Annotated in this window: 52 protein-coding genes and 4 pseudogenes (1 of these 56 running past the window's edge); 42 read left to right on the forward strand and 14 right to left on the reverse strand. The window is 65.5% G+C overall.

The features are described from left to right. Positions 1–435, forward strand: a 435-nt coding sequence (locus ACFTWF_RS30460; RefSeq protein WP_378464834.1) for an MspA family porin, incomplete at its 5' end; no start/stop codon positions are given. 112 nt (positions 436–547) lie between these two features. Here the strand turns inward: ACFTWF_RS30460 and ACFTWF_RS30465 are convergent. After that, a pseudogene (locus ACFTWF_RS30465) lies at positions 548–3774 on the reverse strand (protein kinase). A gap of 257 nt (positions 3775–4031) precedes the next feature. On the opposite strand from ACFTWF_RS30465, the gene ACFTWF_RS30470 reads away from it, so the two are divergent. The 5 genes from ACFTWF_RS30470 to ACFTWF_RS30490 all read left to right on the forward strand — a co-directional run bounded on the left by ACFTWF_RS30470 (position 4032) and on the right by ACFTWF_RS30490 (position 10176). After that, entirely contained in the window at positions 4032–6359 is a 2328-nt protein-coding gene (locus tag ACFTWF_RS30470) for an ATP-binding protein (RefSeq protein ID WP_378464835.1), read from the forward strand. Positions 6360–6494: 135 nt separating this feature from the next. Continuing rightward, positions 6495–7673, forward strand: a complete 1179-nt coding sequence (locus ACFTWF_RS30475; protein WP_378464836.1) for a cytochrome P450 — start codon at positions 6495–6497, stop codon at positions 7671–7673. After that, positions 7670–7864: a ferredoxin gene (locus ACFTWF_RS30480; RefSeq protein ID WP_378464837.1), complete on the forward strand. Its 195-nt coding sequence runs from the start codon at positions 7670–7672 to the stop codon at positions 7862–7864. The genes ACFTWF_RS30475 and ACFTWF_RS30480 overlap by 4 nt, the downstream gene beginning before the upstream one ends. Continuing rightward, complete coding sequence (locus tag ACFTWF_RS30485) at positions 7861–9006, forward strand: NAD(P)/FAD-dependent oxidoreductase (RefSeq protein WP_378464838.1); 1146 nt, start codon at positions 7861–7863, stop codon at positions 9004–9006. The genes ACFTWF_RS30480 and ACFTWF_RS30485 overlap by 4 nt, the downstream gene beginning before the upstream one ends. A gap of 39 nt (positions 9007–9045) precedes the next feature. After that, positions 9046–10176 (forward strand): LysR family transcriptional regulator, encoded by a 1131-nt coding sequence (locus tag ACFTWF_RS30490; protein WP_378464839.1) that lies wholly within the window; start codon positions 9046–9048, stop codon positions 10174–10176. Positions 10177–10186: 10 nt separating this feature from the next. Here ACFTWF_RS30490 and ACFTWF_RS30495 read toward each other — a convergent pair whose 3' ends face one another. Then, the gene (locus ACFTWF_RS30495; RefSeq protein WP_378464840.1) at positions 10187–10549 is read right to left on the reverse strand and encodes a pyridoxamine 5'-phosphate oxidase family protein; all 363 of its coding nucleotides are present in this window, start codon (positions 10547–10549) and stop codon (positions 10187–10189) included. Between the two features lie 492 nt (positions 10550–11041). On the opposite strand from ACFTWF_RS30495, the gene ACFTWF_RS30500 reads away from it, so the two are divergent. From ACFTWF_RS30500 to ACFTWF_RS30515, 4 genes are all read left to right on the forward strand, one after another. Further along, the gene (locus ACFTWF_RS30500) at positions 11042–12028 is read left to right on the forward strand and encodes an anion permease (RefSeq protein ID WP_378464841.1); all 987 of its coding nucleotides are present in this window, start codon (positions 11042–11044) and stop codon (positions 12026–12028) included. After that, positions 12029–12670, forward strand: coding sequence for a hypothetical protein (locus ACFTWF_RS30505; RefSeq protein ID WP_378464842.1), 642 nt, complete (start codon positions 12029–12031; stop codon positions 12668–12670). Between the two features lie 419 nt (positions 12671–13089). Next, positions 13090–13695: a TetR/AcrR family transcriptional regulator gene (locus ACFTWF_RS30510; RefSeq protein ID WP_378464843.1), complete on the forward strand. Its 606-nt coding sequence runs from the start codon at positions 13090–13092 to the stop codon at positions 13693–13695. 23 nt (positions 13696–13718) lie between these two features. Continuing rightward, positions 13719–14483 (forward strand): maleylpyruvate isomerase family mycothiol-dependent enzyme, encoded by a 765-nt coding sequence (locus ACFTWF_RS30515; RefSeq protein WP_378464844.1) that lies wholly within the window; start codon positions 13719–13721, stop codon positions 14481–14483. Between the two features lie 644 nt (positions 14484–15127). On the opposite strand, the gene ACFTWF_RS30520 is transcribed toward ACFTWF_RS30515, so the two are convergent. The 3 genes from ACFTWF_RS30520 to ACFTWF_RS30530 all read right to left on the reverse strand — a co-directional run bounded on the left by ACFTWF_RS30520 (position 15128) and on the right by ACFTWF_RS30530 (position 17496). Next, positions 15128–16153 carry a patatin-like phospholipase family protein gene (locus ACFTWF_RS30520; RefSeq protein ID WP_378464845.1) on the reverse strand — a complete coding sequence of 342 codons (1026 nt, stop codon included), beginning with the start codon at positions 16151–16153 and terminating at the stop codon, positions 15128–15130. 224 nt (positions 16154–16377) lie between these two features. Next, positions 16378–16965 carry a (3R)-hydroxyacyl-ACP dehydratase subunit HadA gene (gene hadA, locus ACFTWF_RS30525; protein ID WP_378464846.1) on the reverse strand — a complete coding sequence of 196 codons (588 nt, stop codon included), beginning with the start codon at positions 16963–16965 and terminating at the stop codon, positions 16378–16380. 96 nt (positions 16966–17061) lie between these two features. After that, positions 17062–17496 (reverse strand): class I SAM-dependent methyltransferase, encoded by a 435-nt coding sequence (locus tag ACFTWF_RS30530; protein ID WP_378464847.1) that lies wholly within the window; start codon positions 17494–17496, stop codon positions 17062–17064. 241 nt (positions 17497–17737) lie between these two features. Between ACFTWF_RS30530 and ACFTWF_RS30535 the strand changes: the two genes are divergently transcribed. The 5 genes from ACFTWF_RS30535 to ACFTWF_RS30555 all read left to right on the forward strand — a co-directional run bounded on the left by ACFTWF_RS30535 (position 17738) and on the right by ACFTWF_RS30555 (position 21154). Then, complete coding sequence (locus ACFTWF_RS30535; RefSeq protein WP_378464848.1) at positions 17738–17890, forward strand: hypothetical protein; 153 nt, start codon at positions 17738–17740, stop codon at positions 17888–17890. A 138-nt stretch (positions 17891–18028) separates the two neighbouring features. Then, positions 18029–18202, forward strand: coding sequence for a CsbD family protein (locus ACFTWF_RS30540; protein ID WP_378464849.1), 174 nt, complete (start codon positions 18029–18031; stop codon positions 18200–18202). 1019 nt (positions 18203–19221) lie between these two features. Further along, on the forward strand, positions 19222–19872 hold the full coding sequence (locus ACFTWF_RS30545; protein ID WP_378464850.1) for a pyridoxamine 5'-phosphate oxidase family protein: 651 nt from the start codon (positions 19222–19224) through the stop codon (positions 19870–19872). A 76-nt stretch (positions 19873–19948) separates the two neighbouring features. Beyond that, complete coding sequence (locus tag ACFTWF_RS30550; protein WP_378464851.1) at positions 19949–20809, forward strand: cyclopropane mycolic acid synthase family methyltransferase; 861 nt, start codon at positions 19949–19951, stop codon at positions 20807–20809. Positions 20810–20908: 99 nt separating this feature from the next. Then, entirely contained in the window at positions 20909–21154 is a 246-nt protein-coding gene (locus ACFTWF_RS30555; protein ID WP_378464852.1) for a DUF2630 family protein, read from the forward strand. Positions 21155–21280: 126 nt separating this feature from the next. Here ACFTWF_RS30555 and ACFTWF_RS30560 read toward each other — a convergent pair whose 3' ends face one another. Then, positions 21281–21535, reverse strand: a complete 255-nt coding sequence (locus ACFTWF_RS30560) for an alkylmercury lyase (RefSeq protein ID WP_378464853.1) — start codon at positions 21533–21535, stop codon at positions 21281–21283. Positions 21536–22303: 768 nt separating this feature from the next. Between ACFTWF_RS30560 and gvpJ the strand changes: the two genes are divergently transcribed. The 3 genes and pseudogenes from gvpJ to ACFTWF_RS30575 form a co-directional block, all read left to right on the forward strand. Continuing rightward, positions 22304–22669: a gas vesicle protein GvpJ gene (gvpJ, locus tag ACFTWF_RS30565; RefSeq protein ID WP_378464854.1), complete on the forward strand. Its 366-nt coding sequence runs from the start codon at positions 22304–22306 to the stop codon at positions 22667–22669. Continuing rightward, positions 22666–23351: pseudogene (locus ACFTWF_RS30570) on the forward strand (GvpL/GvpF family gas vesicle protein). The gene gvpJ and the pseudogene ACFTWF_RS30570 overlap by 4 nt, the downstream one beginning before the upstream one ends. 470 nt (positions 23352–23821) lie before the next feature. Then, positions 23822–23953 (forward strand): annotated as a pseudogene (locus ACFTWF_RS30575) (cyclase); the annotation flags it as partial. Between the two features lie 249 nt (positions 23954–24202). On the opposite strand, the gene ACFTWF_RS30580 reads toward ACFTWF_RS30575, so the two are convergent. Then, on the reverse strand, positions 24203–25039 hold the full coding sequence (locus ACFTWF_RS30580; RefSeq protein ID WP_378464855.1) for a TetR/AcrR family transcriptional regulator: 837 nt from the start codon (positions 25037–25039) through the stop codon (positions 24203–24205). 304 nt (positions 25040–25343) lie between these two features. Here ACFTWF_RS30580 and ACFTWF_RS30585 point away from each other — a divergent pair, with 304 nt between their 5' ends. Together ACFTWF_RS30585 and ACFTWF_RS30590 are read left to right on the forward strand one after the other, a co-directional pair. Beyond that, positions 25344–27155 carry a flavin-containing monooxygenase gene (locus ACFTWF_RS30585; RefSeq protein ID WP_378464856.1) on the forward strand — a complete coding sequence of 604 codons (1812 nt, stop codon included), beginning with the start codon at positions 25344–25346 and terminating at the stop codon, positions 27153–27155. Between the two features lie 92 nt (positions 27156–27247). After that, a complete protein-coding gene (locus ACFTWF_RS30590; RefSeq protein WP_378464857.1) occupies positions 27248–28408 on the forward strand; it encodes a serine hydrolase domain-containing protein in 1161 nt (386 codons plus the stop codon). A 600-nt stretch (positions 28409–29008) separates the two neighbouring features. On the opposite strand, the gene ACFTWF_RS30595 is transcribed toward ACFTWF_RS30590, so the two are convergent. Both ACFTWF_RS30595 and ACFTWF_RS30600 read right to left on the reverse strand, forming a co-directional pair. After that, the gene (locus ACFTWF_RS30595; protein WP_378464858.1) at positions 29009–29563 is read right to left on the reverse strand and encodes a GNAT family N-acetyltransferase; all 555 of its coding nucleotides are present in this window, start codon (positions 29561–29563) and stop codon (positions 29009–29011) included. A 55-nt stretch (positions 29564–29618) separates the two neighbouring features. Continuing rightward, on the reverse strand, positions 29619–30191 hold the full coding sequence (locus ACFTWF_RS30600) for a TetR/AcrR family transcriptional regulator (RefSeq protein WP_378464859.1): 573 nt from the start codon (positions 30189–30191) through the stop codon (positions 29619–29621). Positions 30192–30289: 98 nt separating this feature from the next. On the opposite strand from ACFTWF_RS30600, the gene ACFTWF_RS30605 reads away from it, so the two are divergent. From ACFTWF_RS30605 to ACFTWF_RS30625, 5 genes and pseudogenes are all read left to right on the forward strand, one after another. Next, entirely contained in the window at positions 30290–30691 is a 402-nt protein-coding gene (locus ACFTWF_RS30605) for an SPW repeat protein (RefSeq protein ID WP_378464860.1), read from the forward strand. An 18-nt stretch (positions 30692–30709) separates the two neighbouring features. Then, positions 30710–30895 (forward strand): annotated as a pseudogene (locus ACFTWF_RS30610) (hypothetical protein); the annotation flags it as partial. 172 nt (positions 30896–31067) lie between these two features. Beyond that, complete coding sequence (locus ACFTWF_RS30615) at positions 31068–31295, forward strand: Arc family DNA-binding protein (protein ID WP_378464861.1); 228 nt, start codon at positions 31068–31070, stop codon at positions 31293–31295. Beyond that, positions 31292–31711, forward strand: coding sequence for a PIN domain-containing protein (locus ACFTWF_RS30620; RefSeq protein ID WP_378464862.1), 420 nt, complete (start codon positions 31292–31294; stop codon positions 31709–31711). The genes ACFTWF_RS30615 and ACFTWF_RS30620 overlap by 4 nt, the downstream gene beginning before the upstream one ends. A 1280-nt stretch (positions 31712–32991) precedes the next feature. Beyond that, on the forward strand, positions 32992–35310 hold the full coding sequence (locus ACFTWF_RS30625; RefSeq protein ID WP_378464863.1) for an ATP-binding protein: 2319 nt from the start codon (positions 32992–32994) through the stop codon (positions 35308–35310). A gap of 348 nt (positions 35311–35658) precedes the next feature. Here the strand turns inward: ACFTWF_RS30625 and ACFTWF_RS30630 are convergent, their stop codons facing one another. From ACFTWF_RS30630 to ACFTWF_RS30645, 4 genes are all read right to left on the reverse strand, one after another. After that, entirely contained in the window at positions 35659–36900 is a 1242-nt protein-coding gene (locus tag ACFTWF_RS30630; RefSeq protein ID WP_378464979.1) for an amidohydrolase, read from the reverse strand. A 16-nt stretch (positions 36901–36916) separates the two neighbouring features. Beyond that, entirely contained in the window at positions 36917–37660 is a 744-nt protein-coding gene (locus ACFTWF_RS30635; protein WP_378464864.1) for a trimeric intracellular cation channel family protein, read from the reverse strand. Positions 37661–38225: 565 nt separating this feature from the next. Then, positions 38226–38798 (reverse strand): NADPH-dependent FMN reductase, encoded by a 573-nt coding sequence (locus ACFTWF_RS30640; RefSeq protein ID WP_378464865.1) that lies wholly within the window; start codon positions 38796–38798, stop codon positions 38226–38228. Between the two features lie 413 nt (positions 38799–39211). Then, positions 39212–39670 carry a MarR family winged helix-turn-helix transcriptional regulator gene (locus ACFTWF_RS30645; protein ID WP_378464866.1) on the reverse strand — a complete coding sequence of 153 codons (459 nt, stop codon included), beginning with the start codon at positions 39668–39670 and terminating at the stop codon, positions 39212–39214. Positions 39671–39735: 65 nt separating this feature from the next. On the opposite strand from ACFTWF_RS30645, the gene ACFTWF_RS30650 reads away from it, so the two are divergent. Continuing rightward, complete coding sequence (locus tag ACFTWF_RS30650) at positions 39736–40995, forward strand: multidrug effflux MFS transporter (protein ID WP_378464867.1); 1260 nt, start codon at positions 39736–39738, stop codon at positions 40993–40995. A 321-nt stretch (positions 40996–41316) separates the two neighbouring features. Here the strand turns inward: ACFTWF_RS30650 and ygiD are convergent, their stop codons facing one another. After that, positions 41317–42162 carry a 4,5-DOPA dioxygenase extradiol gene (gene ygiD / locus ACFTWF_RS30655; protein ID WP_378464980.1) on the reverse strand — a complete coding sequence of 282 codons (846 nt, stop codon included), beginning with the start codon at positions 42160–42162 and terminating at the stop codon, positions 41317–41319. Between ygiD and ACFTWF_RS30660 the strand changes: the two genes are divergently transcribed. The 16 genes from ACFTWF_RS30660 to ACFTWF_RS30735 form a co-directional block, all read left to right on the forward strand. Beyond that, positions 42161–42388: a hypothetical protein gene (locus tag ACFTWF_RS30660; protein WP_378464868.1), complete on the forward strand. Its 228-nt coding sequence runs from the start codon at positions 42161–42163 to the stop codon at positions 42386–42388. The two genes, ygiD and ACFTWF_RS30660, sit on opposite strands and share 2 nt — an antisense overlap. Positions 42389–42918: 530 nt before the next feature. Beyond that, a complete protein-coding gene (locus ACFTWF_RS30665; protein WP_378464869.1) occupies positions 42919–44898 on the forward strand; it encodes a Na+/H+ antiporter in 1980 nt (659 codons plus the stop codon). Between the two features lie 857 nt (positions 44899–45755). Next, complete coding sequence (locus ACFTWF_RS30670; RefSeq protein WP_378464870.1) at positions 45756–46637, forward strand: TIGR03619 family F420-dependent LLM class oxidoreductase; 882 nt, start codon at positions 45756–45758, stop codon at positions 46635–46637. A gap of 200 nt (positions 46638–46837) precedes the next feature. After that, a complete protein-coding gene (locus tag ACFTWF_RS30675) occupies positions 46838–47566 on the forward strand; it encodes a FadR/GntR family transcriptional regulator (protein WP_378464871.1) in 729 nt (242 codons plus the stop codon). Between the two features lie 369 nt (positions 47567–47935). After that, positions 47936–48769, forward strand: a complete 834-nt coding sequence (locus tag ACFTWF_RS30680; RefSeq protein WP_378464872.1) for a mycofactocin-coupled SDR family oxidoreductase — start codon at positions 47936–47938, stop codon at positions 48767–48769. A gap of 9 nt (positions 48770–48778) precedes the next feature. Next, the gene (locus ACFTWF_RS30685; protein WP_378464873.1) at positions 48779–48970 is read left to right on the forward strand and encodes a ferredoxin; all 192 of its coding nucleotides are present in this window, start codon (positions 48779–48781) and stop codon (positions 48968–48970) included. Between the two features lie 16 nt (positions 48971–48986). Continuing rightward, positions 48987–50213 carry a cytochrome P450 gene (locus tag ACFTWF_RS30690; protein WP_378464874.1) on the forward strand — a complete coding sequence of 409 codons (1227 nt, stop codon included), beginning with the start codon at positions 48987–48989 and terminating at the stop codon, positions 50211–50213. A gap of 27 nt (positions 50214–50240) precedes the next feature. Next, positions 50241–50627 carry a nuclear transport factor 2 family protein gene (locus ACFTWF_RS30695; RefSeq protein WP_378464875.1) on the forward strand — a complete coding sequence of 129 codons (387 nt, stop codon included), beginning with the start codon at positions 50241–50243 and terminating at the stop codon, positions 50625–50627. A 77-nt stretch (positions 50628–50704) separates the two neighbouring features. After that, a complete protein-coding gene (locus tag ACFTWF_RS30700) occupies positions 50705–51646 on the forward strand; it encodes a PDR/VanB family oxidoreductase (RefSeq protein ID WP_378464876.1) in 942 nt (313 codons plus the stop codon). A 38-nt stretch (positions 51647–51684) separates the two neighbouring features. Further along, the gene (locus tag ACFTWF_RS30705; RefSeq protein ID WP_378464877.1) at positions 51685–52470 is read left to right on the forward strand and encodes an SDR family NAD(P)-dependent oxidoreductase; all 786 of its coding nucleotides are present in this window, start codon (positions 51685–51687) and stop codon (positions 52468–52470) included. A 39-nt stretch (positions 52471–52509) separates the two neighbouring features. Continuing rightward, positions 52510–53274 (forward strand): SDR family NAD(P)-dependent oxidoreductase, encoded by a 765-nt coding sequence (locus tag ACFTWF_RS30710; protein ID WP_378464878.1) that lies wholly within the window; start codon positions 52510–52512, stop codon positions 53272–53274. Between the two features lie 203 nt (positions 53275–53477). Continuing rightward, a complete protein-coding gene (locus tag ACFTWF_RS30715; protein ID WP_378464879.1) occupies positions 53478–54788 on the forward strand; it encodes a CaiB/BaiF CoA transferase family protein in 1311 nt (436 codons plus the stop codon). Beyond that, positions 54788–55960, forward strand: coding sequence for a CaiB/BaiF CoA transferase family protein (locus tag ACFTWF_RS30720; protein WP_378464880.1), 1173 nt, complete (start codon positions 54788–54790; stop codon positions 55958–55960). The genes ACFTWF_RS30715 and ACFTWF_RS30720 overlap by 1 nt, the downstream gene beginning before the upstream one ends. Beyond that, complete coding sequence (locus ACFTWF_RS30725) at positions 55953–57134, forward strand: lipid-transfer protein (protein ID WP_378464881.1); 1182 nt, start codon at positions 55953–55955, stop codon at positions 57132–57134. Before ACFTWF_RS30720 ends, ACFTWF_RS30725 begins: the two co-directional genes overlap by 8 nt. Continuing rightward, positions 57131–57553: a Zn-ribbon domain-containing OB-fold protein gene (locus tag ACFTWF_RS30730; RefSeq protein ID WP_378464882.1), complete on the forward strand. Its 423-nt coding sequence runs from the start codon at positions 57131–57133 to the stop codon at positions 57551–57553. Before ACFTWF_RS30725 ends, ACFTWF_RS30730 begins: the two co-directional genes overlap by 4 nt. Continuing rightward, positions 57550–57671, forward strand: the 5' portion of a protein-coding gene (locus tag ACFTWF_RS30735; protein ID WP_378464883.1) for a phosphotransferase family protein. It continues 970 nt past the right edge of the window; 122 of the gene's 1092 nt are visible here — the first part of the coding sequence; it begins with the start codon at positions 57550–57552; its stop codon lies beyond the right edge, outside the window. Before ACFTWF_RS30730 ends, ACFTWF_RS30735 begins: the two co-directional genes overlap by 4 nt.

Here is a 57671-nt window from a genome sequence, read left to right on the forward strand (position 1 = left end):
TCGGTGGAGCTGCAGGGGGATGGTGTGCAGTCCGCGTACATCTATCCGGGCTACGTGCTGGCGTGTCAGGTGGACTTCGGGGCCGAGGCGGGCGCGGAGGGCGGCGCGGGGATGTCGTGGTCGGACATCGTGGCCGGAACGGTGGGGAACCCGCTGTCGGGGGGTGCGAGTGGCGGGATCGCTCTGGGTCCCGGTTCGGCGATTCCGGTCGACATCCTCGATCAGGAATACGCCGATCCCTATGGTGGGGAGGCGCATTGGGGTGGCAACTACGTCGAGGGCCCGGCCGGTTCGGTTTCGTGGAGTGACTCGACTCTCGGGGTGAGCGGGTGCGCCGGCTATGCGCAGGCCCGCGCCTTCGTCAACGTCGAGGTCGAGACGGAGAACGTCACGAGCACCGTCACACTGTGGGGCCAGCCCTTCAGCATCGGATAAGGGTTGTTCGGCCACTCCACGTGTTCCCTAGGATCCGGTGCCGACGCAGAGTCGCCTCCTTGTAGGGCCGTGCGTCGGCACGTGTCCGGTGTGCCCCGCCTGTCCACGGCCACTACGACGGTCGTCGGCCTTCGGTAATCCACGCCGCGACCTGCGCGCGTGAGGTGAATCCGAGTTTGGTGAGGATGTGTTCGACATGTCCTTGGGCGGTGCGCTGGGAGATGACGAGGCGGGCCGCAATGGCCTTGTTGGTGAGTCCTTCGGCAATCAGTTCCGCGACCTGCTGCTCGCGCTTGGTCAGGTGGACCGAACCCGGTGCTGTCGGGGTCGGCGCCGGAGGGGCCTCGCCGAGTGCGTAGGAGACGGCGGCAGCGAGATCCATGGCCCTGCCGCGTTGCCGGGCCGCGTCGAAGTCGTGTGCAGTGAGCATCCGGCGGACGGACCGTTCGCATTCCTCGTGATACACGAGTAGGTCGGGCACGAACACTGAAGGACTCCCGGCGACTCGACCGAGCGCCTCCGCTGCCCCCAGCAGCGTGCCGGCGCGCACCGGGTCACGACTGCCGGCGATCCAGGCGAGTGCTTCGACGCAATTCGCGCAGCAGACGGGTCGTCGACGAGTCGCGCAAGCCGTAATCCGTCCTCGAGCATCGCAAGTGCGCGACTCCGGGCACCCAGTCCGAATTGGGCAACAGCCATCGCCCACAACGCGTAGGAGCGGTAGATGGATTCTCCCTGAGTTTCTGTGATCGCGAGAACTTCCTCGTGACATTCGAGCGCCCGGTGGAGTTCGGTGTCGAGCTGGTAGGCCAACCCGAGGAGAGTGAGACACTCGATCCTGACCGCGAGTTCGTTCTCCGCGCGGCGGAACACGGTCAGTGCCCGCTCGAAACAGGACGTCGCTCGTGTGAGGTCGCCGGTGAACAATCCGGCGATGCCGTCCGCGTGGTCGGCGATCGCGCGCGCTGTCGGGTCGGCGCACTGCTCGGCAAGGGAGCGTGCCTGCTCGGCGAGCGCGGCACCTCTGTCATGATCACGCTGTTGTTCGGCCATGAGGCAGTCGGCGTACAGCGCCCGAATGTACGCGGTGGTCGGGTGTTCGGCAGGTCGGGCGAGAAAGTCGTCGAGCCAGCGCCTGGCCTCGCTGAGCAGGCCGCGTGTGGCCCAGAATTGCACCAAGGGGGAGACGATCTGCAACCCGGATTCGGTATCGTCCTCGGCGAGACAGAAGTCCATCGCGTCCCGGAAGTTCGACTGCTCACTACCCAGCCGCGCGATCCACTCGAGCTGTCGGGGGCCGATGAACTCGTTCGCGGCGGTGCGGGCCAGCTGTCGAAACCACTCGAGGTGCCGACGCTGCAGGGCGTGGTAGTCATCACCCTCCCGCGCCTTCTCCCGGCCGTAGGCGCGCAGGGTTTCGAGCAGTCGGAAGCGGACCGTGCCGCTGTGGTCTTCGCGGATCAGGATCGACTTGTCGACCAGGGATGCGATTGCGTCCAGGACGTCTGCCGGCTCCACGTTCTCGCCGCACACGAATTCCGCGGAATCGAGCTCGAAGCTGCCGGTGAACACCGACAATCGTGCCCACATGCGTTGTTCGAGTGGGGTGCAGAGGTCGTAGCTCCAGTCGACACACAACCGCAGAGTCTGCTGGCGCGACGGCGCCCCCCGGCTCCCGCGCGTCAACAACGCATAACGGTCGGAGAGCCTGGTCAGGATCTGTTCGGGTGACATCGCGCGCAGCCGCGCAGCCGCAAGCTCGATCGGGAGCGGCAGCCCGTCCAGTCGGTGGCAGATACGAGTCACCGCGGACTTGTTGACATCGGTCAACGTGAACGTCGACACCGCGGCGGTGGCGCGTTCGGTGAACAGTGACACGGCGTCGTAGCGGGGGAGACCCTGCAGTGGTGGCTCGTGGTCCGGGTCGGGGACGGTGAGTGGGGGCACGCGCAGCGTTGCCTCCCCAGTGGGCCCCAACGGTTCGCGGCTTGTCGCGAGGATGCGGAGGCCGGGGTTCTGCTGCAGCAGAAGTGTGGCGAGATCGGCCACGGCGCCCACCACTTGCTCGCAGTTGTCCAATACCAACAGCACTTCGCGCGACGACAGGAAATCCAGCACCGTCTCGTGCAGCGACCGGTCGGGTTGGTCTCGCACGCCGAGCGTGGCGGCCACCACGTCGACGAGCCGGGACGGGGTGTGGACCTCGTCGAGTTCGACGAGCCATGCGCCGTCGGCGAATTCGCGTTGGATGCTCGTGGCGACGCGTAGTGCGAGCCGGGTCTTCCCGACCCCGCCGATGCCGACGAGCGTGAGCAGTCGGGACGCCGCCAGTAGGCTCTTGGCTTCCGTGATTTCGTGCCGGCGGCCCACGAAGCTGGACAGGTCCAGGGGGAGGTTTCCCTTCATTCGGTTCGAGGGGGCCGGACGAAGCCGGCCGTGCGGTGTCGATTCTGGTTCCGGTGTGTCGAGTGCACGGCGCTGTTGGATCTCGCGCAGCGCGTCACTCACGGCCAGGGCGGAGGGGTGACGGTCTTCGGGGCGAGCGGACATCGCCCGTTCGATGACAGCTGCCACGTCGTCCGCAATGCCGTGCTCACGGAGATCCGGTGCGGGTTCGGTTGTGATGCGCATGAATTGGGCTATCAACTGTTCGCCGCTGCGTCGTTCGAATGCGGCGTGGCCGGTGAGCGCGCAGAACAGGGTGGCCCCGAGTCCGTAGATGTCGGAGGCGGGGCTCGGGGCGGCGCCGCCGAGGACCTCGGGGGCGGTGAACGCGGGTGAACCGGTGATGACGCCGGTGGCAGTCTGGAACCCGCCCGTGATGTGCGCGATGCCGAAATCCGTCAGCGCCGGCTCGCCGTAGTCGGTGAGGAGGACGTTGGCGGGTTTGACGTCGCGGTGGATGATGCCCTGACGATGGGTCGCGTCCAACGCGCCCGCCAGCTTCTCTCCGAGCTGCAGCACGTCGTCCAGCGGCAACGGACCGTGCTGTCGGATGTGTGCGTCCAGGGAGCCCCGGGGGTGGTACGGCATGACGATGTAGGGGGCACCGCTGTCGGTGGCACCGACGTGGAGGACGTTGACGATGTTGGGGTGGCCGGTGAGGCGACCCATCGCGCGCTGTTCACGGAGGAAGCGCTCGCGATTCTCCGCCGCGACACTGTCGGTGAGCACCTTCACGGCGACCGTGCGGTCGAGCGAAACCTCGGTGCATCGGTAGACGACGCCGAAACCCCCGCGCCCGATCTCGTGGGCGTTGTCGAACCCGTCGGCTCGCAGATCCGAGGTGACGGAGGGGGTCGGGTCGCGCTGGGTCCCGGACGGATCGATCTCGGCCATCGGCTGTTCGATTCATCCGGTCCGTGACGCGTTCGACGACTTCGGCACCATTACCCTCTCGGCGGCGTATTCCAGGATATAGCTCGCTGTTGTCGGTGGCGTGAGTCCAACGCTCGATGGTGGGGCCCGGCAGGCGGCGAGGCGGCTGCTCGAGCGGCTGCTGAGAATCCGGGCCGCGGTCGGGTCCCGAACCGCTGGGACGCCTCAATTCGGAGAGGTACCGTGAAGGGTCGGGTACGTGAGAAAGTGACGGTTCCATGCTTTCCGGTGGCAAGGCGAACGCGGGGAACCTGCCCCATGAGCTGACGAGTTTCGTCGGCCGTCGCCATGAAATCGTCGAGGTCCGCCGTCTGCTCTCCGTGTCCCGGCTCGTGACGTTGACGGGTATCGGCGGCGTGGGAAAGACCCGGCTTGCACTGCGGGTAGCCGCCGACTCCACGCGTGCGTTCGACGACGGTGTGTGGTTGATCGGGTTGGGTGAATTGCAGGATCCGGACACGGTTGTCGACGCGGTGTCGTCGGTATTGCAACTGCGCGAGGGCCTCGGCGGATCACCCGAGGCAGTCCTCGTCGAGTACCTCGCGGAACGCACACTGCTGCTCGTCCTCGACAACTGCGAGCACCTCGTCGAGCCGGTCGCCACCCTCACCCGAACGCTTCTCCGCGCCTGCCCGAACCTGCGGATCTTGACGACCAGCCGGGAACCGCTCGGCATCGGGGGCGAAGCCGTGTTCCGGGTGCCGCCTCTGACCTTGCCGGAAGCCGACCCTCGGTCCGCGGTCGGAGGGGGGATCGCCCACTACGAGGCGATGAGCCTCTTCGCCGATCGTGCGGCGACGGCGGTCCCAGGTTTTACCCTCACCGAGAACAACGAGGACGTGGTCGCGGCGATCTGCCGCCGACTGGAGGGGCTGCCGCTCGCCATCGAACTGGCGGCGGTGCGTCTGCGGGCGATGTCGGAGGAGCAGATCCTGCACCGACTGACCGACCGCCTCGGTCTGCTGACGACGAACACTCGAGGGGCACCGGCCCGGCAGCAAACCCTGGTCTGGAGCATCGACTGGAGCCACGAGTTGTGCACTCCCGCCGAGCGGAAGATGTGGGGACGACTGACGGTGTTCTCGGGAAGCTTCGAGCTCGGCGCCGTCGAAGGCATCTTCACCGACACCGCGTCGGCGGACCACATCGTGGATGTGGTTGCGTCGCTTATCGACAAGTCGATTCTGATCCGGGACGAAGTCGCGGGTGAGGTGCGGTTTCGCATGCTCGAGACGCTGCGCGACTACGGGTTGGAGCGACTGCAGGAAACCGGCGAGTTCGGTTCACTGTTGCGGCGGCACCGCGACTGGTACGAAAACCTCGTGCTGCAGGCAGAGTCCGACTGGATCAGCCCGAGGCAGATGGCCTGGATTGCGCGCCTCGACGCCGAGCAGCCCAACATCCGTGCCGCGTTGCAATTCTGCCTCACCGGTCCGAATGAAGCAGACGCCGGACTCCGCATGGCGGCGGCCTTGTATCCATACTGGCGGGTGCGGGGCCGGATACGCGAGGGCCTGCGTTGGCTCGCGCAGCTTCTGGCCGTCCAGGGTGGCAAGCCGGGCATGGAGCGGGTCAGAGCGCTGTATGTGCTGAGTGTGCTGTCCGGGATCCACGGCGACCCGGATGCGTCGGCACTCTATGTGCAGCGCGGCACCGACCTGGCTGCGCAGCTCGGCGACCGTGCCGGTCGGGCGCTGATGGACGATGCCGCCGGTTGGCATGCGCTGTTCACCGCGGATGCCGTCGCCGCGTGTGAGCATTTCGAGTCCTCTCTTGCCGTCTTCCGGGAGGAGGGAACCCTGCTGTACGTGATCTGGTCGCTGCTCGGACTCGCGCTGGCCGGCGACGCGGCCGGAAACCGAATTCGGAGCGAGGAATGTCAGCGCGAAATCCTGGCGCTCACCGAATCTCGGGGCGAGTCGGTCTATCGGGGATGGTCGCTGTGGGGCGCGGGGGTGGGTGCCTGGCGGCGGGGCGAGTACGCCGGTGCGAAAGATCTTCTCACGCAGGGACTGAAGCTTGCCCGACTGGTCGATGACCGCGTCAGCGCGGTGGGGTGCATGGAGGTGCTCGGGTGGATCGCGGCCGACGACAACGCTCCCCGGCGTGCCGCCACTTTGATGGGCGCAACCAAGGCTCTGGCTCAGGCGGTGGGAAGTCCGAGCGCGATCTTCCCGAACACGCGTCTCCAATGCTCCGAGTTCGAGGACAACGCCCGCCGGGCGATCGGTGACCGGGCGTTCGAGACGGAGTTCCGCCAGGGCCTCGGAATGGGGTTCGACGACGCCGCAGCCTACGCACTCGACGAAACGAGCAGGCCCGACATCTCCGCCCAGCAGACACCGACGTCTCTGACGCGACGGGAGCAGCAGGTGGCCGAACTCGTCGCCGAAGGCCTGACCAACAAGGCGATCGCCGCGAGGCTCGTCATCTCGCAACGCACGGCGCAGGGGCATGTCGAGCACATCCTCGCCAAGCTGGGTTTCACCTCCCGCACGCAGATCGCGGCCTGGAGCATCGAACAGAGGCAAAGCGACCAGCCCTGATCGCGGTGCCGGGGTCGATGGTGGACGGCCCTGAGGCACTCGTGTCGCATCTGGCGAGTGACATGAATATGATGCATGTTCAGGTATGCACATTATGAGTTGGATTTATGTGGCTGGAGTCACTTCACTGAAGGCATGACCAGCAGCACTCCCACGAGTTCCGATATCGACCTCTTCGCCGACGAGGTCCTGCTCGACCCCTATCCGATGTACGAGAAACTTCGCGATCTCGGCGCGGTGGTCCATCTGCCCGCCAACGACGTCTACGCCCTGACCCGGTACGACGCCATCCGCGCCGCGCTGGCCGACCCCGGCACGTTCTCGTCCCGGACGATCGGCTTCAACCCCATGGTCAACGACGCGCTTCGTGGTACGTCATTGGCATCGGACCCGCCGATCCACGCCGAGTTGCGCGCGACCCTCTCCGAGAACCTTTCACCGCGGGCGCTGCGGGGACTCCGGGACCAGATCCAGGTCAAGGCCGATGCGCTGGTCGCGGACCTGGTCGCCGAGGGATCCTTCGAGGCCATCGATGCACTGGCGCGCGCACTTCCTCTCGAGGTCGTCGCAGACCTGATCGGTTTCACCGGCGAGGTGCGCGACAACATGCTGCGGTGGGGACAGGCGGCGATGGAGGTCATCGGTCCGATGAATCAACGGACCGCGGAGAACTTCCCGATCGCGGGCGAACTCTACGATTGGTGCACCGGGGTCCGGGCCGCCGATCTGGCGCCGGGGTCGGTCGGTCGTGGGATCTTCGATGCGGAGGACCGAGGGGCCATTCCGCCCGGAACCGCGGGGCACATCATCCACCAGTATCTGGGTGCGGGTGTGGACACGACGATCGCCGCGCTCGGCAACATAGTCGCTCTCTTCTCGGCGTTCCCCGACCAGTTCGATCTGGTCCGCACAAATCCCAGCCTGGTACCGGCCGCATTCAACGAGATACTGCGATTCTGGGCGCCGGTCCACGCCTGGGGGCGACTCGTCACCCGGGACGTGACCATCGACGGCGCCCTGGTGCCGGCCGGATCCCAGGTGGCGATCCTCTTCGGCGCGGGCAACCGCGACCCGCGGCACTACGAGAACCCGGACGCGTTCCTGGTCGAGCGGAATCCGGTCGACCACCTGTCCTTCGGGTACGGCCCGCACGGCTGCGCCGGCCAGGGGTTGGCCCGCCTGGAAGCCCACGCCGTCATCGGGGCATTGGCCGACCACGCGCAGCGTCTGGTGGCCGCCGAACCGATTCGGTTGCCCAGCAACATCACCCGCTCCATCGACGTCCTCGAGATCCTGAAGGTGGTCCCAGCATGAAGATCGTCATCGACCGGCCCCGTTGTGAGGGCCACGGACTGTGCGAAGAGATCGCTCCCCGGTTGATGCATCTCGACGACGAGGGCGAACTGATCCTCGACATCGAGGAACTCCGGGAGGAAGGTCCCGAATTGGCCGACGCCCGCGCTGCCGTCCGGGTCTGCCCCGTGGCCGCACTCACGCTCACATGACCGGCCCGGGCACGACACTCCCTCGACCTCCCCGGCGGATTCTGGTCGTCGGCAACGGGATCGCCGGCCAAACCGCCTGCGACGGCCTCCGTGCCGGGGGCTTCGACGGCGACCTGACCATCGTGGGAGACGAGGCCCGAGCGGCGTACTCCCGTCCCGCGCTCTCCAAGGCGCTGCTTGTCGACGGTGGTTCCCACGAACTGGCGCCGCCCACGCACGAGGCCACCGAGGTGCTCGGGGTGGCGGCGGTCGGCCTCGACGCCGTGGCCCGTCGGGTGCGCTTCGACGACGGTTCGGACCTGACCTACGACGGACTGGTGATCGCCACCGGTTCGCGGGCCCGGCGTCTGGGCGGCGACCACAGTGCGGAGCTGACGCTGCGCACCCTTGACGATGCGCTGGTTCTCCGGGAACGGCTGGCAGCCCGCCCGTCGGTGGCGGTCGTCGGAGCCGGACCGCTGGGGATGGAGATCGCATCCGCGGCCCTGTCGGCGGGATGTCAGGTGACGGTGGTGGCCGACGGTCGGCCGATGCTGCCGCATCTGGGGCCGTGCCTGTCCGACGCGTTCACCGCGGCCGCGGTCGCCCAGGGATTGAAACTGGTCGACGGTACCGCCACCGGAATCGACGGGACGCATGCCGTGGTCCTGAGCGACGGAGCACGGGTCGAAGCCGACCTGCTCGTCACGGCGATCGGGGACATCCCGAGCACCGAGTGGCTGGCGTCGAGCGGACTGCTGACCGGCGGCCGCCTCGAGGCGGACACCCGGGGGCGAATCGGGCCGGGCATCGTCGCCGCGGGAGACGTTGCGGCCGTCCCGACGCAGGCGGGGGTACGTCGGATTCCGCTGTGGAGCAGCGCCATCGAGCAGGCCAAGGTGGCCGCTCGCGCCCTCCTGGAGGGCGACGAGGCACCCGAACTCGACCTTGATCCGTACTTCTGGACGGAGCAGTTCGGGTTGACCCTCAAGGCCGCCGGCCATCTGCCGGCATCCGGTGACCCCGAGTTCCTCCTGGGGGACAGCCCGCACGGACCGTCGGTGATGCGCTGGATTGCCGATGACGGTCACGGGGTCGCGGTCGCCGTGAACCACCGGATCCCGATCCCGAGACTGCGCCGCATGGCGTCGGCTGGAGCATGATGCCGACGGTTCGGGGAGGGGACGCGTAACTTCGTGTGGATGAACCAACCCGGGGATCATTCGAGTGATCTGGGCCTGGAGCGGCTCGCCGCGGTCAACCTCAACCTGCTCGTGCCCCTGCTGGCACTGCTGGAGGAGGGGTCGGTCACCCGCGCCGCGACCCGGGTCGGCATGTCTCAGCCCGCGATGAGTCATGCCCTGGGACGGATGCGCCGGATGATCGGCGACGACCTGGTGACGCGGCAGGGCAGCGGCCTGGTGCTCACCCCGCGGGCACTGGAACTCGTCGCGCCGCTGCGTGACGTGCTGCGGCAGACCGCGCAGGTGGTGAACTTTCCGGGTTTCGACCCCGCGCACGACAGCCGCACCATTACGGTGGCGATGACCACCAGCACCGCCTTCGTCGTCGGCCCCGCAGTGGCGCGACTGATCGCGGAGCGGGCGCCGAACGCCACCCTCCGGATCCGCAACTTCGTCCAGCCTCAGCCGAGCGACTTCACGGACGACGGGGTGGACGTCGTACTCCTGTCCGAGGCGTTCACCTCGCCGTACCCGCGCGAACGGCTGTACGAGAACCGCTGGGTGGTGATTGCCCATCCGTCCAGCGACCCCGAAGCTTCTGCGCTGGACCTGCTCACCTCGCTGCCCCACGTCACCTACGACTCACGGCAGCGGGTGGCGCCGTACGCCGCGATGGACGCGCACGGTGTGCAGTATCGGATCGGACAATTGATCTCCGACCATCTGCTGATCCCGCACATGGTGGCGACGTCCGGTGGGGTGGCAGTCCACACCCTCCGGGTCGCTGCTGCCATGCGCGAACGGGTGGATCTTCGAATCGAGGAGTTCCCGCTGCCCATCTCGCCGCTGCGGGTCGACATGGTGTGGAACCCGCGTCTGGCGGACGCGGCGTTCATCGCCTGGTTGCGACAGATACTCGTCGACGCGTCCACCTTCGAACCGGGCGCACCGACAGTCGTCGGCACCTCGTCAGCAGAGCCTCACGTCGCTCGCGGCCGAGATCGACCTCCAGCGAGCGACTCTCGATTGCCCGGATCAGCCCGATCCCCGCGGGAGCGAATAACGAACAGGCGCCGGGCACGGCCGCCGACCGGTCACCGCCCGCTCGCGGGCCGCGATCACCGCCGCCGAGGTGGTGCGATCACCTGATCCGTGACCTTCATGCTGCGGAAGTACGCCTCATTGTCGGGAGGTTGTCGGTAAGGGTGACGCACCGGCCGGTTAGGCGTTCGATGTCGACAACCACGTGGCGTAGTCCGGTGTTGTTCCTCGAGCGAGGGGAAGTGGCCTCGCCGTATGCGGCCAGGTCGCCGGGGTCGTCGGTCACGCGAGCGTGGCCGAGAGCGAGCACGGTCCACCCGATACGCGCTGGCACATCGAGCTCGCCGGCCTCGAAGGCGACGAAGGTGCCGTCGAATCGGTCGAACCAGGAGTTCGGGCCGGTCGGGATGATCACCTCACCTCGGAGGACTGTGAAGGTGACCGGCCTTACCGCGGGCAGCGCGTCTTCGGTGTAGAGCAACCGGCCCGTCGGAACCGACCGCAGCAACCGGGTGCACTCGCGGGCAGAGAGTTGACGGTCGAGAGCGGCGGTATTCATGTTGCACGTCCTCCGTGGCGCCGATTGTTGGGGGCGCCTGTCCTGGCGATGCACTCCAGCATGCGTTCACCGGCCCGGCCGGGAATAGAGCACTTCGCCACCACCGGGAAAGTGAAGCTCCGGACCGACCGGTCGGAAAACCTGAGCGGAGTAGAACTGCGTCGATCATTCTGGAGCCGGATCGCCAAAGACGTCTTACACCGGGCCCGTCGCACTGTGTATTGACGAAATTCTTTGTGACCGCGTTCGTCTACGCGGCGGTTGTGACGTGGCTCAGACTGTTGGCAAGGAGGTTTCCGATGACAACACATCACTTCGGTCCGGTGTCGCACAACCTCGCGTCGGCGGTCGGCGATGTCGTCGGGTGCCCGTCCTCGCGTGCCTGGTGCTGAGTCGGTGGAGGTTCCTCTGCTGGTGGCGATTGCAATGGCGTTCGCGTTCGACCTCACGAACGGGTTCCACGATTCGGCGAACTCGATTGCTGCGCTTGTCGCCACCAAGGCTGCCCGGCCCGGACATGCGTTGCTGCTTGCGGCGGCGGGGAACTTCGCGGGGCCGTTGCTCGTCGGCACGGCGGTCGCCGACACCGTCGGCAGCGTCGTGGAGTTGCCCGCGGAGGCGACAGTGACAGCGGTCGGTTCTGCACTGACCGCGGCGATTGCTTGGAACGTGCTGACCTGGCGATTCGGGTTGCCGTCGAGTTCGTCGCACGCGCTGGTCGGCGGCCTCGTCGGGGCGTGCCTCGTCGCAGCGGGTATGGACGGTGTGCGCTGGGGTGGTTTCACAGACGGCCGCCCCACGGGCATCGTGGGAATCCTTGTCGGGCTGGCGCTCTCCCCGGTGCTGGGAGCGCTCGCGTGCGCGCTTCTCGGGGCATGCGCTTGGCGTCTGATGCGGCGGGCTCGCCGGCGTGCCCTCGTTCCGGTCCGGGGGTCCGAATGGGGCACGGCCGCGATGCTCGCGTTCAGCCACGGCGGCAACGACGCGCAAAAGACCATGGGTGTGATCACGTTGTTGCTGGTCGCGAGTGGACATCTTCCCGAATTCGCGGTGCCGTTGTGGGTCAAACTTGCGGCCGCGACGAGCCTGACGATCGGAACAGCGTTCGGGGGGTGGCGGATCGTGCGGACCGTGGGACGCGGAGTGTTTCGGATGACTCCGCTCGACGGGTTGGTGAGTCAATCCGGTGCTGCCGGAGTGATTCTCGGTGCCTCCCTCGTCGGTGCGCCGGTGAGTACGACTCATGTGGTCGCGGCCGGTGTGGTAGGGGTGGGAGCACAACACCACACGCGACATGTGCACTGGAAGGTGGTCAAGGAGATGGGATTGGCGTGGGTGGTCACATTGCCGGTAACGGCCCTGCTCGGGGCTGCGCTGTTCCCGGTGTGGGAGGGGATCTGAATGCGCAGGCCACACCTGCCGAGTTCCTGGTTCCTGCCGCGTTCGTTCGACGTGCTCGGCATGCTGCAGTCGCAGCTGGTGCTCGTCGAGCAGGCCATGAGGGTGATGACGCGGTGGAGTCACGGTGAGGTTGCGATCGATGACGCTGTCGCGGAGCTGCGGATCGTCGCGGAGGCCGAGCAGGTCGCGCGTCGCGACCTGCACAACGCGGTGCGAGACAGTTTCAGCACGCCGATCGAAGCGGAGGATTTGTTTGAGCTGGGGGAGCGGCTCGGCGAGATCACCGAGGCCGGATATGCGCTGATTCGGGAGTCGGAGCTGTCGTATTCGGGGCCGACCTCTTTTGCCCCGGATCCGTATCTGATGGGGTTGCTCGACGCGCTGTCCGGCGCGGTGGTCCCGCTCGCGGAGGGGTTGCGTGCGTTGCCGGGGGTTGCCGCGGCGAAGTATGCGGACCGGGCGATCGCGGAACTGTCGGGGGCCGAGCATGCCTACCGTGCGGCGATCGCCGCCCTCGAGGACGAGCCCGACGTGCGGCGGGAGTTGCGTCGGCGGGAGTTGTACCGTCGAGCGGAGCATCTGCATGCCGCGCTCTTGCGGGTCGCGCGGCGCACCGGGTATGCGGTGTACAAGTCGCGCTGACGTCGGCGGATGCGCCTCAATCCGGGGCGCGCATACTCGCTCGACACTGTGGCGACGCGCGGCGTCGCCTCGGCCTTCGCGGCCGTGCGCTCACCATGCCGTGGCCTGTCACGAGCTGAAGTCTCGTTCCTGACCGCTGCCAAGCGAATTCGGCCCGGCCGCGGCGTACGGACTGTGACGTGCAGGGTTACAGGGATGTGGACCCACGCGTCGGCGAAGTTGATTCCTGACTGCACGGCAGCATTCCCGAGCAGCCTGCTCCAAGTACCAAAGACCGGTCGGTTTGATTGACCTCCGCGCCGCCAACGATGTCACCATTAATTTGCTTAGAAATAGACGTGCTCCGGCCTTGCTTCGGATAGTTGTGCGCCATATCGGGTTGCTTGACAGGCCGGTCTCATCGAGAGCAGCATCTAACTATGTTAGGCGAACCGATTCGCGATAGGTTAGCCGAACGACGTGAGGCAACGCGTCGGGAGATTGTCGACGCCGCCTGGGAGCTGGCGAGGGACAAGGGCCTGGCCGACTGGACGCTGCGCGACGTGGCGAGGCGGGTCGGCATGCAGGCGCCATCGTTGTACTCCCACTTCGCGTCGAAGAACGCGATCTTCGACGCCATGTTCGGACAGGCATGGCTCGAGTACGAATCCGTCGAACTTCAGTCGTGGCAGGGTTTGCCGGCAGCCCCGCGGAAGCGGGTGCTGGCCACAGCGATGATGTTCTTCGACTTCGCAGCTGCGGACCTTGCGCGGTATCAGCTGATGAATCAGCGTTCGGTTCCCGGGTTCGAACCCTCGCCGGAGTCCTTTGCGCCGTCGGTGCGGGTGGTCGAGCGTGCAGCGGACGACCTGGCCTCGTTGGGGATCACCGACCGCGGCGACGTCGAGATCCTGTTCGCGTTGATCGGCGGCCTCGTCGATCAACAGCATGCCAACGACCCCGGTGGCCACAGTCGCCGGGCGCTGCTCGCACGAGCTATCGGAATGTGGTCGGACGGCGTCGGTCTGGCCGCCGAGGAGTCTTAGAAGTCTTGGAAAGGGAACCGCTGATGAACACTCAGACGCTCCAGACTGCGCCGCGGCGATCGGCATTACCGAGATCGACGGCGATGCGGTTGGCCGCCACCGAATACCGGCGCTTCGCCGACGCGGTCGCGGAATTGCGACCTGACGACTGGGCAAAGCCGACCGACTGCACGGCGTGGAACGTCCACCAAATGGTCGCTCACACCGTCGCAATGGCGTCCTTTGCGGCGTCCGTGCGCGAGGGCGGACGTCAGCGGAAGGCAGCCGCCGAGCGGCTGTCCGAGGGCTGCCCGTTCATCGACGCGCTGACCGCACACCAAGTCGACAAGTACGGCGACAATCCCCCCGAGCGACTGACACGGATGATGACCCAGGTCGCCCCGAAGGCTGCACGCGGTCGACGGTTCACGCCGCGGTTCATCCGGAACAGGACGATGCCGATGCCACAGGTGGTCAACGGGGTCGCGGAATGGTGGACGATCGGCTTCATGGTCGACACGATCCTCACCCGTGACCCGTGGATGCACCGGATCGATCTGGCGCGCGCTACCGGGCGACCCCTGGTGCTCACTGCCGAGCACGACGCCGTGATCGTCGACGACGTGGTGGCAGAATGGGCGGGACGGCACGGCAGCCCGTATCGCCTCACACTCACCGGTCCGGCGGGCGGTGACTGGTCGGCCGGCGAGGGCGGCACCGAGATCACCGCGGATGCCATCGAGTTCTGCCGAACCCTGTCCGCCCGCGCCCGGGGCGACGGCTTGCTGAGCACCCAAGTCCCGTTCTGACAGCGTCGGGAAACACGATGAACATGCTCAAATGTAGGTTCCCGCCCGCTGTGTCAGTTGCGCGTACCCCAGACCCGCGGTTTCCAGAGTCCGGTCACTACAGATTCTCGTGTTCTTGTCATAATCTTCGGGCCCCCGGACGGCGTGCGCGCCGGGTGAGTGTCCGTGAGCTGGGGGAATGTTGAAGCAGGGCCCGCAACTGACATGAAATCGAGAAAATGACACGGCAGTGACACGAAATTTGGAAAGTGACACGGGCTCGCGGAATCTTCAGGAACCGGCCGCGGGGAGTTCGGCCCCGTGTCGCTTCCGGTTTGTGGGCGGTCGGTGTCGAGAATTCCGCTTTCCGCACCGACTCCCGGAAAATCGCATATCAGCGCGTATTTCTTTGTGCGAGTGTGATTCCGATGTCGTAGCCGGGACGACGATCGGCCGAGAGCGGGGACCGGTAAGGCATACCTGTAAGCGGATCGCACACCGCTGACTGGACACGTTGCGGTGCTCGTCGGCGGAGAGCAGGTGCCGGGTGCATTCGGAGAGTGCGCACGCGTATTCAGCGGTGAGCCGGGGGTGCATCTGGTGTTTTGTGACGGTTCAGCCGCATTCCCGGAGCACTGCAGACATCAGGGCACCTCTTACGGGGGCTATCCGGGCGGCGCCGGCCGGAACCTCCGCACGTAGGATGCCCAATCCCAGGTGGACAGGAATGCTTGCGCCGCTTCGTATCCGTTCCGGTGGAGAGCCTCGATGTCCTCCTGCTGCAGGTCGAAGTCGAGGACCCCCACTGCGGTGGAGTCCACCCTGATCGCCCGGACACTCACCCACGGCTGGTTGAGGTACGTCTGATCCCGGCCGACGAGCATGGTGCTGAGCACGCTCTCGAACAGGTGCGGTGGCCGGAGCAGGCGCAGAAGTTTGAGGTAGGGGATGACGTCGTCGTTCCCGGCCGGCAGGTTGGGCAGCACGGTGACCCCGAAGGTGGGCCGGCGCGGCACCTGTCCATCGGTCCGGTCCAGCGAATCGATCGGGAAGTTCGAGAGCAGCCCGCCGTCCACCAGCGTCGAGGTCATGCCGGCGGCACCGGTCAACGAGACAGGACGGAAGAAGAACGGGATCGCCATGGACGCCCGCACCGCATCGGCGACGGACTGGGTGTCGGGATCGAGGCCGTAGACCCGTTCGAAGTCCCAGGGCAATCGCACCAACTGCCCGGTCGTCACGTCGGTCACGGTGACCACCAGTCGGTACCGCTGGTTCGGTGGCAGGGTGTCGTCGTCGATCTGCAGGTCGTGGAAGGTCGAGACCCCGAGGCTTTCGAGGGTGTCCTGTAGCCACTGGTGGACACGATCGCCTCGGTAGAGTCCGGTGCCGCGCAGCAGCGCCCACGACTGCCCGACGATCGGGATGCGCTCGAGCAGGCCCGGATCGAGAAACTCGCGATAGTTCAGATGGGTGAGGTTCTTCAGCTGCTCCCCGATCACGGGCTTCCCGCCGGCGGTGGCGGCCGCGAGGACGGCTCCGACCACCGCGCCCGCCGACGTACCGGAGACGCGGTGAATCGTGTAGCCGGCATCGAGGAGCGCGGAGGCGGCGCCGACCAACCCGATTCCCTTGACGCCGCCGCCTGCGAGGACGAGGTCGGCTTCTCTGCTGTCCGCTGATGCGGTCACATCATCCACCCCCTGGGCGTCTGTGTCCTCGCTGCGTCCACCATTATCACCGGAGGCTGACATGCCGTCCGGTATTCGGCTATACGCGGATTCGCACCGGTCGTGTCATGTGGACATCCGCAGCGAGGGCGGCGGAATCCACGGCCCGGCCCTGCGCGGTGTCGAAGCCACCCGAGTCCGAGTGGTCGGCGCACTTCGGCGCGGACGTCGATGGGCATCAACACTCACTTGATCCGAGTCCGTGGAGTCGGTTGTCCCGGCGCCGAGTTCAGGTCTGTCGCTACCGGGCCGCGGCGCTGCTTGTGCATCATCACGGCGGCGACTACTTTCGCGAGTTCAGCGTCGATTACGCCTCCGGTGCGGGCGATGAATGTGGTGCGAGTGGTGGCCACCGGCTGCTGGTGCTGGTCGGTGATCAGGTTGGTCGTGACCATGATGTCGGTGCCGCCCATCTGCCGGAACGATTCGAGATGGACATCGCAGGTGAGGCGGTCGCCGACCGTGACCGGGCGGTGGAGGATCAGCTGCTGATCGGTGTGAATCAACTGGCTCAGGTTGTATCCGACGAGGACGACGTCGAAGAGTTCCTCGATCGCGAAGGAACCGAGGATGCTGACGAAGGTCACCGGGCCGATCAGCCCGGCGTAGCCGAGTGCGCGAGCCGCGTCCTCACAATGATGGGCGGGATGGGAATCGAGGACCGCACGGGCGAATTCCCGGATCTTCTCCCGGCCCACCTCATAATCCCCCACCCGGTGGTGGTGGCCGACCAGGCGCGCCATCCGGGCCGCGATGCCGGTGTCCTCATCCATCCGGGAACTCCCGTCCCCGGATGGGGGAGCAATCCCTCGTCCGGGACCGGATCATCGCACCCCGTGTCACTACCCCTCGCGCCACCACGCGAGGTGTCATTTGAGGCGGGCGAATTGCAGGACGTCGATGTGCCCGCTGCGGAAGTGATCGGCGGACCCGGCGAAATATCTGATGTACCGCTGGTACGCCTGTTCGGAGGCGACCTGGACGGCCTCGTCGTGGTGGGCGCGCAGCGCCCTGACCCAACAGTCCGGGGTGCGTGCGTAGGGCGGTTGCAGCTCCTGGAGCCGCTCGCAAGTGACGCGGGCCTTTGCGGCGTGTTCGGTCACCCAATCCGGCAGCGGGAGTGGGCCACCCGGGGAGCCCGAGGATTGCCCAACAGGGAACCCGGATGGCGCCGTGCCACCACGGTGCCATTTCACCGGATCCGCGAGAGTCCGCCATTGCCCGATTGTCGCTGATAGCTGCTTATCTGGGGGTGTTATGCCGGCTGGGCCATCAATTCGAGGGCACAGGTCGCCGAACAGCACGATGCCGTCGTGTTCAACCAGCCCGCATCAGCACTCACGCCGAACGAAGCTGTTGCCGAGCCATGATTTTTCGGTGTCGGATCGGCGGGCCGCATCGGTCGTCTGACACGTCGTATACAAGTCGGTGGCAGAACTGCAGTCGCCGCTCGACATCGTCGTCCGGGGGCGTGTCAAGGATGTCGAAGCCGAGCTTCATGGGCGCCCACCCGATCTCGCTGGCATGCCGGCGGAGGAGAGACGTGTGACGGAGGTGGCCGGCATCGTCCGGCACGGCCGCGTGCATCTCCTCTCTGAAGCTGGGCGACTGCGCGTCGAGGATCCGCGGATGCACGCGCCGAGCAGGCTGGAGGTCGGGCAGACGTACATGCTGACCTTTCGCACGAAGTACGCCTGATTGTGGACTTGGAATCGGCGGCTTACCCCCGGGGCTGTTGCCTGCGTGTTTGAGCGGATCAGTGGCGGGCAATCTGCGACCAGCACGCCGACAGTGCGGCGGGACCTGGGGTGTGTGCTCGAGGTGAAGGAGAGGGTGATGGGAATCGTCGACAGGGCCAAGAATGCCACGCAGCACGCGGTGGGGAAGTCGCGGGAGAAGATCGGTCGGGCCAGCGGCGACGCCGAACTCGAGCGCATTGGAAAGTCCGACCAGCGAAGGTCGAAGGTGAAGAAGGCCGGAGAAAAGATCAAGCGCGTGTTCAAACGCTGACCCATCCGTTTGCGCGTGGCGCGGGGCTGTTCACCAGTGAGACCCTCCCGTTCCACGCCGCGATATGTGCGTGTCGACCATCGTGCGGTGTCCTTCTCCGAGAGGTGACGGGGAAACTGGAAGCACACCGCGACACATCTGCCGCGGCGCAGCGAAACATCCACCCAGCGGCGAAGATTGCCGTCACCGCGAACACCCACACATCACCGACGTAAGTAATGCCTCGGTGGCCCCGCCGTTCGCCCCGCCCCGTATCGCCGAGTCCAAGCATCTACGGCGAACCCGGCGCCACCGGACCAGCGTGTCCGGGCCGCTCGCACCACGCCTGTTCGGGTGCCCGGACAGGGTCGGGTGAGGACGACATCGACAAGATTTGGCCACCGTCCGTGATCGAGGTTGCATGGTGCAGGGTGAGACCGAAATCCATCCCACCGGGCCCAGGTCGCCTGACACCCCCCGCACCATCTCGGGCCTCCATCTGCGCGGGGTCGCCACCGAATCACACCACGCCGCCTGCCCCACTCGGGGAGGGCCAATGCCGGCCTGTGTGTCGTCACCAAGGCCTTTCGATCATGATCTTCGTGTCGTCGTTGTCGGATCGGCCGTTCATCACGGCGCCCGGGGGTGCCCGAGATGTGGGCGCGACGGATCACGATCACCCATCAGCACAGCGCCGAGGATCCTCGTCGATGGGCACGCCCCGGTGCAGCGGCCTCACCGACCGCCCACAACGGGACAGCGACGATGCTCCCCAACCTGTTCCGAGCGATTCGATGCCGGCACGGCCACCGGATTATGAGATCGGCGCGACCCCGAAGCCGCCGTTCTCGGCGCCGATTCGCGTGAGCTCTGCCGATGCCGCCCGGCCCGCGCAAGTAGTCTGTGCTCCACCGGTGGCGAGTGGTGGTGTTCAGGGTGACGATTCTTCACCCTAGGGTGCCTGTTCCTGGCCGGGCCCCGGACGGAAGCTGAGGGGTGAGCACACCACCACGTTTCTCGAACAACCAGGGGAGACGAAGATGTTGAGCGCCGACCGGACCGCGCTCGGGGAGCCCAAGGCCGACACCCCGCCGACGGGCATCCGCGGTGAACAATTCCTGCAGGACGAGTGGGGCACCGGGTTCCGCGCGGAACGCTTCTACGCCCACCAAATGTGCGCAGTCCTCAACCCGACGATGATCGAATTCATCGGCAGGATGGAACTGCTGTTCGTCGGGACGGCGGCAGCGGACGGGACCTGTGACGTGTCGTTGCGGGCCGGGCCGCCCGGCTTCATCCACGTCTTCTCCGCCGATCGGCTCGGATATCCCGAATATCAAGGCAACGGGGTGATGGCCAGCCTGGGTAACATCGTCGAAAATCCGCACATCGGCATGTTCATGGCCGACTTCGTTACCGACCTGATCGGCCTCCACGTCAACGGAATGGCACGGATCGTCACCGACGACGAGCTCCGGTGCACGGAGCCGGACCTGCCGATCGAGGGGGTGAGCGGGCGCGCCGCTCGGGGCTGGGTCGTGGTCAAGGTCGAAGAGGCCTATATCCATTGCCGCAAGCATCTACCGCAGATGGTGCCCGTTCCCCGGGCCCGTGATTGGGGCACCGACGACCAGCGACGCAAGGGCGGAGATTACTTCGGGGTCGCCGCCGAACGCAGGTGTCATCGGTAGGAGAGGACCGAGGGCATACGCGAGAACACGAAAATGAGCGTCGCACCCGAATTCGTCACGGACAGTGGGGTCCCTAATGCCGAAACTGACACCGTTCTACGAGAACGTGCAATCCCACTACGACCTCTCGGACGAGTTCTTCCACCTGTTCCTCGACCCCACCCACACCTACAGCTGCGCCTACTTCGCACGCGAGGACATGACCCTCGAGCAAGCGCAACTGGCCAAGATCGATCTGTCCCTGGGCAAGTTGGATCTGCGCCCGGGAATGACGCTGCTCGACGTCGGCTGCGGGTGGGGTGCGACGATGATGCGGGCCATCGAGGAGTACGACGTGAACGTCATCGGCCTGACCCTGAGCCGTAACCAGCACGAGTACGTTCGCGAGCAGCTCTCCCGAATGCCGATTTCGCGGACCGCGCAGGTGCGGCTGCAGGGCTGGGAGGACTTCGACGAGAGCGTGGATCGGATCGTCAGCATCGGTGCGTTCGAGCATTTCCGTCGCCAGCGGTACGACGCGTTCTTCGCACGCGCCCACGACATCCTGCCCGACGACGGCCGGATGCTGCTGCACACCATCGTCGGGCACTCGCGTGAGCTGTTGGACACCATGGGCGTCGCGGTCACCCGCGACGACTCCCTGTTCCTCCGCTTCATCCTGCGGGAGATCTTTCCCGGCGGTCAGCTCCCGGAACGGGACCTGGTCATTACCCGGGCCCAACGGCACGGTTTCTGGGTGCAGAACATCCAGTCGCTGCAGCCGCATTACGCGCGCACCCTGGACTGCTGGGCCCAGGCGCTCTCCGCCCGCCACGGGGACGCGGTCCGGCTCTCCTCGGAACAGGTGTACCAGCGGTACATCAGGTACCTCACCGGCTGCGCCGAGAACTTCCGGCGCCGCCTCATCGACGTCCTGCAATACACCCTGATCAACTAGGCCGATCGTGTACCCGCGGTGCCGTCGAACGCGTCCTCCGCCCGGCACCGTCGTCGGAGCGGGGGCCGGGCAGGTGCCGGAGCACGGTTGGGAGTGGGTATGAACCGTCAGCAGTTGCTCGGCCGTATCGGGGCACTGGTCGCGCAAGAGCGCGAGCTCCGCTCCCGGCTGCAAGCCGGCGAGCTGTCCCCGGACGAGGAACAACGCAAGATCCGGCAACTCGACACCGCATTGGACCGGTGTTGGGATCTACTTCGCCGACGGCACGCGGCACGGCATGCCGGGATCGATCCCGACAGCCTGCGGGGCCGTCCGCTCCCGGACATCGAGGACCACCTGCGATGACCCCGGCCACCGGTCTGCCCCGGTGCGCGAAACCGCCATCCCATGGCCGGCGCAACCGTCCGCAGCCGCGGGTCCACGAGCCGCATCCCGCGTGCGCGCCGCGATATTCGGGTGCTCTCGGCGGTTTCAGTCCCGGCGCCCGGCGGCGAGCGCGACGCGGAGATCGGCGCGGGTGGGCAGGTCGATGCGGCAGGATGCGCCGCATCCCGGTGCCCTACCGGTGACGTCGACGCCGTCGAGCAGAACGGTCGGAGACGTGCAGTCGCCCACGTGTTCGGTGATGTCGGTGCCGAGGCCGAGTTCTTCGAGGCAGTCGTACAGCAAGGCCCGCACGACTGCGACGTTCGGGCATCCCGGGACGGACAGGAGTTCTATCTGCATGGTGTCTCGGCAATCTTACGACGCGAGGAGTGCCGGACAACTGGTCAGCCCGACCGACACGGACGACGAGCAGCAGGACGCCCGGCGCCGCACCGAAGCGGAGGTGCCCAACCACCGACGTGGTACCCGACCATGCGGGCCATGTCCCGGTCGGATCGGGTCGCCGCCGAACGGCGACGCGGTCAGCGGCAGCGCGATCCACGAGCTGGCGCCAGGACCACGGGTGAGGCCAGCACTCGCCATTCCCGAGGATGCCAGCATCGGCGTGACCGCCGATCCGATGAACCCGGTGGCTTCCGTCACCACGATCCGCGGTGCACTCGGGGGCGTTCGGTCACCGGTGGTGCGGACGTGCGCGGGTAGCGTGAGTCTGGTTTTCTCCGCTGGGTGTTCGGCCTACCGCATCGTTGGCACGCAGTGCCACCGCCGCAGGCAGCACACGATTCGCGGCCGCGGCGGTGTGGTTGATCTTCCGCCCCTTCCGCACCGGGACTCTCGGTGCCTGACCGCGCGCAGGGGTGGGTTCGTGTCATGTCGGGGAACTACCCCGGGTCCGCGGAAACTCGCGCTCACACATTGCTGGTGCCCGGCACCCGGAGCAGCCCGACCGGTTGGATCGTCTAGCGGCGGGTGCCCGCACCGAATTTTCCAGTCCCTTCCGATTGTTGGCCGATTGACTTTGCTTCGTTTCGGGTAGTCCGTTAGCCGGACGGGACCCCGCCGGCACGCGGAGCTCCGGGTACGGGTGGTAGCGAAGGGAGAGCCGCGATGACCACGGCAGGTGGCCCGAGTTCGAGCAGTCTGGCCGACGTCATCGACACCATCTTGGACAAGGGCCTGGTCATCGACGCCTATGTGCGGGTGTCGTTGGTCGGGATCGAACTGCTGACCATCGACGCCCGTGTGGTGGTCGCCAGCGTGGACACCTACCTTCGGTTCGCCGAGGCGGCGAACCGGCTCGCGATCGGCAGCGAACCGAAGGGCCTGACCGACCTCGTCTCCGACGTCAAAGGCAGCGGCGGCACGAAATCCAAGACCAAGGGCGTACTCGAGGGTGTCGGGGAGACGCTCGGTGAGCTTCTCGGTGGATCCGGCAGCGAACGTGAACCTGCACCCAGGCGCAGGCGAAAGTGACCTCCGACGACGACATCGACGACGCCGAGTCGGCTGCTGCGGCAGCGACCGTGATCTACGTGTACGGCATCGTGCCCGTGGACGTGCGACCCGAAGACGACGCCACCGGCATCCACGACGCACCGATCGAGGCCGTCGAACACGGCGGCATCGCGGCGTCGGTCAGCGAGATCGACCCGGATCAACGACTCGGCACCCCCAAGGACCTGCAGGCCCACGCCCACGTCCTCGACGGCACCTCGCACGTCGCCCCGGTGCTGCCGTTGCGTTTTGGGCCGTGGTGACCGACCGCGACGCGGTGATCAACGAACTCCTCGCCGACCACCAGGACGATTTCTCCTCCGCCCTCGACGCCCTCGAGGGCTGTGCCCAGTATTTGGTGAAGGGTCGCTACGTCGAGGAGACCGTTCTCCGCGAGATCATCGGCCACATCCTCGAGGCCACCCGTGACGCGGACACCCGCACCACCCTCGATGCCCTGGCGCCGCTGACCGACACCGTCACCGTCCGCGAACCCACCCACGACGAGGACGCCGTCCAGATCGCGGTCCTCCTCGAGGTCGATCGGCAGGACGAACTCGAACAGGCCTTGGGAGAGCTGGCCGAACGCTGGGATAACCGGGTCACCCTGCAGATCCTCGGCCCGATGGCGCCCTGCGATTTCGTCGTCACTTCGAAATAGGTCGGCGCCACGGCCGGTCCGGCGGGGGTGCCGCCCGGCCGCGGGGCTCTACGGTGACCGAGCCCCGACCGCCGCAGAACCACGGTCGACATCAGGCGGTGGTCTGCGTCGGCTGGATCTGTGCCTGCACGCTGGGGAATGTGTTCGGTGAACGATTGAGCATCACCGACCTGGGGAAGTCGGCTGAATGCGCCCCCGACCGGGCACGATCCGATCACAGACCGCCGCCGGCGCCCTTTCACTCGACGAAGGGGTTGGGCGATGACAAGCAAGTGTCAGATGGCGTTGGCCGTCGGTGCGGCATACATTGCTGGGCCGCACGAAGAAGATGAAGTCGGCGTTGATGCTGGCCGCCGGTGGGGCTTCCAGACAATTATCCTCCGGCGGAGCGTTGGGTCTTCTCAACGAGTGCCGCAAGCTGCTCGCGGACTCACCGGAGGTCGCCAAGCTCGGCGAGACGGTCCGCCATAAAGGAGAAGGCATCCGACCTCAAGGACAAGATCACCGGCGGCGGCAGTGGCAATGGCAAGGGCAAGAAACTCAAGCTCACCAACATCGTCGAATCGATCGATGTCGGGGTCCCGGTTCAACTGGCCTACAACGCGCGATCGGCATCCTGATCCTGGAGCAGTTTGCCGCCGGCGATACCCAAGGGTGTGAGTACATCGAGAAAGTCTGGATGTTGGGAAGAGGGCGCGTTCTGGGTGTGTAGCCGGAATCAGTGCTTTCACACCATTTGTATCGCATGGTCACACCGTTGATCTGCTCGGCGAAGGTGCGGCGCTCTGTGCACCCGATCGGAGGTGTCACCGCAGGCGGGCAGGACGCCGACACCGACAGTGGGTAGGCGTTCAGCGGTTGTCCGGCCGCTTTCGTGGAGCCGATTTGCGGACGCGCGGACGCGTTGCGGTTCCGCTGCCCTGCGGGGAAGCCAACCCTTCCAGGAGCATCTTCGTGATGCTGCTTGCAGTCGCGGACGGGTCCCGCCGCTGGCCGCTCAGCTTGTCCGAGATCGAGAGAAACCAGGTCATTCCCAGCGTGAGTCGCACCGTCAGGTCGGAATCGAACTCCCGATGCGACCACGCGACCATATTCGCGTCGACCACCTTACGGATCTGCTGCAGCGATGGTTCGATACGCTCCTGGAAGTACTCGGCGGCATGGTCGGCCTGCCCGAAGAGCATGATCCCCAGCAGCGGACCGATTTCGTCCATGGCGGACATCAGGTCGAGCACGAACCGATACGTTCTCTCATACATGAGGTCGCCGGTGCTGTCGAACTCGACGGGCGGCGTTCCTGAAAGCTCAACCAGTTTGCCCACCGCCTCTTCCAGAGGTGCTGCGACTGCGGCCTCGAACAACTCCTCCTTCGACCTGAAGTGGCGGTACAACAGCGACTCGTTCACACCAGCTGCGGCGGCGATGTCACGGGTTCGGGCACCCGCGAGACCGGTGCGCTGGAAGACCTGACGTGCCGACTCGATGATCTGCAGTCGGCGCTCATCCGCGGTAAGTCGCGATTGCGTACTGGAAGGCGATGGCGGTGCTGCGCGCCGGTGCAGAGGTTTACTCATCGCGGCGAGGCGACGACGGTAGTAAGCAAATACTCCATAGTCCCAGACTAGCGGGATCGAGGGCTCTATCGATTCCAGACGGGTGTCTCGAGCGGGGCGCTTGCTCTGTTCCACGGGAAGCGGGGGCGCGGCATCCTCACCGGGGGGAGGGGTTGGTGTCGGCAGCTCACCGCGGACGGGGCTCCCGATTCCCTTGGTACCAGGGGAAACCGATCGGCCGCACCGGGGTTCGAGGCTGTGACCCTTGACACACAAAGAGTGAAAGTAAATACTTACTTACGGCGAGTGGCCGGACGGAGGCGGCCACCGCAGAAATCGCGATTAGCCCTGAACTCGATCACCGGGAGGGCGTGGCAGCGACGCGCCACGCGCCATGAAAACTCGGTGGCGAGGATTCGAGACTGTGAAAGGTCCCCTGATGACAACAAGCATTGACCGCGAGGCGCTCCGCAGGAAGTACGCGGATGAACGTGACAAGCGGATCCGGTCGGACGGTAGTGATCAGTACATTCGACTCGATCGCGTCGACGGCCGGTCACACGACCCGTACATGCCAGTCACGCCACGGGCACCGAAGCTCGACCATGTGACGTTCGCGTTCATCGGGGGCGGCTTCTCTGGCCTGGTCACCGCTGCGCGACTTCGGGAATCCGGAGTCGAGAGCGTCCGTGTCATCGACAAGGCCGGGGACTTCGGCGGCGTCTGGTACTGGAACAGGTATCCGGGTGCGATGTGTGACACCGCGGCCATGGTGTACATGCCGTTGCTCGAGGAAACCGGCTACATGCCTACCGAGAAGTACGCGCACGGTCCCGAGATCCTCGAGCATTGCCAGCGAATCGGCAAGCACTTCGGTCTCTACGATGATGCGCTGTTCCACACCGAGGTCACCGATCTCATCTGGCTGGAACGGGACCAGCGCTGGCAGATCTCGACGAACCGGGGTGACCACTTCACCGCCCAGTTCGTGGGCACGGGCACCGGCCCGCTCCATGTGGCGCAACTCCCGGGAATCGCTGGGATCGAAGCGTTCCGCGGCAAGTCGTTCCACACCAGCCGGTGGGACTACGACTACACCGGCGGTGACGCGCTTGGTGCCCCGATGGAGGGGTTGGCGGACAAACGGGTCGCGGTGATCGGAACCGGCGCTACTGCAGTGCAATGTGTGCCCGAGCTGGCGAAGTATTGTGCGGACCTGTACGTCGTGCAACGCACGCCCTCGGCGGTCGATGAGCGGGGAAATCACCCGATCGATCCGAACTGGTTCGCGGAGGTCGCCACACCCGGCTGGCAACAGCGTTGGTTGGACAGTTTCACCGCCGTCTGGGACGGCGTGCTCAGCGATCCGAGCGAGTTGGCGACCGAACACGAGGACCTCGTCCATGACGGGTGGACCGCGCTCGGCAAGCGGATGCGTGCGGCCGTCAAAACCGTCCCGCTCGAGCACTACTCGCCGGAAAACGTGCAACGGGTACTCGAGGACGCCGACGACGGGCAGATGGAACGCATCCGTGCCCGCGTCGACGAAATCGTCACCGATCCCGCCACCGCCGCGCAGCTCAAGGCCTGGTTCCGTCAGATGTGCAAGCGCCCGTGCTTCCATGACGATTACCTGCCCGCGTTCAATCAGCCCAACACACACCTCGTCGATACCGATGGCAAAGGGGTGGAGCGCATCACCGAAAACGCCGTGGTCGTCGCCGGCGTGGAATATGAAGTCGACTGCATCATCTATGCCTCCGGATTCGAATTCCTCGGTAAGGACTACACCGACCGCGCAGGATTCGACGCGACGGGACGCAACGGGATCAAGCTGTCAGAGCATTGGGCGGAGGGCACCCGAACCCTGCACGGCATGCACACCCACGGTTTCCCCAACCTATTCGTGCTCCAGTTGATGCAGGGAGCAGCCCTCGGATCGAACATTCCCCACAATTTCGTCGAAGCCGCCCGAGTGGTTGCAGCAATAGTCGATCACGTACTGAGCACCGGCATGTCCAGCGTCGAGACGACGAAGGAAGCCGAGCAGGCGTGGGTGCAACTTTTACTCGACCACGGTCGACCCCTCGGCAATCCCGAATGCACTCCTGGCTACTACAACAACGAAGGCAAGCCCGCCGAATTGAGGGATCGGCTCAATGTGGGCTACCCGGCAGGCTCGGCGGCATTCTTCCGCATGATGGAGGACTGGCTTGCCGCAGACAGCTTCGACGGCCTCATCTTCCACTGACGGCACGTACCCGTCAGCACGTGCCGGTCGTCAGTCGAAGGGTTGACGACCGGCATGACACCACCACACCAATTCATGCTGAGGACAACATTATGGATGAACCGATCATCGGCGGATTTTGCGACGACCGTTTCGACGCCCTTCGTCAAGCTTTCGAACAGAATGTCTCCTCCGGGGAGGAACTCGGCGCCTCCCTCGTCATCGACATCGACGGAGAGACGCGCGTCGATATCTGGGGAGGGTTCCGCGACCCGGCTCGGTCTACGCCGTGGACCCAGGACACCATCGTCAACGTCTGGTCGAGCACGAAATCGATACTGGCGTTGGCGGCACTGATGCTCATCGATGCCGGCGAGTTGAACTTGGGTGCACCCGTCGCGCGATACTGGCCCGAGTTCGCCGCCAACGGCAAAGACGACATCGAGGTCCGGCACATCCTCTCGCACACGTCAGGTGTGTCGGGCTGGGAGCAACCCTTCGTCCTCGAGGACATGTACGACTGGGACAAGTCGACGACGCTGCTGGCGCAGCAGGAACCGTGGTGGCCGGCGGGTTCAGCCGCCGGCTACCACGCAAACAACCAGGGACATCTCCTCGGCGAAATCATCCGCCGCATCACAGGACAGCGCTTCAAGGAGTTCGTCACCACAAATATCGCTGGTCCGCTCGGTGCCGACTTCCAGATCGGCGCCCGCGAGAATGATTGGAGCCGTATCGCCGAGGTCATCGCTCCGCCGCCCTTCGACATCGACCTCGCATCACTAGATCCCGACAGCGTCATGGTAAAGACGATGACGGGACCGGTAGCCGACGCGAACGCCGCCAACACCCCCGGGTGGCGGCACGCCGACATGGGAGCCCTCAACGGTCACGGCAACGCACGCTCGCTCGCGCGGATCCTCTCGACTCTCGCGCTAGATGGTGAGAGCAACGGCGTTCGCCTACTCAACAGAAAAACGATCGACACGATCTTCGACGAGCAGAACAACGACGTCGACCTCGTTCTCGGTGTGCCGTTTCGGCGAGGCATCGGCTATGCGCTGCCGCGCCCCGGCACCATGCCCAGCATCCCGGACGGTCGAATCTGCTTCTGGGGTGGGTGGGGTGGATCGATGACAGTTATGGACCTCGACCGACGAATGACATTCACCTACGTGATGAACAAGATGGGGCCCGGAATCATCGGCTCGGCTCGCAGTGAGAAGTACCTGCGGGCCACTTACGACGCCATCAGCGAGGGAGTCACAGTATGACGCGGGGGCTGGACGTCAGTGACCAGGCGACCACCCGAGTATTCGTGCTCAGGCGACGGCCTGCGAGAAGCGTCAGCGCCCTGGAATCTGTTGCTGCCCAAACTCGATCGACCCCACGGAATTCGACGCTTTCCGGTGTCTCGTGGCACGACAAATGGTCGGGTTGTCGATCGCAGCCCGGCACCGCAACCGTCAACGTCACCGTGTGGCCCACTCCAGTCGAACGAAAGAAAGAGCCCCTTTCCATGGACCCGCCAGCACGGGCGGCGTTTCTATCTCAGCGAGCGGACCGGCTCACGCGGTCGCGCGCATCCGGAAGTTCGCCTTGGTTATGCAAGTCAGTCCCGGATTCGACTACAAGAAAGTCATTTTCACAAGCTGATGCGGGAACGGCGGTCGCAATGGAACCCGGCCGATGTCCGAAAATCACCGCACGCCTGTAACGCTCGGCATGCCGGCCCGCTGGCACTGTCAACTTGGGAATTCCGAGGGCGATTTCGCCGGTTCGACCTCCGCGATTCACCAGGTCGCGTGTTGTGGATGAGGCTTATGTGATTATCGGATTGTCCACGCGACCTCGAGTTGGCAGTGACCGACAGGTCACGCACGAAGGGTTTTACGGTAAGTGACCACGACGCAGGGGACCTTTAATTGCGGCGTCAGAGCCGGATACACGTCGGCGGGTGCGTCGATACGCACGGGACGATAGCCCATTCGGGTGTACCACCCGGTCAGAAATTCCTTCGACGGAAGCGAAAAATTGCGCGGCTGAATTACTTCCAGCGCCATGATGTGATTGCCGGTATCCGCAGCACGGTTCTCGGCGAATTGCACCAGGGCGCGGCCGATCCCGACACCGCGTAATTGCGGGTCGGCGGCGAGCATGCCGAACTCGGCGACGCGGCCGGCACGTTGCGTAACGCGAACACACCCGACGATCCGATCCTCCGACTGGGCCACGAAGATCTGGTCGGCCTCTGCCAATTCGGTGATCTCCGCCGCCGCGGTCCGGGTAGCCCCGTGATTCCACATCCCTTCTTCTGCTAGGGCATAGACGCCGTTGATCAGTTCCGCGACGCGTCGCGGCGCGGCGGAACACCTGCCCATCGTCGAGGTCAGGGACTGGATGTGGAGTTCTCCGGTACTGTCGAACATCTCTTCTCCCGATTCGGCCAGGCTGATCGTTTCGCATCAATGGGGACGCCGGACATCAGGCCCCGAGGGTCTGCGGCTGTGCGAACGCCGGAAGCAGAGTGCGTATCACGCGTTCGATCCAGTCCGACTCGACTTTGCCGCTGCGGGCTCGTTCGGTGAAGTACGCCCCCACGATGCAGTCGAGGAAGGTCTCCACGTCGAGGTCGCCACGTATCTGCCCGCTTGTGATGTGCTGATGCAGAACGTGCGCCAAGGTGTTCCGGTGCTGCACCAACAGGGAACGCATCAACTCCGTGAACCATGGTTCGTCCTCGGTGACGAGCGCCGCCATGCCTCCGAAGCCGATCCCGTCCTCGATCGAACTCAGCGACTGCTCGACCACCCATCGCAGCACCTGAGTCGGCGGCGCGTCCGGGCCGGGAGGTCTGGGCTGGGTGATCGGCGCCATTGCTGCGGTCAGCATCTCGTCTCGATCGCGAAAGCGACGGTAGATCGTCGTGCGGGCCATGCCGGTGCGAGTGGCCACAGCCTCGATCGTCACCGCCTTGGGGCCACTGCTGCGTAGTAGGTCCAGAACGGCGCTCGCAATTCGCTGCTCCGGTGAAGCCTGTTGACTACGCGACATCATCGCCCCTTCTTTCGTCGTCGCCCCCGACTTTGGTTCCGGCGGAAACGCTACACTGATTGTAGCTACACTACATGTAGCGTATCTAGTGAAGGAGTGCTATGACCACGTCAACTCGATGGACCGGCGCCCTGGCGCTGATCCTGGGCCTTGTCACGATGTCGGCTTCGTTCTGGTCCGGGACCACGGCGGCGGGTGCGGGATTCACGCTGGGCTTCGGAGCCATCGCATCGCTCTACGCCTTGTGGTCGCTGGTGGCCCGCGATCCCACCAAAGACCACTGGTCCCTGACCGTGGTGGGACTGGCGTTGTTCATTTCGCCGTGGCTGGGGCAGTTCGCCGGGGATGGCGCCGCATGGACTGCGTGGGTAGCCGGCGCGGTGATCATGGGCCTCGCCGCCTTCGCGTACACCCACGACGAGTCGGCCAACGTCACCGCGATCACGAGAGAACAGAACCAGTCGACGTACGAAATGCGCGCCCGGAAGATCCGCGCCCACTAGGATCGCGAACTCCGACACCCCTTCGCCGGTGCCGAGTCCCGCGAACTGGCCGCGGCACTGGCGAACGATGAGCACGCCCGGATTGTTGCCCTCCTCGAACGGCACGCCGCGTTTGGGCTACCCGGAGAACAAGGACTTCGCCGGGTATAGCGAGACCGGTTTGGATTCCACTTCGACCACATCGACTCCGTCCACATCGACTGGACCTGGACGGGGTCGGCGGTGGCCCTGACCCGGCTCGAAGGTCACGGATGGACCACTGCTCCCAGGCTCGTCTGCGACGCTCACGACCGGTGACACGCAATCGCCCATTCCGAGCCACCGTCCACCGACGCCCTCGGATGATATCGTTGGTATGATATCGGAGGTGGTCACGGTGGAACAGATCCTGATTCGCAATCTTCCCGCGGGAACCAAAGCGGCCCTGCGGGCGCGCGCTGAGCAGCATCACCGGTCGGTCGAGGCGGAGGTGCGTGAGATTCTCGGTGAGGCCCTCGAGCGGGAGCCGGTCGCGCTCGTCGACTTGTTGAGCACGGATGAGGGTGCCGACATCGAGTTCGAGCCCGAACGCCTCGGCGTGACCGCCCGAACCGCCCAGTTATGAAGTACGTCCTGGACACCGACGTGGTGTCCGCGCTGCGTGTTCGGGGACGTAACCGGTCGGTGGAGGCCTGGGCGGCGTCGGTGCCGGTGGCGGACCAGTTCGTGACGGCCACGACCATTGCCGAGATCGAGCGGGGAGTGGTGGCCAAGGAGCGATCCGACCCGGAGCAGGGAGTGGTCCTGCGCCGGTGGTTCGAGGAGCGGGTTCTGCCGGCCTTCGCCGACCGTGTGTTGCCGTTCGATCTTCCGGCCGCGCGGGTGCTGGCGACCCACCGGGCGCTCGAGCATGCGCCGTTCGACGATGCTCTCATCGCCGCCGTCGCTCAGGCTGCCGAGATGACCGTGGCGACGCGCAACACCAAGCACTTCGACCCGCTCGGTGTCCGCTGCGTCAACCCGTGGGAACGGATTCCATGACGGCCCGACTTCGGTGAAAGTCTCTCGACCGGGCGAAAACTCGGATGAGCTTACCGGGACTCGGGGAGCTGGTCGGGGCGGCAGGCCTGGCTCGGTGGTCGAGTCGGGATGTCGTACCGCTTCGCGATCCGGCTCATTTGCGGCACGCTGCGGCCCGTCTCGTGTCCGAGTTCCCCGCAGTGTTCGCCGCTGATGGACGTACTGGTCGTGGAACCATTCGGGATCGACCGAGGGCCGACCGGACCGGGCTGTGATGCCGTGGTGTCGTGCCAGCCGGCCTGCCGACTTCCTGCTGACTCCGATCATCGCGGCGATCTCAGCGAGGGTGCGGCGTTGGACGCAGTAGAGGTCGACGAACTGCGTCCGGCAAGCAATGTCGAGGGCCGCGCTCACCGAGCGTCGCAATACGGGTGTTGGATAGCGTGGGGTCTGGGGAAAGGATACGAGCATAAAGCTTGGCAATCCAATGCTGGGACGAGCAACGTCGATCCAGCGGACATCGAAACGGAGCTACGGAGGTACCGGCGATGGCGAGATCGGAGGAAGGACGCCCAGCCAAGTAGGAAGGCGCTGCACCGTCCAAGCAAAGAAGTGGACGACTACTTCCGGTTCGCCTGGACCTGAATGCCTTTCGGCGGGCCTCCGGAAGAGGAGACCTTCATAAGATTCGGAATGGGGAACCGCCGGTTTATCGAGAAGCTTTGGCAGATAATCGACGAGGTTGGATGCGACTCCGAGGTCGCGCGACATCTCGCAGACGTCTATCCGCCGCCGTTGCCAGGCCGCAGAGTTCGTTAGCAGTCTCGGTCGCCACGCCTCCGGGACTCAGGCCGTTTCGCCCAGACTGGTGCCGCACTCGCGACTGAAGCGTGCATTCACAGGGAATCCGCACAGGCAGAGGCCCGCGGGCCTCACGTCGGGAGCATCGCCGAGGGGACCAAGAGGGCACTGTCACGTTGGCGAGCTGGGTGGGCGGCTGGCGGGATCCGTGTCGTGACCACCCCAAGGGTGTCGTACAAAGGCTAGCCCAGCCTGACAGCCCCAAGTTGCTACCTGCCTCCCGCGCTCAAATCCACTGCACCACTGAAACTCTTGATATGCATGACAGTGCCGTGCAAGCTGAGTTCGGACTGACCGTATGCCGGGAGAGGCAGGCGCTGCCGGCCGCAGCGGTCACGACCGCGCAGCCCGTCGGGATCGGACACCTGTTCGTGGGCGTTTCGGGCGGGCTGTGGGCGTACCGTGATCAGAGGAAGTGGGAGAGTTGAGAGCTACCGCTGATGACGCCTGCCGTTCGGGGCAAGGTCGGGAACCTGCCCGTGGAGCTGACCAGTTTCGTCGGTCGTCGCCGTGAGCTGACCGAGGTCAAGCGGCTGCTCTCCGTCGCCCGCCTGGTGACGCTGACCGGTATCGGTGGTGTCGGTAAGACCCGACTCGCACTGCGGGTGGCCGCGGATTCGCGGCGCGCGTTCGATGACGGGGTATGGCTGGTCGAGTTGGGCGAACTCCGGGACACAGACCTGGTGGTGGATACCGTTGCCGCGGTCCTGGGGTTGCGGGAGGAGTCCGCCCGCGCGCCGCTGGAGGTGCTGACGGAATACCTCGCCGATCGGCGGTTGCTGCTGGTTCTGGACAATTGCGAGCACCTGGTGGAGGCGGCCGCGACGCTGACCCAGACCTTGCTGCGGAGCTGCCCCGAACTGCACGTCCTGGCGACGAGCCGGGAGCCGCTGGGCATCGGCGGGGAAGCGGTGCTGCGGGTACCACCGTTGTCGGTGCCGAGCCGGCCACTGCCGCTGCGGGGGCTGCCCAGTTATGACGCGGTGGCCCTGTTCGTGCAGAGAGCGGTCGCCGCGGTACCCGAATTCGAGCTCACCGAGGACAACCGGGTCACGGTCACCCGGATCTGTCAGCACCTCGACGGACTGCCTTTACCGATCGAGTTGGCGGCTGCGCGGCTGCGGGCGATGTCTGCCACGGACATCCTCGATCGGCTCAGTGACCGGTATCGGCTGCTGGCCGGGGGCCGTCGAGGGGTCCCGACGCGGCAGCAGACGCTGCGCCTGTCCGTGGACTGGAGCTATGACCTGTGCGAGCCGGAGGAGGCGCGGCTGTGGGCACGGCTGTCGGTGTTTGCCGGTGGCTTCGAGCTCGACGCCGCCGAAACGATCTGCGCCGGAGACCCCGAGCCCGAGACCCTGCTCGACGTGATGACCTCGCTGGTGGACAAGTCGATCCTGATCCGGGAGGAGCCGAGCACCGCGGTGCGGTACCGGATGCTCGAGACCCTGCGGGAGTACGGGCGGGAAAAGCTGCAGGACACCGGTGAGTCCGCGGCCCTGCGGCGGCGGCACCGCGACTGGTACGAGCAACTGGTGCTGCGGGCGGATACGGAGTGGATCGGCCCGAACCAATTGGAGTGGATCGCCCGCCTCGAGCGCGAACACCAGAATCTGCGTGAGGCTCTGCGGTTCTGCCTGACCGAGCACGGCGAGTCGGAGCACGGTCTGCGGCTGGTGGCTGCCCTGAATCTGTTCGTGCTCGCCCGCGGAATGTCCGGTGAAGGCCGGTACTGGTTGGATCGCGTGCTGGCTCACCACACCGGTGCGCCTTCGGTGCACCGGGTCGATGCCCTGTGCGCCGACAGTGTGTTGGCCGGGGTGCAGGGCGACCTACGAACGGCGACGGCTCTGGTCGAGGAGGGCCGGGTGCTCGCCGAGGCGGTGGGAGAGGGCACCACACGTGCGCTCGTCGCCCACGCGGACGGGCTCGTGGCGCTGCACCGGGGCGACCTGGACCGCTCGGTCACCTCCCTTGACGCCGCTGTCGCAGTGTTCCGTACGGTAGGTGACCTCCGCCGGGAGGTCGAAGGCCTGACCGCGCTCGGTCTGGCCACCGCGCTCCGCGGGGATACGCCGCGGGCGATCTCGCAGATCGAGGAGGTCCTCGCGATCACCGAACTCCACGGCGAATCGGTGCAACGCGCATACTCGCTGTGGGCACTCGGGCTGGTGGTGTGGCAGGACGAACCCCGGCGGGCGTCCGGGCTGTTCGAGCAAAGCCTGCGCCTGTCCCGCCGCTCGAATGTCCCGCTCAGCTCGGCCCTGTGTCTGGACGCCCTGGCCTGGATCGCGGCACGCGAACAGCAAGCGCGGCGATCCGCCGTGCTGCTGGGCGCCGCCGAGGCACTGTCGCAGGCCATCGGAAACCCCACCGTCACCGTCCCCCACCTGCGACACCACCACGACGAATGTGAGCAGCGGACGCGCCGGGCGCTCGGTGAGCGCGCGTTCGAGGCGCAGTTCCGCCACGGGAAGGCCCTGAGCTTCGCCGACGCCCTCGCCTTCGCCCTCGACGAGGAACCCCGGACTGCTCCGCTGCCCCGGGGCGATGCCGCGACCAGCCTGACTCGACGCGAGCGGCAGGTGGCCGACCTGGTCGCCCAGGGCCTGACGAACGGGGCAATCGCCGACCGGCTGGTGATTTCGCCGCGCACCGCGCAGGGACACGTCGAGCATGTGCTCGCGAAGCTCGGGTTCACCTCTCGTGCACAGATTGCCGCCTGGGTCGTCGGGCAGTCCCGAAACGATCAGCCCTGACCTGCCGCGGTCCGCCCACACCCACACCGCGGTGCTATCCGCGGTATGTCAGATGTCAGATGCGACGCCACGTTGTCGCGGGCCCGAGTTCTCTTCCTACTTCGACCTTCTGGCGGAGGCGGGAGCAGGCTCGAGCCGGTAGCGGCAGCTGTCGAACCAGGGACCGTCTTGCGATGCGGGCCCAGCGGCTCGACAAGAGCTGTCACGGGTAATCACCTTTTTAAAGATGTTGTAATGCAATGTATTCGATTGGATGTAGCGCCGGTACTCCGGCACTCGTCCGCCCCAGCGGGCGCGATTCGAAACGATGGTGGTGGACGTTCCGCGGGATGGGAGCGGTTGTGGTGGTTAGGACGGGGCGAGCCAGGCGAGTGCGGCGGTGGTGAGGGTCTGGGTTCCGGTGTCGAGGGTGGGTTGGATGACGGGTGCGAAGTGGGGGGAGTGGTTGACGGGGATGTCGTCGTCGACGCGTCCGGCTTTTTCGGCGTTGCGGTAGGTGTCGGGGTCGATGCCGCCGATGCCCCAGTAGGTGTAGGGGGCGCCGAGGGCGGTGGGGATGTCGCTGAAGTCCTCGCTCGCGGTCTGCAGGGGGAGGTCGAAGGTGCGGTCGCCGCCGAAGTGGTCGTCGAATGCGGCGCGGACCCGCGCGGTGGTGGCCGGGTCGTTGTCGGTGGCGGGGAAGTGGTCGAAGACGTCGAAGTCGGGATCCTTGGGTGACCCGGAGGCCTGGCATTCGGCGGTGACGATGCGGCGGATGGCGTCGAGGATGGCGGTTCGGGTCCGGTCGCTGTAGGTGCGCACGTTCAGTTGTAGGACGGCGTGGTCGTCGATGACGTTGCTCTTGGTGCCGGAGGTGATGCTGCCGACGGTCAGCACCGCGGGGTCGGCGGGTGCGATCTCGCGGGCGACGATGGTCTGCAGTCGGAGGACGATCATCGCGGCGAGCACGACGGGGTCGACGGTGGCTTGGGGCATGGAGCCGTGTCCGCCGCGGCCGTGGACGGTGATCCGCATGCTTTCGGCCGCCGCGAGTACCGGGCCGGGCCGTGTCCCGACCTGTCCGGAGGGGAAGGGCAACACGTGCTGGGCGAGTGCGACGTCGACGTTTCCGACGATCCCGGCGAGGCCGTCGTCGATCATCCGGCGGGCGCCGTCGCCAACTTCCTCGGCGGGCTGGAACAGGGCGACCACGCGGCCGGACCAGTGGTTCCGCCCGTCGGCGAGCAGGGCCGCGGCGCCGAGCAGGCAGGCGGTGTGCACGTCGTGTCCGCAGGCGTGCATCACGGGGACCTCGGTGCCGTGGGGGTCGGTGGTGGTGCGGGTGCTGGCGTAGGGGAGGGCGGTGTCTTCCTTGACGGGAAGTGCGTCGATGTCGGCGCGCAGCAGGACGGTCGGTCCGTCTCCGTGGCGGAGGATCCCGACTACGCCGGTGCCGCCGATCTTCTCGTGAACCTCGTATCCGCACTCGCGCAGTCGCTCTGCCACCGCGGCGGCGGTGGTGTGCTCCTGGTGGGAGAGTTCCGGATTCCGGTGCAGGGTCCGGTAGAAGTCTTCCTGCCAGCCGCGGATGTCGTCCAGGCCCGTGAGTATGTGTGTGGCCGGTGTGTCAGCGCTCATGGTGACTACCTTCTCCGTCGTCGTGGTTGTGGTTGTGGTTGGTTCGGCGGCCCGGTCGCCGCGACCACCGGGGGCGGCTGGGCATGACGGTGGCCTGGGACCAGGCGTCCGCGTCCGGGAGGATCCAGCGGCGCCACCGGGCCAGCAGGCACAGCACGGTCCCGGCCCCGGTGGCCGCCAGCAGACCCACTGTGGGGTGGCCCTGGTACGTCAGGATGACCAGCACCCCGCTGGCGGCGAGCGCGCAGGTGGCGTACAGGGTGTTGCCGCCGAAGATGCCGGGGATGTGTCGGAGCACCACGTCCCGGACCGCGCCGCCGCCGACCGCGGTGATCGTGCCCAGCAGCAGGGCGGGCAGCCAGCCGAGGCCCACCGCGAGGGTTTTCTGGGCGCCGGTCGCGGCCCAGCAACCCAGCGCGACCGCATCGAGGAACGGCCACACCCGATTCCATACCTGTCCCTCGACTCGGACCAGGAACGTCAGCGCGGCCGCGGTGAGGGCGGTGGTCAGATAGGCGTAGTCGGTGAGGGCTATCGGGGTGCCGTGTTGCAGCAGGGTGTCGCGGATCATCCCGCCGCCGAGGCCGGATAGGACGGCGAGAACGGCGAACCCGACCGGGTCCAGTTTCTCGTGGCGGGCGATGACGCCGCCCAGTACCGCGTTGGCGAACACCCCCGTCAGGTCCACCGCGCGGAAGGCGTCGGTCACCGTTACGGCAATCGCCACTCGCATCAGCTCCCGTGGGGCTCGTCGACCCGGCTGCTGGATTCGCCACCGAATGCGATTGGTCCACGTGGGCCCATCTCCAGGGTAGGAGGTGGCGGAGCACGGCCGCAGCACCGTGTGCAACAACGGCCACGCTGTCACGGATAGGCGGTACTCACAACACCTGTCGGGAGTTTCCGCAAACGCCGACGACCAGCGGGACCGCGATCGGAACAAGCCTCGGCGCGCGCCAGAGACAGTACAAAGTCCGGCATTCGTCGACGGATCGGGTGCGGCAGTCTTTTCTCGGGTTCGATTCCGCTGGTCGTTGCGTCGAGATCGCCCGTCATGTGGGGTCGCCGGCGAGACCGGTGACCCGCCGGTCGAGGGCTTCTCCTCAGAACTCAAAGACTGCGACTGCGGGTGTTAGTGATCGCCGCCGGTGGACCTCGACGATCGATCACTCTCCGCTGACTGTGAGGAAGGCATGTGCCCTGGCAGGGCGTATCTGATATTTCGTCCAAGTCGCGGATCAATCACGGTCAAGCAAATCGATGGACCCGTCGCGGTACGCCGTTTACCCGTCGGGGGGTCAGCGTGTGCGCGGCAGGACCGTGAGCACGCGTTCGATGTGGTCACGGAACTCGCGTATGAAGGCGCGTAGGAACTGTGCGGTGGACTCGTCGGATACCGAGCCGTCGGCACCGTAGATTTCCGGTTTGAACGTGATGTATGCCTCGGGGGCGGTCATCTGCCGGGCGTTGACGAAACTCAACACCGCGCGAAGGCTTTGCTGGCCTACCGCTGTGCCGATCGCGCCGGGGGAGGCGCCGATGACGGCTGCGGGTAGGTGATCGAAGGAATTTTGCCCCCACGGTCGTGACGCCCAGTCGATCGCGTTCTTCAATGCTCCCGGGATAGATCGGTTGAATTCGGGGCTGACGAACAGGATCGCGTCGACCGCGGCGATCGCTTCCTTCAGGGCCCGCCCCTCGGGCGGGTAGTTCGCGTCGTAGTCCTGACTGTAGAGCGGAAGATCCCGGATGGGGATCTCGATAAACGTCAGGTCGTTCGGGGCGAGGTGGATCAAGGCCGTGGCGAGAATCCGGTTGATCGAGGTGGAGGACAGGCTGCCAACGATGTAGCCGACCGTGTATTTGCTCACCGGTGATCCCTTCACATGGGGACGAATAGCTCCATCCTCCCCATTCGGCACTCCGCTTCGCCGGGATTTCCCGATTTCGCCCGAACCAGGAAGACCCACCGCGGGAGAAACCTTTGTCCGCCGGATGCCAACGGGATCATGGACGCATCCCCTTCCTCTCCGCCTGTTTTCCGATCGGACGGGTCAGGGGAAGTCTTCGGCCGTGGGCCCGTGGCGGTGGGTAGCGGGTTCCCCGTGATGCCGGAGAACGCGGACGGGAACAGTGCGCCTGCCCGGGGAGGTGAAACCACAAACGGGGCTGCCCCAATCGCTTCATCCGGCGCTCCCGTCATGGTGTCGGATGATCCGAGTTCTCGGTCCGATTGTTCGTGACGAACTGGTGTTCGGGGCGTTGCCGGCGCAGGCGGAGCGCGTTACGTGTCGGTGGCCATAGACGCGAATCGCCGGAACAGCGGCGCCGCCTCGATGAGCAGCGCGGCCTCGTCCGGACTCATTCGGCTCAGTTCGTGGCGGACGCCCACGATCCACGCCTCGTCGATCATCTTCCTGTACTTCAGCGCTAAGGGGGTCGGGTGGAGCCGGTGTGACCGGCGGTCCTGCGGGTCGCTCACGCGCTCAACGAGTTCGCGCTCGACGAGGCGCCGCACGGTGGTGCTCACGTTGCTGCTCTGCAATTCGAGAGCGCGGGCGATCTCGGAGATTGTGCTACCCGGCCGCGCATCGATCAAGCGCAGCACCTCGAGTTCGGAGTGAGGGATCAGGGTCAGGCCGGACTGCCGTTCACCGAATCGTCGCAGCGACCATACGACGGTCTGGACGTGCTCGGCGATGTCGCGTACATCACCGGACTCGGGTGGATTTTCGGGGGGCATAGATGACATCATACCTATGTGTATACATATAAAAATATATCTAAACTCCCGTTTGTGAGGACGCTGTGGATCTGAACGCAGTTAGCGCCGCGCAGCCGCTCCGGGACGACGTGCCGGCGCAGGCGCCGCGGTCCGGGTCGGTGCTGCCGGGAACTCTGATCACCATGCTCGCGGCGCTGGCTGCGCTCGCACCTCTGGGCATCGACATGTATCTACCGGCATTCCCGGCTATGGCCGTCGAGTTCGGTACGAGCGCCTCGGCGATCCAGCTGACCCTGACGGCATTCCTGATCGGTCTGGCGGTCGGCCAACTGATTTTCGGGCCGATGTCGGACCGCTTCGGTCGCCGCCGGCTCCTGTTGGCCGGCACCCTCGTGTGCGTTCTGGCTACCGGCGCGTGTGCCTGGGCGCCGTCGATCGAACTGCTGACGGTCTTCCGCTTCGTTCAGGGATTTACCGGTGCCGCCGGCATCGTGCTCAGCCGCGCCGTCATCTCCGACCGCGCCCACGGCAAGACTGCCGCGAAGATGTTCAGCCTGCTGATCGTCATCAATGCAGTCGCACCGGTCATTGCACCGCTATTGGGTGGCACTCTGATCGGATTCATCGGCTGGCGTGGAGTCTTTTGCGTGCTCGGCGCGATTGCCGCGGTGACCTTCCTCGGGGTGCTCGCGTGGGTGCCCGAGAGCCACCCGCGCGAGCGCCGAACCAGCGGCGGCTTTCCCGCTCTGGCCCGCGACGCCCGTGACGTGCTTGGCAACCGGCGCTACCTCGGGTTCACCTTGGCCTACGCGTTCAGTTTCGCGGTAATGTTCGCCTACATCTCCGCGTCGCCGTTCGTGCTGCAGAACGTGCACGGCCTGTCCACGACGTGGTACACGGTTGCCTTCACTTGCAACGCCGTCGGTCTCGTTGTGGTCAGCGGAATCAACGCCAAACTCGTCGAACGCATCGATGAACGCAAGCTCTTGCGCCTCGGCGTAGCCCTCCTCGTGATCTTCTCTGCGGTGATGCTCATCAACGCGCTGATCGGACCCGTGCTGTGGGTGACGCTCGTCGTGCTGTGGTGCACGGTCGCGAGCCTGGGTCTGGTCATCGCCAACGCGACCACGTTGGCGATCGGTGAAGCCCGCAACGCAGTTGGCACCGGCTCCGCGGTTCTAGGCGCCCTCCAGTACGGTTTCGCAGCCCTCGTCTCCCCGATCGTCGGCGTGGGGGGTGAGCATACTGCCGCGCCGATGGCCGTGACCATGATCATCAGCGCCGCTGTCGCCGCAGTCGCGCTGGTTCTCGCCGGGAGTCGTTCTGCAGAATCCACCGTATAGCCGGGTTCAACAGTCCATACGTGGAATATGCTGTCGCTGAATAGAAGTAGCTCCACCGCGGCGGAGCGTGCACTCCCCTCGGGGAATGTACGCACGGCCCCGTCAGAAGAACGGTGCGTGGCCCGTTTCAGCGAAGTAGAGGCGAGCGAGTGGTGTCGACGGTGGCCCGGTGCTGGTGTCGAGGGCCTGGGCGGCCGTCGGGGCCCACGAGTACCGGGTGGGTGCTGGCGTGGCGGCGATCAAGGCGGCGACGGTGGGGGTTCGCCGCGACGTGGCTCACGCCCCGAGCGCGGTCCGGCCCGTTGGGGTCTGGGGTGGGAGTCAAATGTTCGACGAGTCTGGGGGGAATTTGCCCGGTGGCAGGGATGATCCGGGGGGTCCGGGGGTGGTCGGGCAGGAGAGCCCGAGGGTATACGCGGTCATCGAGAGGGATCCGTATGCGTAGCCATCGACCAGGACTTCGATGCCAGGGTGCGCGGACGCGCCTGCCAGCCCCGCGAGGTAGAGGGCGGGAATGAAATGGTCCGGAGTCGGTACGGCCCTGGTGAAGTCGCGGTGGGCGTCGAGTGAGGCGAATTCGGTGGGGTCGGTCAGCATGGCGGCTTTGGCGTCTTCGTTGAAGCGCTGGGCCCAGTCGTATCCGTCGTCGGCGAGTCTCCAGTTCATGCTCCGCAGGTTGTGCACGACGTTGCCGCTGGCCACGACGAGGACACCGCGCTCGCGCAGTGGGGTCAGTTTGGCGCCGAGTTCGAGGTGGTAGTCCAGGGGTTTGTCGGCGTTGATGCTCAGCTGCACGACGGGGATGGTGGCATCGGGGAAGGCGTGCACGAGTACGGACCAGGTGCCGTGGTCGATGCCCCAGCTGTCGACGTCGGCGCCCACCCAGGTGGGGTGGACGACGTCGCTGATCTCGGTGGCCAGTTCGGGCAGTCCGGGTGCGGGGTATTGCACGTCGAACAGTTCGTCGGGGAAACCGTAGAAGTCGTGAATGGTTCGCGGGCGTGGCATAGCGGTGACGGCGGTCGCGTTGATGTACCAGTGCGCGCTGACGACCAGGATAGCGCGGGGGCGGGGTACCGCACTCCCGAATGCCTTCCATGCTGCGGTGTAACGATTGGCGTCCAACGCGTTCATCGGGTTGCCGTGGCCGATGAACGCGGCCGGCATGACCGACATCGAATCTCCGGTAGTCTCTGCACTCACGATCGTGGCCTTCCTGGTGGGGTTCGGTGCGCACGTAATGGTGGTGTCGGCAGGAAGAGAGGATGGCGCGATCATACGTGCACGCGGCCGTCTCGGCGTGGTCTTTCGTTGCACAGACCGCGCTCGCACGGTGCCGGTGAAAGTACTCACGGTCGAAGTCGGCGGGGCCAACCGGTCCCACTATTCCTGAAACAGTGTGCGATGAACTGGCTGACCGGGCCCGGCACATCGTAATGTCGTACCACTCAGAGGATTCCCTCGGCGCGCAATCACCCCTGGGTGAAGGGTACGCCTCGGGGTGGAGATAGCCAGCGCGGTGGAGACGGCGCACCGACTCGGGATCCCAGCGACGTCACACCGGCGATTATCTTGCTCGACCGACCACGGCGAGCCCGAGGGTACCGACCTCGGCATCGGGCAGGGCTTAGGCCGACTGTGCGAACAGCAATCCCATACGAGAACGCACCCGACCCCTCAATCCCCCTTCCTGGACCCGAGCGGAATACCGGTGAGGAGATTCACCGCGCACTCTTCAGTACGCCGTAGCCTCCTCCGACAACGCTTGTGGAACCTCAAACCCCCGCCTCAGCGGTGCCGGCAGGTGCGGGATTCCCGCAAGCCCCGTGCGGGCGACGAGATCGGCGACCTCCAGAAGTAGAAATATGTCGCCGTTGACATCCAGATCTCCGGAGCGCGCACAGCCTTGTCCATTCGGAGACCGTGAAATACGGCGTCGCGCTCGATTCCTCCGAATGCCACCCGCGCTGCATATTCGCGCGGTCCCGCTTCGGATCCGCCCCAACCTCGAACATGAAGGGGCAGAAAACCCCGGTCAGATTCTCGAATGTAGATATCGCACGATTCTGCCGACGACTCGGTAGTAATCCAAAACAAGCCGCTCCAGCCGTTACGGAGGTGCCGTCTGCACGTGCGATCTGGCGACGACCGATCAGCAACGCCGACTCCGAATCGTCACAGGCGCTCGTCGGCCCGCCTGACAGAATCAAGGTATGGCTAAATATCTGTGGGCCGGAACAATTGACAGCTCCGTGCAAGGTCAAGGGTAGAACCGCAATGCTGGGCATTCTCGCGTTCGTTCTGTTGGCGACTGCTGTGATCGTCACCGTCCATCTCATTGCCGATAAAACGGGGTTACCTGCTGCGGCACTCCTGACACTTGCAGGACTTGCGGGTGCGGCGTTGCCGATACCCGGTATCGAGCTCGATCCGGAGGTGATTCTGACCTTCGTCATTCCTCCGCTGCTCTACAGCGCAGCACTGAATTCGTCACTGCTCGCTATCGGTAAGAATCTTCGCTCCGTGTTCAGTTTGTCGGTGGCGTTGATAATTGCCACCGCGGTGCTGGTGGGTCTGGGAATCGATCTGCTGATACCTAGTGTGAGCCTCGCTGCCGGTATCGCGTTCGGCGCTGCCGTTGCTCCGCCAGATCCGGTGGCTGCACTCGCGGTGGGCAGGCGGGCTGGGTTGCACCCGAAGATTATTACCCTGGTCGAGGGCGAAGGCCTGCTCAACGACGCAACTGCACTGACGGTCTTCAGTGTGGCCGTTGCCGCTGCGACCAGCGGCGGTTTCTCGCTCGGTCGTGCCGGTGCTCTGTTTCTGCTGGCGGGGATCGGCGGAGTTGCTGTGGGGGCGGTCGTGGCGTTCACCGTCCGGATGGTGCGCGCGGTGGTACGAGAACCGCTGATGCTCAACACTATTTCGTTGGCAACTCCTTTTGCTGCGTACCTGCTGGGTGAGCAGTTGCACTCCTCAGGAGTGCTGGCCGTGGTGGTGGCTGGTCTGCTCGTGGGGCATGACACACCGCGCGCGGTATCGGGTGCCAGCCGCCTGCAGACCGGTGCGGTCTGGCGGCTGGTCGACTTCTTGCTCGAAGGGTTCGTGTTCCTGTTGATCGGTGAGCAGCTGCCGACGATCTTGAGCGGACTCGATGCCTACTCGACCGGCACGATCGTCGCCGCGTCAGTGGTGAGCGTAGGAATCGTTCTGCTGCTCCGGCCGCTGTGGCTGACGTTGACCGAATACCTACCGCGACGACTGCACATGCGCCTGGGTGCGGAAGGCGCCAACGACAGTCGACGCTTGAGTGGCGAAGAAGTGTTGGTACTCAGCTGGGCCGGCACCCGCGGCGTCATCACACTCGCCGCCATCTTTTCCCTGCCCCTCGTCACGTCGACGGGAGCGCCGTTCCCGGGCCGCGATCTGCTGCAGTTCGGTGCCTTTGTGGTCGTGCTCGTGACGTTGGTGGGTCAGGGAATGACGTTCGGCCCGCTGGTCCGGGCGATGGGCTTGCAGGCCGACGCCGCCGACGAGGCGCGGCTGCGGAACGAGGCGCGCGCCGCATCAGTGGGTGCGGCGCTCGCGGGACTGGACCAGATCGCTCACGACGAGGGACTCGAGCCGGGAGTCACCAGCGCTTTGCGAGCGAGGTTGGACCAACGCGCCGCCCGCTACCGACGTCGGCTCGCGGCACTACAGGATTCCGGGGACGGCACGATCGTGCTGCCGCCGGCGTTGGAGTCGGCCCTGAGTGCACGGCATCTGGTCATCGACGTCCAGCGCGAAGAATTGCTGCGCTGGCGCGATGCCGGCCGACTACCCGATACGAGTCTGCGAATCCTCGAACGCGAACTCGATCACGAGGAGTACGCCCTGGGGCCGTCAGCGGGTCCGCGATGAGCGAACCGTGGGTTCGGCCTCGATGCCTCCGCCGGTGAACAACAGGGAGCACTCACACCGTATACATCACATCGGCCACAGCGAACGTCAGGTGAAAGGCGACGGGCCGCGAACGTATTTACGGTGCGAAAGACCGAAGCACCGACCTCAGAGTCCGAACGCGCCGTCGAGGGGGACATGGACGACGACAGGAATGCCGCCGACGACACGACGGCAGCACCGGACGCCGCGGCTTCCAAATGCGGACCGGCAGCGCCGACGCACCCACGCCGACCACCGCCGAAGTTGCCTGGGCACGAACCCACGGCCTTTCCGGCAGTAAGTCGTTGGTCGTCGCTGCACAGGGGGATTCCGACGCCGGCGGAGAGGGCAGTTGCAGTTATCTCGGCGAGTTCGACGATCTGAGACTTCAGCGCGACGGCGTCGACGGGAGACAGGAGCGCGTGGGCTCGGACGTTGCCCGCGTTGGAGTACTCCGAGGTGGCGTCCGGCAGCTCGATTCGGCCGAGGACGCCGGTCACGACGGTGTGCTCGGCGAATTGTTCAGCCACTTCGGCAAGTCGACCCGATCAGGTTCCCGGACAACAAGTTTTACTATCATGGTGGTGGCGAGGTCGGTCACTGGGGCCCCGAGTGTTTACAACGATGTCGGTGAGTCGACCGGTCGAAGGTCGTCGACTATTAAGGGCTCCCGTCATATCGGAGCGGCTTGATCGCACCGCGACGCGTCAGGGCATCAAAACGCTCCGTGTTGCCGGTACCTGCCCCCGGACGGTTTATCTCATGAGAAATTCAGGGTAGTGTGTCGTAGCTAACAGCGTCGCACGGCCGCTTACAAGGCGAGAAAGGGGTGATCGGTGTCATCTGTTGGATTGAGCGCATATGGAATGACGGGCACGGACCTGGTTGAACTCGCGGAGTGCGCGGACAAGCTCGGCTTCGACGCGCTTTGGCTCGGGGAGCATGTGCTCCGACCCCTCACTCAGAACAGTAGTCATCCATCGAATGGAACGACGCAGCATCACGCGGGGCCACTTGTCGACGAGGACACTGAGCTGACCGATCCGTGGGTAGTGCACGCGATGATCGCGGCGGTGACGACTCGCATCAAGCTCGGTACCGCCGTCTACGTTCTTCCCCTGCGGCACCCTCTGCAGACTGCTCGCACCACCATCACGGTCCAAGAGGTCAGCGGTGGTCGTGTGCTGTTCGGAGTCGGCGCCGGTTGGCTCGAGGAGGAGTTCGACGCACTGGGTATCCCATTCCGAACCCGCGTGTCGCGCACCGAGGAATGCATCGAGATCCTTCGCAAGGCCTGGTCGGGAAAGCCTTTCTCCCACGAGGGTAAGCACTTCCGTTTCGAGTCGGTGCAGCTGCACCTGCGTTCGGTCGACGTGCCCGTCATCTTGGGAGGCAACGGTCCCCAGGCCGTTGCCCGGGCGGCACGGCTGGGGGATGGCTGGTTCACTTCCGGCACACCGAGTTTCGACGAGTCTCTGCGGTTGGTGCGCGAAATCGGCCGACTCCGAGATGATGCCGGAAAGGCGGGACCATTCAAGTGCTATGTCAGGGTCGCGACGACCGCTCCGGACGAGCTGGAACGGTACCGCGATCACGGCATGTCCGATCTCGTGATCTGGGCAGACGCGTTCTGGGAGGGCCGCACCCTCGACGAGCGACGCGATCGCCTGGCTGCGCTGGCGGAACGCATGGGCGTCACGCCTGTGCCAGCTCAGTGAACCCTGAGTGCACGGGATGTCCGCACACGGGGTTCCGGGCGTCTTACGAGGTGGGTTGCATCCCACCTTCACACAAGATGAATACGCAGGTCCGGCGGTCGCCCGCCATCGCGTGGCCGGGCCGTTGAGATGGGGGAGAAGTGACGACTAAAGCGCTTCCAGGTAAATCGAAGACAGGCGACAACGGGTCCCGAGGCGAGGTGTCTCTGCTGCGGCCGCTGAAAGCCGCGGAGATCGTCGCGCGCACGATCGTCGGTGACATCCAAAGTAGCGGCTTATCCCCGGGAACGAGCCTGCCGTCAGAGGCTGCGATGCTCGAGCAGTACGGTGTCAGTCGTGAATCCCTGAGGGAGGGGCTGCGCCTTCTCGAGGTCCAGGGGATGATCACCATTCGCCGCGGACCAGGCGGCGGACCGATCGTCGGCGCCGTGGATGCCGCTCATCTGGGCAGGGTATCGGCCCTGTTCTACAACATGGCCGGTGCGACATATGAGGAGCTGTTCGAGGCATGGGTGTGGGCCGAGTCCGAGCTCGCAGAACGTGCGGCCCGGAACCCGGACGGGGAGCTGCGCGCCGCGCGAATGGAATCGTTCCTCTGCGAGCACGACGGCGGTGACGAAACCCTCGGCTCGTACCTCGAGGAACATGCGGGGTTTCATCGTGCGGTCGCCGAACTCGCAGGCAACCGCGTGCTCGCATTCAGTCTCCAAACCTACGGGCAGATCGTCACGCATCATGTCGCTGTCCTGGACGATCCGCGCAACCTGCGTGGCGTGTTGATCGACGACCACCTGCACATCGCCAGAGCCGTGTGCAACGGTCGTCCCCGACGGGCGCGCGAACTCATGCAGACACATCTCGGCGGAGTCGTGGATTACTGCCGCTCTCGTCTTGCGGTGCCACTCGATTCGCCGATTGAGTGGTTGTAGTTCGAATTCGGTGTCGTGCGGTGATCGCTTCCTGAAGTACAGATGAGCTAGCAGTAAAAAGCCGGCGGCACTTCCGTGCCGCCGGCTTCGTTGTGCTCGTTCGGGAGCGACGTCGGGTGCTGTCTCTGCCGGGCTCGGGCGGTTGCGTGGCCCTGTGGCAAATCATCATGAGAAAAGCGGCCGTTAGCACTTGACTTCCGAGTTCATCATGAGCAATATGAGCGTCAGTCGATGTCGTGATGTCAATCACAAGGTCGACCCTTGGGTCGATCTCGTTGCGAAACGGGACCCCCCTACCACACGAGCGCCGCACGGACAACGTGTCCGTCGCGGCAACGACACCCACGGCACAGAGCCCAGGAGGCGCACATGAAGCGGTTGGACGGCAAGGTCGCATTCATCACCGGAGCGGCACGCGGTCAAGGTCGGACACATGCCGTTCGACTGGCCCAGGACGGCGCCGACATCATCGCAATCGATCTGTGCCGGCAGCAGGACAACCTCGACTACTCGCAGGGAACCCCGGACGACCTAGCCGAGACGGTCCGCCTGGTCGAGAAGGAGGGCAGGAAGATCATCGCCCGCGCCGCCGACGTCCGCGATCTGACAAGGGTGCAGGAGGTGGTGGACGAGGCTCTCGCCGAATTCGGTCGTATCGACATCCTCGTGTCCAACGCGGGCATCTCCAACCAGGGTGCGGTCGTCGGCCTCACCGACCAGCAGTGGTCCGACATCCTCGACACCAACCTCGTCGGCGCGTGGCATGCATGCCGCGCGGTGCTACCGGCGATGATCGAGCGCGGGGACGGCGGCTCCGTAATTTTCGTCAGTTCGACCGTCGGCCTGCGCGGTGCGCCAGGGCAGTCCCACTATGCGGCATCGAAGCACGGCCTCCAGGGGTTGATGCTCTCCCTCGCGAATGAGGTCGGGCCGCACAATATTCGGGTCAACTCCGTCAACCCGGGAGCGGTCAACACCCCGATGGCAATCAACGAGAACCTGCTGAAGATGTTCCTTCCGCATCTTGAGAGCCCCACTGCCGACGACGCTGCCGAGCTTTTCTCCGAATTGACCCTCCTCCCCATTCCGTGGGTCGAACCAGAGGACGTCAGCAACGCAGTCGCATGGCTCGCATCCGATGAGGCCAGGTTCATCCACGGTGTGGCGATTCCGGTCGACGGCGGCCAGTTGGCGCGAGCATAGGGGATCGCGATGACAAAGACGATCTCGATTGATCACGAATACTGCCAGGCGCATGGCCGTTGCTACGCGCGATTTCCCGACCTGTTCGACGTCGATGCCGAGGGCAAAGGTGTGGTGAAAGGCGACGGAGTACTCCCGGAAGGAATTACAGAGACTGAAATTTCAGGTGTCTGTCCAGAAGCTGCAATCACGGTGTCGTGAGAAAGAAGAATCGGAAATGACCGAGCAAATGCAGTCCCCGGCGCAGAAGTTGTCCGGGTGCCCCATCGATCTGTGGTCGGGCGAGTTCAACGAGAACTTCTGGCCGGAGATCAACCGCATGCAGGCCGGCGACGAACTTTCCGTCCACACCCAGGGTGAGACGCCGTGCTACGTCGCCACCCGCTACGAGGACGTGTTCAAGATCCTGCGGGACTGGAAGCGATTCTCCTCGGAATACGGTGTCGCGATCCTCGGGCACGACAACCGCGCGGAGCCGCCGAAGAACGAAGGCCGTTTCCTGCCTGAAGATCTCGACCCACCCGCCCAGACAGACTGGCGCAAGCTTCTCAATCCCGAACTGACAGAGGAAAGAATGAGCCGGTTCGTGCCGGCCATCACCCAGGAAATCGACTCCTTCCTGGATGCGGGCATCGAGGCCGGCAGTTTCCGCGTCATGGAGGACTTCCTGCGCCCGCTGCAGCTGCGCGCAGTCTTCTCCAATCTGCTCAACCTCGAGGGCGACCGTATCGATGACTGGATGAAGTGGGCCCACGACATCTTCGTCGGCGAGACGGCCGAGGAAGCGGAGACCGCATTCGTCAGCCTCTACACCGCGATCGAGGTACTGGTTCGCGAACGGATGGCGTACCCGATAGAAGATGACTTGGTCAGCTTCGTGTGCAAGGTGGACGAGATCGACGGTCGCGAACCCACTCTCGCCGAGCGCATCGCGGTGGTTCTACCGCTGTCCATCGCCGGCCTGGAATCAACCGGCACCGTGCTCGGCGGCACGATCCATCATCTCGCCACGCATCCGGATGATCTCGCCGAACTTGTTGCCGACCCGTCGCTGGTGCCGAACGCGGTGGAGGAGGGACTGCGGATGTTCGCGAACGTGACTGTCCTGCAGCGCACCACGACTTGCCCGGTCACCGTCGGCAGCACCGATCTCGAGGCCGACGCCAAGGTGTGGACCTCGTACAACGGCGCCAACCGTGATCCCGCGAAGTTCCCCAATCCCCACACGTGGGATCTGCACCGCAAGGACACGAACCACCTCGCGTTCAGCATCGGCCCGCACCGGTGCCTGGGATCGAACTTCGCTCGGGTGATGATGACCCGGGTCCTCGAGCGAATGGTCGAAAAGATGCCGCGTTTCACCCTCGCTGAGGGGCAAACGGTGCAGTACCACTCGATGCCGACCCGCGGCATCCACGAGTTCACCCTCACCGTTCACCCGTGATCGACACGACCACCAAAGGATAGAATCATGAGTAACACGAACTCCGACGAACTGCTCGGCCTCGCGCACAGTGTGGTCGATGCCTGGAACCGCCTCGACATGGACGCCCTCCGAGACCTCGTCCACGAAGACGTGGTGGTTGTGCACCAGAACCGCGGCGTCGCTGCGACGGGGCGAGACCTGATGCTTCAGACCGTGGAGCAGATGAGTGAGGTCTTCCCCGACCGTGCCATCGGACAGACGACCCGATGGGCGACGACCGGCAACTCGGTCATGCGGGAGACCACCTGGCAGGGCACCGCCACGGCCGACGTACCCGGATTCGGCAACAAAGGTGAATTCTGCAAGCTGAACGTGCTGTCGATCATGACCTTCGAGAACGGTCGGCTGACGGAGTGGTGTGACTACGGATAACCGCCGCAGTGCCTGGCGTACCGGATGCGGTGCGCCAGGCGCAGTCCCCTCAGCTCGACCAATTCGGAAGTGAACAAATGGATCTCGAACTGCGCGTCGATCAGCGCTGCACCGTCGCCGACGGAATCATCGAGTTGACCCTGGTACGCCCCGACGGCGACGTCCTCCCGCCGTGGGAGGCCGGTGCACACATCGACCTCGAGCTGGGTGACCTGCTCCGGCAATACTCGCTGACCGGGCTCGAGGCTCGGGACGACCGCTGGCGCGTGTCGATCCTGCGTGAACCGGACAGCCGTGGCGGATCCCGCTACGCACACGACTCCCTGCAGGAAGGAGCAACGGTCCACGTCTCGGTTCCGCGCAATCACTTCCGGCTCGACGCCAAAGCACCACAGGTGTTGTTCGTGGCGGGCGGAATCGGAATCACCCCGATCCTTCCGATGATCGCGCAACTCGAGGCGGCGGGCACCCCGTGGAGCCTGTTCTACTGCGGCCGGTCTCGGACGAGCATGGCCTACCTGGACGAGCTCGCGAAGCTCGGGGACCGGGTGAGCATCCGGCCCGACGACGAGTTCGGAATTCCGGACCTCGACAGCGTGGTGTCCGCAACGGATGCCGACGCGGTGGTGTATTCGTGCGGACCCGAGGGTTTGCTGTCCGCGCTGGAAATCTGCTGCGCTCACCCGATACACACCCGGACGCTTCATGTCGAGCGATTCGTGCCGAAGGTCGTCGAACTGACGGAACCGAACCACGACTTCGAGGTCGAATTCGCCCAGAGCGGTGTCACCGTTACGGTACCGGCGGGCCGGTCGATCCTCGAGGTCGCAGACGAGACCGGCGTCGACATCATCTCCTCGTGCAGCGAGGGCACGTGCGGAACCTGCGAAACACCGGTACTGGAAGGTGTCCCCGACCATCGGGATTCGGTGCTGACAACGGAGGAACAGGCGTCGTGCACCACGATGATGCCCTGCGTGTCACGGGCCAAGTCGCCGCGCCTGGTACTCGACGTCTGACGACCTCCGGCCCCATGATAAGACAAGAGGAAGACAGCATGACCAACGAACACCACACCCTGGCGCTCGACGGGCAGCGGGCATTGATTACCGGGGCGAGTGAGGGCATCGGCCTCGGAATAGCCCAGGCCATGGTCCGCGCCGGAGCAGACGTCATGATCGCCGCCCGCCGCCGGCCCCAACTCGAGGCCGCGCAGAAAGAACTGCAGAACCTGGCCCACCCGGACCAGAACATCGAGATCGTCGAGGTCGACATCCGGCAACCGGAGTCGGTTGCCGCAATGTTCGAACGCGTGGATTCGGAGTTCGGCGAACTCAACATCTTCGTCGCGAACGCGGGCAGCGGATCGATGGTTCCGTTCCTGGAGATGACCGAGGAAATCTGGCAGTCCACGCTCGACCTGAACCTCAATGGCACCTTCCGGTGCTGCCACCAGGCCGCCACCCGGATGGCGACGCGTGCGGACAGGCAACAGAACGCGGCCATCCTCGTCGTGTCGTCCGTGCGAGCTCTGGGGACCCGGCCAGGCACGATTCACTACGCCACGACGAAGGCCGGACTCAACCAGTTCGTTCGTGTCGCCGCCTATGAACTCGCCGGAGCCGGGGTTCGGGTCAACGCACTCTCACCGGGCATCACGGCGACGCCGATGGCGCTCGAACGCAACCCCGAAACGTTTGCCAAGATGGCGGCAACGGTCCCGCTGGGCCATGCCGGCAGCGTCGAGGACATGGGTGCGGCCGCGGTCTACCTGAGCAGTCCGGCCGCCGGATTCGTCACCGGTGTGAACCATATCGTCGACGGCGGCGAATCGCTGTACTGAACCCGCCGATCCGGGCCCCGGGCCCGGGAAGGGAGAATCATGGCAACCGACCGAAACAATTTGCGCGGCAAAGTAGTTCTGATTACCGGTGGAAGCCGGGGCCTGGGTGCCGAGATGGCGTGGGCATTCGCGGAGGAGGGCGCCTCCGTCGTCGTCGCCAGCAGGAAGGAGCAGCCCTGCGTCGATCTTGCCGCGGAGATCGCGGCGAAGACCGGCGTCGAAACAATGGGTATCGGTGCCCACGTAGGTGACTGGGATGCGCTGCCGGTACTCGTGGATACGGTGTACGAACGGTTCGGCCGACTCGACGTGCTGATCAACAACGCCGGGATCGCACCGCTCTACTCGAGTCTGGCCGAGGTCAGTGAGGGACTGTTCGACAAGATCATCGGAGTCAATCTCAAGGGACCGTTCCGGCTCAGTGCGCTTGTGGCCGAGCGCATGAAGGTCGCCGGTCAGGGCGCGATCATCAACATCAGCAGCAATGCCTCGGAGCGGCCGGCTCCGGAATATGTGCCGTATGGCGCGGCGAAGGCCGGACTGAACTCGCTGACGAAGGGGTTCGCGGCGGCATACGGACCTGAGGTGCGGGTGAACACGATCATGGCCGGGGCCTTCTTCACCGACATCAGCAAGGGGTGGGACGGTGAGGCGTTCGATGAGCTGGCGTCGGCATGGCCGATCGCCCGGGGTGGAAGTCCGAATGAGATCGTCGGTGCTGCAGTATATTTTGCCGGCGATGCATCGAGCTTCACCACCGGGACCATTCTTCCGGTGGACGGCGGACGGATGGCGGTAGGATGACGACGATCGCGATCCGCTGAGAAAGATTGCGACACAGAGGAACCCCGCACGCATCGGCCTGCGGGGTTTTTCTCGCGCTCAAGCTTGTGCTATTTCCTCATGATGTTTAAGCTGAAGTTGTGGGTGACGCGAATTACATCGGTTTTCGATGGAGCCCCACTCGGTCCACCTCTCGAGACACGAATTGGAACAGGAGGCACGTGGTGACTGCCATCGACGAGCCCACGCCGACGACTACCGGGCGGCGCCCGGGAACCCGGGTGGGTCCACTCACCGGAGTGCGCGTTGCCGACTTCTGCTGGATGGGGGTCGGGGCGGTGGCGACCCGGATGCTTGCCGACTTCGGGGCGGAAGTCATCAAGATCGAATCGCGGAATCGCCTCGACATGCCCCGTCGTCTGCCGATCTACAAGGGCGAGGTCCGCTCATACGGCGAGGAAGACCCGAACCCGGACCCGAACAAGGGCGGTTTGTTCAACAACTACAGCCGCAACAAGCTGGGCGTCACAATCAACATGAAAACTGAGCGGGGCCAGCACCTGGTCCGACAACTCATCGGTGCCAGCTCGGTGGTGACCGAGAACTTCGCGCCCGGCGTCCTGGAGAAGTGGGGTCTGACCTACGACGCGCTGAGAGAAATCACGCCGGAGGTGATCCTCGCTCGGATGAGCGGGTACGGGCACAGTGGGCCCCACCACAAGTACAAGAGCTACGGCCCTGTCGTTCAAGCGGTTTCCGGCCTGTCGTTCATCTCGGGGCTTCCCGACCGGGAACCATCCGGATGGGGCTTGTCCTACATGGATAACCAAGCGGCCTACCATAACTCGGCCGCGGTCCTCATGGCGATCCTGCAGCGCAACATCACCGGCAAGGGTCAGGAGATCGATGTGTCCGCCGTGGAAGCCGGAGTCAACCTCATCGGCCCGGACCTGCTCGATGTCGCGGTCAACGGTGTCGCGACGCGGCGGCCGGGGTACCCGGCGGGAAACCGACTCGTCCACCCGTCCGCGGCGCCTCACGGCGTGTACCCGGCCAAGGGGGAGGACACCTGGGTCGCCGTCGCGGTCTTCGACGACGATCAGTGGCAGCGCCTCGTCGACGTTCTCGGCCGACCCGACTGGGCGATCGCCCCGGAGTTCGCGGACCTGCAGGGACGGTCCTCTCGACAGGACGAACTCGATGCACGGCTGTCGCAGTGGACGATGCTGCGACCGGCCCACGAGACGATGCACCTACTGCAGCACGCGGGAGTTCCCGCAGGAGCGGTGCAGAACTCCCGAGACCTGGCGGAATCGGACCCACAGATTGCGGACCGCGGCACCTTCTTCGAACTCGACCACCCGGTGATCGGCGTCGCGAAGTTCGAGGGGACCCCGATCCGGTTCACCAGCACCGTGCAGCAGAACTGGCGGTCTGCACCGCTGCTGGGCGAGGACAACGACTACGTGTTCGGCGACATCCTGGGCCTCGGCCACGAAGAGATCGCCGACCTGACCGCAGAAGGTGTGATCTGATGGAACTGGCATTTACCGGGCTCCGAGTCGTCGAGATCGCCGATGACCCGGCAGGCGAATACGCCGGGAAGTTGCTGGCCGATCAGGGTGCCATCGTCGTGAAGGTGGAACCGGTGGGCGGCGCCACCAGCCGGCACGTCGGCCCCTGGGCGCACGGTGTCGAGGACCCCGACCACAGTCTGACCTTCTGGACCTACAACACGTCCAAGCAGTCGGTGGTGCTGGCCGACGACGATCACGGCCGCGCCGCGCGCGCCGCACTCATCGCGGAGGCAGACATCGTGCTGACCACCGGCCGGCCCGCGGATCTCGCCGCAGCCGGCCTCGACCTCGACGCCCTGTGCGCGGAGCGCAGCGACCTGATCGCCCTGTCGATCTCCCCGTTCGGACTCACCGGCCCATGGGCGAACTACCTGAGCTCCGACCTCATTGGGTTAGCAGCCGGGGGGCTCCTCAACAGCTGCGGATACGACGATCACTCCATTCCGCCGATCCGGCCCGGTGGCAATCAGGGCTACATGACGGCGGCCAGCTACGCCCTGTGCGGGGTGGTGCTCGCCCTGATCGAGCGACAACACACCGGGCGCGGCCAACTGATCGATGTGTCGATGCACGAATCGATCGCAGTGACCGGCGAACTCGCAAATCCGTACTGGTTCTACCCCCAGGCCGTGGTCAAGCGTCAAACCTGCCGGCACGCGCAACCCTCACCGACTCAGCCCGCGCTGTTCCAGTGCGCCGACGGGGTGTGGGTCTACTTCGCCCTCATCCTCGCCGACCAGTTCGCGTGGAAGGCACTCACCGCTTGGATGGACGAGACGGGACTCGCTGCGGACCTCACCGAGGAGGCCTACGAATCCCTCGCCTACCGGCAGGACAACTTCGCGCACATCCAAGGCATGCTCGAGGCGTTCTTCATGATCCATGACTCCGAAACGGTCTACCGCGACGGCCAGCGGTGGGGACTGCCGATCGGGCCGTTGCGCGCGCCGGAAGAGGTGCTGGCCGATGAGCATCTCGCGGCCCGGAACTTCTTCGTCGACGTGACGATGGCAGACGGCAGCACGGCCCGGTTCCCCGGATCGCCCTATCGATTCTCCAATGGCTACGGCGACCCGACCCGACCCCCGCTGCTCGGCGAACACACCGAGGCGGTGCTCTCCCATGACTGACCTGTGGCAGCGAGACGCGTGCGCGATAGCCGGCGTCGGCGAATCCGAATACTCGAAGGACTCGGGTACCAGCGTGACCGCCCTAGCGGCCGAAGCCGCGCTGGCGGCGCTCACCGACGCCGGCGTGGACCCCGCCGACGTCGACGGCGTGATCCGCAACGACATGGACCTGGTGTCGTGCGCCGCGTTGGCCGACGCCATCGGCGCCCGCAACCTCACCTACTACGGCGAGGCCGGTCCCGGCGGATCGGGGCCCGCGGCCATGGTCGCCCAGGCCGTCGGCGCCGTCATGAGCGGCCAAGCGAGCACCGTCGTTGTCTTCCGTTCCCTGAACGGGCGCTCCGGCAACCGTTTCGGGCTGTCGTCACAGCTGGCGAAGACCACCGGGGGAGCGGAGACCATGACCGAGTTCTTCGCCCCCTACGGCCTGCTCTCACCTGGTCAGTTCTTCGCACTCCTCGCGCAGGAGTACATGCGCAAGACGGGCACGACATCCGAGCAGCTGGGACACATCGCGCTGGCGGCGCGTCGACACGCCAACAACAACCCGCGGGCGCAGATGCATGCCCGCAAGATGACCCTGGACGACTACATCCACTCGCGCATGTTGTCCTCACCCCTGCGGTTGTTCGACTACTGCCTCGAGACCGACGGGGCCGCCGCGGTGGTGGTGACCAGCACCGAGCGCGCCCGGGATCTGCGCCAGAAGCCGGCGCTGATCCGGGCCGCCGCCATGGCCAGCGGTCCCCGCCCCCAGCCGGGGCAGATGTATCCCGTCCTGATGCGAGAGGACCCGTTGGACATGCCGTCACGGTACTGCGCCGAAACGCTGTATCGCCGTGCCGGTCTCGGTCCGTCGGACATCGACTCGGCTCAGTTGTACGACTGCTTCACCATCACCGCCCTCCTCCAGGTCGAGGACTACGGGTTCTGCCGCAAAGGGGAAGCCGGGGAGTTCGCCGCCTCCGGCGAACTCGAGATCGGAGGATCAATGCCGTTCAACACCAGCGGAGGTCACATGTCCGAGGGATACATCCACGGGATGAACCACATCGTGGAGGGAGTCCGCCAGATCCGCGGAACCTCGAGCAACCAGGTCCCGGACGCCTCGGTATCCCTGGTGACCTCCGCCCCACCACCGTCGACCTCGGCACTGATCCTGGTGGCATCATGAGTGCCCGCCTGGCTCCGACCGTCGTCGACCCCGCATCCAGGGGGTTCTTCGTCGCAGCCGCGGAGGGCAGGCTCGCCGTGCTCACGTGCACCCGTTGCGGTGGCCGCACCCACCTCCCGCGACCCTGCTGCGTGCATTGCGGCGCGCACGGGATGGAGTGGCGTGATGTCACGCCCCGCGGTCGCGCGCGATCGTGGACCGTCGTCGAGCATCAGGTGCACCCGTTATTTCCCACCCCGTACACCGTGGTTCTCATCGATATCGACGACTGCCCCGGTGTCCGCATGATCGGATACCTGCCGGGCCGGGCCGACCTGGACGAGAACACCGTCCTGCACGCCGACTTCGAGGACCTGGGGCACGATCCCGAGGGGAACCCGACCGTCCTGCCACGGTGGAGTGCGGAGGGGGCTCAGTGACTACCGGAAGCGCGGCGGAGCCGCAGTTGGAACTGGCGCCGGTGCGTGCCGGCGAAGAACTCGACTGGGAGAGCCTGCAAGGGTATTTGCGACAGCACCTTCCGGAACTGGGCGGCGA

The sequence above is a fragment of the Rhodococcus sp. NPDC056960 genome (genome assembly GCF_042674125.1).
In the GTDB taxonomy this organism is placed as follows: Bacteria; Actinomycetota; Actinomycetes; order Mycobacteriales; family Mycobacteriaceae; genus Rhodococcus_F.

What these genes read in the sequence shown, in the direction of transcription:
- ACFTWF_RS30470 (WP_378464835.1), top strand. Translation starts at nt 4,032, where the DNA reads ATGCTTTCCGGTGGCAAGGCGAACGCGGGGAACCTGCCCCATGAGCTG.
- ACFTWF_RS30475 (WP_378464836.1), top strand. Translation starts at nt 6,495, where the DNA reads ATGACCAGCAGCACTCCCACGAGTTCCGATATCGACCTCTTCGCCGAC.
- ACFTWF_RS30480 (WP_378464837.1), top strand. Translation starts at nt 7,670, where the DNA reads ATGAAGATCGTCATCGACCGGCCCCGTTGTGAGGGCCACGGACTGTGC.
- ACFTWF_RS30485 (WP_378464838.1), top strand. Translation starts at nt 7,861, where the DNA reads ATGACCGGCCCGGGCACGACACTCCCTCGACCTCCCCGGCGGATTCTG.
- ACFTWF_RS30490 (WP_378464839.1), top strand. Translation starts at nt 9,046, where the DNA reads ATGAACCAACCCGGGGATCATTCGAGTGATCTGGGCCTGGAGCGGCTC.
- ACFTWF_RS30505 (WP_378464842.1), top strand. Translation starts at nt 12,029, where the DNA reads ATGCGCAGGCCACACCTGCCGAGTTCCTGGTTCCTGCCGCGTTCGTTC.
- ACFTWF_RS30510 (WP_378464843.1), top strand. Translation starts at nt 13,090, where the DNA reads ATGTTAGGCGAACCGATTCGCGATAGGTTAGCCGAACGACGTGAGGCA.
- ACFTWF_RS30515 (WP_378464844.1), top strand. Translation starts at nt 13,719, where the DNA reads ATGAACACTCAGACGCTCCAGACTGCGCCGCGGCGATCGGCATTACCG.
- hadA (WP_378464846.1), bottom strand. Translation starts at nt 16,965, where the DNA reads ATGGATGAGGACACCGGCATCGCGGCCCGGATGGCGCGCCTGGTCGGC.
- ACFTWF_RS30540 (WP_378464849.1), top strand. Translation starts at nt 18,029, where the DNA reads ATGGGAATCGTCGACAGGGCCAAGAATGCCACGCAGCACGCGGTGGGG.
- ACFTWF_RS30545 (WP_378464850.1), top strand. Translation starts at nt 19,222, where the DNA reads ATGTTGAGCGCCGACCGGACCGCGCTCGGGGAGCCCAAGGCCGACACC.
- ACFTWF_RS30550 (WP_378464851.1), top strand. Translation starts at nt 19,949, where the DNA reads ATGCCGAAACTGACACCGTTCTACGAGAACGTGCAATCCCACTACGAC.
- ACFTWF_RS30555 (WP_378464852.1), top strand. Translation starts at nt 20,909, where the DNA reads ATGAACCGTCAGCAGTTGCTCGGCCGTATCGGGGCACTGGTCGCGCAA.
- ACFTWF_RS30560 (WP_378464853.1), bottom strand. Translation starts at nt 21,535, where the DNA reads ATGCAGATAGAACTCCTGTCCGTCCCGGGATGCCCGAACGTCGCAGTC.
- gvpJ (WP_378464854.1), top strand. Translation starts at nt 22,304, where the DNA reads ATGACCACGGCAGGTGGCCCGAGTTCGAGCAGTCTGGCCGACGTCATC.
- ACFTWF_RS30585 (WP_378464856.1), top strand. Translation starts at nt 25,344, where the DNA reads ATGACAACAAGCATTGACCGCGAGGCGCTCCGCAGGAAGTACGCGGAT.
- ACFTWF_RS30590 (WP_378464857.1), top strand. Translation starts at nt 27,248, where the DNA reads ATGGATGAACCGATCATCGGCGGATTTTGCGACGACCGTTTCGACGCC.
- ACFTWF_RS30595 (WP_378464858.1), bottom strand. Translation starts at nt 29,563, where the DNA reads ATGTTCGACAGTACCGGAGAACTCCACATCCAGTCCCTGACCTCGACG.
- ACFTWF_RS30600 (WP_378464859.1), bottom strand. Translation starts at nt 30,191, where the DNA reads ATGATGTCGCGTAGTCAACAGGCTTCACCGGAGCAGCGAATTGCGAGC.
- ACFTWF_RS30605 (WP_378464860.1), top strand. Translation starts at nt 30,290, where the DNA reads ATGACCACGTCAACTCGATGGACCGGCGCCCTGGCGCTGATCCTGGGC.
- ACFTWF_RS30620 (WP_378464862.1), top strand. Translation starts at nt 31,292, where the DNA reads ATGAAGTACGTCCTGGACACCGACGTGGTGTCCGCGCTGCGTGTTCGG.
- ACFTWF_RS30625 (WP_378464863.1), top strand. Translation starts at nt 32,992, where the DNA reads ATGACGCCTGCCGTTCGGGGCAAGGTCGGGAACCTGCCCGTGGAGCTG.
- ACFTWF_RS30635 (WP_378464864.1), bottom strand. Translation starts at nt 37,660, where the DNA reads ATGCGAGTGGCGATTGCCGTAACGGTGACCGACGCCTTCCGCGCGGTG.
- ACFTWF_RS30645 (WP_378464866.1), bottom strand. Translation starts at nt 39,670, where the DNA reads ATGCCCCCCGAAAATCCACCCGAGTCCGGTGATGTACGCGACATCGCC.
- ACFTWF_RS30660 (WP_378464868.1), top strand. Translation starts at nt 42,161, where the DNA reads ATGACCGACATCGAATCTCCGGTAGTCTCTGCACTCACGATCGTGGCC.
- ygiD (WP_378464980.1), bottom strand. Translation starts at nt 42,162, where the DNA reads ATGCCGGCCGCGTTCATCGGCCACGGCAACCCGATGAACGCGTTGGAC.
- ACFTWF_RS30680 (WP_378464872.1), top strand. Translation starts at nt 47,936, where the DNA reads ATGAAGCGGTTGGACGGCAAGGTCGCATTCATCACCGGAGCGGCACGC.
- ACFTWF_RS30685 (WP_378464873.1), top strand. Translation starts at nt 48,779, where the DNA reads ATGACAAAGACGATCTCGATTGATCACGAATACTGCCAGGCGCATGGC.
- ACFTWF_RS30690 (WP_378464874.1), top strand. Translation starts at nt 48,987, where the DNA reads ATGACCGAGCAAATGCAGTCCCCGGCGCAGAAGTTGTCCGGGTGCCCC.
- ACFTWF_RS30695 (WP_378464875.1), top strand. Translation starts at nt 50,241, where the DNA reads ATGAGTAACACGAACTCCGACGAACTGCTCGGCCTCGCGCACAGTGTG.
- ACFTWF_RS30700 (WP_378464876.1), top strand. Translation starts at nt 50,705, where the DNA reads ATGGATCTCGAACTGCGCGTCGATCAGCGCTGCACCGTCGCCGACGGA.
- ACFTWF_RS30705 (WP_378464877.1), top strand. Translation starts at nt 51,685, where the DNA reads ATGACCAACGAACACCACACCCTGGCGCTCGACGGGCAGCGGGCATTG.
- ACFTWF_RS30710 (WP_378464878.1), top strand. Translation starts at nt 52,510, where the DNA reads ATGGCAACCGACCGAAACAATTTGCGCGGCAAAGTAGTTCTGATTACC.
- ACFTWF_RS30720 (WP_378464880.1), top strand. Translation starts at nt 54,788, where the DNA reads ATGGAACTGGCATTTACCGGGCTCCGAGTCGTCGAGATCGCCGATGAC.
- ACFTWF_RS30725 (WP_378464881.1), top strand. Translation starts at nt 55,953, where the DNA reads ATGACTGACCTGTGGCAGCGAGACGCGTGCGCGATAGCCGGCGTCGGC.
- ACFTWF_RS30730 (WP_378464882.1), top strand. Translation starts at nt 57,131, where the DNA reads ATGAGTGCCCGCCTGGCTCCGACCGTCGTCGACCCCGCATCCAGGGGG.